General features: G+C 57.0%; 54 protein-coding genes and 2 tRNA genes (1 of these 56 running past the window's edge). 25 read left to right on the top strand and 31 right to left on the bottom strand.

The annotated features are described in order from the left end of the window. Window positions 1-498 precede the first annotated feature (498 nt). Window positions 499-1,698 carry a tyrosine--tRNA ligase gene (tyrS, locus tag ACT3UM_RS01950; RefSeq protein ID WP_498895668.1) on the bottom strand — a complete coding sequence of 400 codons (1,200 nt, stop codon included), beginning with the start codon at window positions 1,696-1,698 and terminating at the stop codon, window positions 499-501. A gap of 139 nt (window positions 1,699-1,837) precedes the next feature. Between tyrS and ACT3UM_RS01955 the strand changes: the two genes are divergently transcribed. Then, window positions 1,838-2,977, top strand: coding sequence for an anhydro-N-acetylmuramic acid kinase (locus ACT3UM_RS01955; protein WP_498895670.1), 1,140 nt, complete (start codon window positions 1,838-1,840; stop codon window positions 2,975-2,977). Between the two features lie 53 nt (window positions 2,978-3,030). Here the strand turns inward: ACT3UM_RS01955 and ACT3UM_RS01960 are convergent, their stop codons facing one another. Both ACT3UM_RS01960 and ACT3UM_RS01965 read right to left on the bottom strand, forming a co-directional pair. Beyond that, the gene (locus tag ACT3UM_RS01960; protein WP_498895673.1) at window positions 3,031-4,194 is read right to left on the bottom strand and encodes a PilT/PilU family type 4a pilus ATPase; all 1,164 of its coding nucleotides are present in this window, start codon (window positions 4,192-4,194) and stop codon (window positions 3,031-3,033) included. Between the two features lie 21 nt (window positions 4,195-4,215). Beyond that, window positions 4,216-5,268, bottom strand: a complete 1,053-nt coding sequence (locus ACT3UM_RS01965; RefSeq protein WP_498895675.1) for a type IV pilus twitching motility protein PilT — start codon at window positions 5,266-5,268, stop codon at window positions 4,216-4,218. 32 nt (window positions 5,269-5,300) lie between these two features. Between ACT3UM_RS01965 and ACT3UM_RS01970 the strand changes: the two genes are divergently transcribed. The 6 genes from ACT3UM_RS01970 (at window position 5,301) to ACT3UM_RS01995 (ending at window position 9,918) form a co-directional block, all read left to right on the top strand. Then, window positions 5,301-6,017, top strand: coding sequence for a YggS family pyridoxal phosphate-dependent enzyme (locus ACT3UM_RS01970; protein WP_498895677.1), 717 nt, complete (start codon window positions 5,301-5,303; stop codon window positions 6,015-6,017). Window positions 6,018-6,081: 64 nt separating this feature from the next. Beyond that, entirely contained in the window at window positions 6,082-6,906 is an 825-nt protein-coding gene (gene proC, locus ACT3UM_RS01975; protein WP_498895679.1) for a pyrroline-5-carboxylate reductase, read from the top strand. A 55-nt stretch (window positions 6,907-6,961) separates the two neighbouring features. Then, window positions 6,962-7,555, top strand: coding sequence for a YggT family protein (locus tag ACT3UM_RS01980; protein ID WP_498895681.1), 594 nt, complete (start codon window positions 6,962-6,964; stop codon window positions 7,553-7,555). A gap of 69 nt (window positions 7,556-7,624) precedes the next feature. Then, complete coding sequence (gene metX, locus ACT3UM_RS01985; RefSeq protein WP_498895682.1) at window positions 7,625-8,836, top strand: homoserine O-succinyltransferase MetX; 1,212 nt, start codon at window positions 7,625-7,627, stop codon at window positions 8,834-8,836. Then, entirely contained in the window at window positions 8,836-9,429 is a 594-nt protein-coding gene (gene metW, locus ACT3UM_RS01990; RefSeq protein ID WP_498896223.1) for a methionine biosynthesis protein MetW, read from the top strand. The genes metX and metW overlap by 1 nt, the downstream gene beginning before the upstream one ends. 39 nt (window positions 9,430-9,468) lie before the next feature. Continuing rightward, window positions 9,469-9,918: a DUF4426 domain-containing protein gene (locus ACT3UM_RS01995; protein WP_498895684.1), complete on the top strand. Its 450-nt coding sequence runs from the start codon at window positions 9,469-9,471 to the stop codon at window positions 9,916-9,918. On the opposite strand, the gene sfsA is transcribed toward ACT3UM_RS01995, so the two are convergent. After that, window positions 9,890-10,642, bottom strand: coding sequence for a DNA/RNA nuclease SfsA (gene sfsA / locus ACT3UM_RS02000; RefSeq protein ID WP_498895686.1), 753 nt, complete (start codon window positions 10,640-10,642; stop codon window positions 9,890-9,892). The two genes, ACT3UM_RS01995 and sfsA, sit on opposite strands and share 29 nt — an antisense overlap. Continuing rightward, a complete protein-coding gene (locus tag ACT3UM_RS02005) occupies window positions 10,642-11,802 on the bottom strand; it encodes an aminotransferase class I/II-fold pyridoxal phosphate-dependent enzyme (protein WP_498895688.1) in 1,161 nt (386 codons plus the stop codon). The genes sfsA and ACT3UM_RS02005 overlap by 1 nt, the downstream gene beginning before the upstream one ends. A 231-nt stretch (window positions 11,803-12,033) precedes the next feature. Between ACT3UM_RS02005 and dksA the strand changes: the two genes are divergently transcribed. The 13 genes from dksA to ACT3UM_RS02070 all read left to right on the top strand — a co-directional run bounded on the left by dksA (window position 12,034) and on the right by ACT3UM_RS02070 (window position 25,601). Further along, window positions 12,034-12,471, top strand: coding sequence for an RNA polymerase-binding protein DksA (dksA, locus tag ACT3UM_RS02010; RefSeq protein ID WP_007111809.1), 438 nt, complete (start codon window positions 12,034-12,036; stop codon window positions 12,469-12,471). Between the two features lie 92 nt (window positions 12,472-12,563). After that, on the top strand, window positions 12,564-13,487 hold the full coding sequence (gene gluQRS / locus ACT3UM_RS02015) for a tRNA glutamyl-Q(34) synthetase GluQRS (protein WP_498895691.1): 924 nt from the start codon (window positions 12,564-12,566) through the stop codon (window positions 13,485-13,487). Between the two features lies 1 nt (window position 13,488). Beyond that, window positions 13,489-13,665, top strand: coding sequence for a hypothetical protein (locus tag ACT3UM_RS02020; RefSeq protein WP_035582970.1), 177 nt, complete (start codon window positions 13,489-13,491; stop codon window positions 13,663-13,665). Beyond that, a complete protein-coding gene (locus ACT3UM_RS02025; RefSeq protein ID WP_498895693.1) occupies window positions 13,655-16,615 on the top strand; it encodes an ATP-binding protein in 2,961 nt (986 codons plus the stop codon). Before ACT3UM_RS02020 ends, ACT3UM_RS02025 begins: the two co-directional genes overlap by 11 nt. After that, window positions 16,593-17,981, top strand: a complete 1,389-nt coding sequence (locus ACT3UM_RS02030) for a sigma-54-dependent transcriptional regulator (RefSeq protein WP_498895695.1) — start codon at window positions 16,593-16,595, stop codon at window positions 17,979-17,981. The genes ACT3UM_RS02025 and ACT3UM_RS02030 overlap by 23 nt, the downstream gene beginning before the upstream one ends. Before the next feature lie 895 nt (window positions 17,982-18,876). Further along, complete coding sequence (gene pcnB, locus ACT3UM_RS02035) at window positions 18,877-20,259, top strand: polynucleotide adenylyltransferase PcnB (RefSeq protein ID WP_009287938.1); 1,383 nt, start codon at window positions 18,877-18,879, stop codon at window positions 20,257-20,259. Then, entirely contained in the window at window positions 20,259-20,753 is a 495-nt protein-coding gene (gene folK, locus ACT3UM_RS02040; RefSeq protein ID WP_498895697.1) for a 2-amino-4-hydroxy-6-hydroxymethyldihydropteridine diphosphokinase, read from the top strand. The genes pcnB and folK overlap by 1 nt, the downstream gene beginning before the upstream one ends. 158 nt (window positions 20,754-20,911) lie before the next feature. Beyond that, window positions 20,912-21,703, top strand: a complete 792-nt coding sequence (panB, locus tag ACT3UM_RS02045; RefSeq protein ID WP_498895699.1) for a 3-methyl-2-oxobutanoate hydroxymethyltransferase — start codon at window positions 20,912-20,914, stop codon at window positions 21,701-21,703. A 59-nt stretch (window positions 21,704-21,762) separates the two neighbouring features. Then, window positions 21,763-22,635 (top strand): pantoate--beta-alanine ligase, encoded by an 873-nt coding sequence (gene panC / locus ACT3UM_RS02050; protein WP_498895701.1) that lies wholly within the window; start codon window positions 21,763-21,765, stop codon window positions 22,633-22,635. 29 nt (window positions 22,636-22,664) lie between these two features. Further along, a complete protein-coding gene (gene panD, locus ACT3UM_RS02055) occupies window positions 22,665-23,045 on the top strand; it encodes an aspartate 1-decarboxylase (RefSeq protein WP_007111819.1) in 381 nt (126 codons plus the stop codon). Between the two features lie 219 nt (window positions 23,046-23,264). Next, window positions 23,265-24,443: an acetyl-CoA C-acetyltransferase gene (locus ACT3UM_RS02060; RefSeq protein WP_498895704.1), complete on the top strand. Its 1,179-nt coding sequence runs from the start codon at window positions 23,265-23,267 to the stop codon at window positions 24,441-24,443. A gap of 187 nt (window positions 24,444-24,630) precedes the next feature. Continuing rightward, the gene (locus ACT3UM_RS02065; RefSeq protein WP_498895706.1) at window positions 24,631-25,101 is read left to right on the top strand and encodes an Xre family toxin-antitoxin system antitoxin; all 471 of its coding nucleotides are present in this window, start codon (window positions 24,631-24,633) and stop codon (window positions 25,099-25,101) included. Window positions 25,102-25,103: 2 nt separating this feature from the next. After that, on the top strand, window positions 25,104-25,601 hold the full coding sequence (locus tag ACT3UM_RS02070) for an RES family NAD+ phosphorylase (protein WP_498895708.1): 498 nt from the start codon (window positions 25,104-25,106) through the stop codon (window positions 25,599-25,601). 254 nt (window positions 25,602-25,855) lie between these two features. Here the strand turns inward: ACT3UM_RS02070 and ACT3UM_RS02075 are convergent, their stop codons facing one another. Continuing rightward, a complete protein-coding gene (locus tag ACT3UM_RS02075) occupies window positions 25,856-26,062 on the bottom strand; it encodes a hypothetical protein (protein WP_498895710.1) in 207 nt (68 codons plus the stop codon). On the opposite strand from ACT3UM_RS02075, the gene ACT3UM_RS02080 reads away from it, so the two are divergent. Continuing rightward, window positions 26,061-26,324, top strand: a complete 264-nt coding sequence (locus ACT3UM_RS02080) for a hypothetical protein (protein ID WP_498895712.1) — start codon at window positions 26,061-26,063, stop codon at window positions 26,322-26,324. The two genes, ACT3UM_RS02075 and ACT3UM_RS02080, sit on opposite strands and share 2 nt — an antisense overlap. A gap of 30 nt (window positions 26,325-26,354) precedes the next feature. On the opposite strand, the gene ACT3UM_RS02085 is transcribed toward ACT3UM_RS02080, so the two are convergent. From ACT3UM_RS02085 to rlmE, 17 genes are all read right to left on the bottom strand, one after another. Beyond that, window positions 26,355-26,939, bottom strand: a complete 585-nt coding sequence (locus tag ACT3UM_RS02085; protein ID WP_498895714.1) for an RBBP9/YdeN family alpha/beta hydrolase — start codon at window positions 26,937-26,939, stop codon at window positions 26,355-26,357. A gap of 59 nt (window positions 26,940-26,998) precedes the next feature. Beyond that, window positions 26,999-28,168, bottom strand: a complete 1,170-nt coding sequence (locus tag ACT3UM_RS02090) for an MFS transporter (protein ID WP_498895716.1) — start codon at window positions 28,166-28,168, stop codon at window positions 26,999-27,001. A gap of 134 nt (window positions 28,169-28,302) precedes the next feature. Continuing rightward, window positions 28,303-30,471, bottom strand: coding sequence for a polyribonucleotide nucleotidyltransferase (pnp, locus tag ACT3UM_RS02095; protein WP_498895718.1), 2,169 nt, complete (start codon window positions 30,469-30,471; stop codon window positions 28,303-28,305). A gap of 178 nt (window positions 30,472-30,649) precedes the next feature. After that, window positions 30,650-30,919, bottom strand: coding sequence for a 30S ribosomal protein S15 (rpsO, locus tag ACT3UM_RS02100; RefSeq protein WP_007111823.1), 270 nt, complete (start codon window positions 30,917-30,919; stop codon window positions 30,650-30,652). Window positions 30,920-31,059: 140 nt separating this feature from the next. Continuing rightward, the gene (gene truB, locus ACT3UM_RS02105) at window positions 31,060-31,980 is read right to left on the bottom strand and encodes a tRNA pseudouridine(55) synthase TruB (protein ID WP_498895720.1); all 921 of its coding nucleotides are present in this window, start codon (window positions 31,978-31,980) and stop codon (window positions 31,060-31,062) included. Next, window positions 31,980-32,396 carry a 30S ribosome-binding factor RbfA gene (gene rbfA, locus ACT3UM_RS02110; protein ID WP_035582954.1) on the bottom strand — a complete coding sequence of 139 codons (417 nt, stop codon included), beginning with the start codon at window positions 32,394-32,396 and terminating at the stop codon, window positions 31,980-31,982. The genes truB and rbfA overlap by 1 nt, the downstream gene beginning before the upstream one ends. Window positions 32,397-32,414: 18 nt before the next feature. Next, entirely contained in the window at window positions 32,415-35,009 is a 2,595-nt protein-coding gene (gene infB / locus ACT3UM_RS02115) for a translation initiation factor IF-2 (protein WP_498895723.1), read from the bottom strand. A 27-nt stretch (window positions 35,010-35,036) separates the two neighbouring features. After that, window positions 35,037-36,551, bottom strand: a complete 1,515-nt coding sequence (nusA, locus tag ACT3UM_RS02120; protein WP_498895725.1) for a transcription termination factor NusA — start codon at window positions 36,549-36,551, stop codon at window positions 35,037-35,039. A 72-nt stretch (window positions 36,552-36,623) separates the two neighbouring features. Beyond that, window positions 36,624-37,085 (bottom strand): ribosome maturation factor RimP, encoded by a 462-nt coding sequence (gene rimP, locus ACT3UM_RS02125; RefSeq protein ID WP_008958796.1) that lies wholly within the window; start codon window positions 37,083-37,085, stop codon window positions 36,624-36,626. Between the two features lie 316 nt (window positions 37,086-37,401). Beyond that, window positions 37,402-37,478: transfer RNA gene (locus tag ACT3UM_RS02130), tRNA-Met, on the bottom strand. A gap of 176 nt (window positions 37,479-37,654) precedes the next feature. Then, window positions 37,655-37,741 (bottom strand) — tRNA-Leu (locus tag ACT3UM_RS02135). Window positions 37,742-37,789: 48 nt separating this feature from the next. Next, entirely contained in the window at window positions 37,790-38,149 is a 360-nt protein-coding gene (gene secG / locus ACT3UM_RS02140; protein WP_035582950.1) for a preprotein translocase subunit SecG, read from the bottom strand. Between the two features lie 4 nt (window positions 38,150-38,153). Then, window positions 38,154-38,903, bottom strand: a complete 750-nt coding sequence (tpiA, locus tag ACT3UM_RS02145) for a triose-phosphate isomerase (protein WP_498895728.1) — start codon at window positions 38,901-38,903, stop codon at window positions 38,154-38,156. 147 nt (window positions 38,904-39,050) lie between these two features. Continuing rightward, window positions 39,051-40,400: a phosphoglucosamine mutase gene (gene glmM, locus ACT3UM_RS02150; RefSeq protein WP_144814268.1), complete on the bottom strand. Its 1,350-nt coding sequence runs from the start codon at window positions 40,398-40,400 to the stop codon at window positions 39,051-39,053. Then, the gene (folP, locus tag ACT3UM_RS02155) at window positions 40,397-41,311 is read right to left on the bottom strand and encodes a dihydropteroate synthase (protein ID WP_498895730.1); all 915 of its coding nucleotides are present in this window, start codon (window positions 41,309-41,311) and stop codon (window positions 40,397-40,399) included. Before folP ends, glmM begins: the two co-directional genes overlap by 4 nt. Window positions 41,312-41,456: 145 nt before the next feature. Then, on the bottom strand, window positions 41,457-43,487 hold the full coding sequence (gene ftsH, locus ACT3UM_RS02160) for an ATP-dependent zinc metalloprotease FtsH (protein WP_498895732.1): 2,031 nt from the start codon (window positions 43,485-43,487) through the stop codon (window positions 41,457-41,459). A gap of 270 nt (window positions 43,488-43,757) precedes the next feature. Beyond that, window positions 43,758-44,405 (bottom strand): 23S rRNA (uridine(2552)-2'-O)-methyltransferase RlmE, encoded by a 648-nt coding sequence (rlmE, locus tag ACT3UM_RS02165; protein WP_498895734.1) that lies wholly within the window; start codon window positions 44,403-44,405, stop codon window positions 43,758-43,760. Between the two features lie 114 nt (window positions 44,406-44,519). Between rlmE and yhbY the strand changes: the two genes are divergently transcribed. After that, window positions 44,520-44,846 carry a ribosome assembly RNA-binding protein YhbY gene (yhbY, locus tag ACT3UM_RS02170; RefSeq protein WP_035582940.1) on the top strand — a complete coding sequence of 109 codons (327 nt, stop codon included), beginning with the start codon at window positions 44,520-44,522 and terminating at the stop codon, window positions 44,844-44,846. 94 nt (window positions 44,847-44,940) lie between these two features. Here yhbY and greA read toward each other — a convergent pair whose 3' ends face one another. The 5 genes from greA to ACT3UM_RS02195 form a co-directional block, all read right to left on the bottom strand. Further along, complete coding sequence (gene greA, locus ACT3UM_RS02175; protein WP_498895736.1) at window positions 44,941-45,417, bottom strand: transcription elongation factor GreA; 477 nt, start codon at window positions 45,415-45,417, stop codon at window positions 44,941-44,943. After that, entirely contained in the window at window positions 45,414-48,644 is a 3,231-nt protein-coding gene (carB, locus tag ACT3UM_RS02180; RefSeq protein WP_498895738.1) for a carbamoyl-phosphate synthase large subunit, read from the bottom strand. The genes greA and carB overlap by 4 nt, the downstream gene beginning before the upstream one ends. A gap of 63 nt (window positions 48,645-48,707) precedes the next feature. Further along, on the bottom strand, window positions 48,708-49,853 hold the full coding sequence (gene carA, locus ACT3UM_RS02185; RefSeq protein WP_498896225.1) for a glutamine-hydrolyzing carbamoyl-phosphate synthase small subunit: 1,146 nt from the start codon (window positions 49,851-49,853) through the stop codon (window positions 48,708-48,710). Window positions 49,854-50,231: 378 nt separating this feature from the next. Then, window positions 50,232-51,038 (bottom strand): 4-hydroxy-tetrahydrodipicolinate reductase, encoded by an 807-nt coding sequence (gene dapB, locus ACT3UM_RS02190; protein WP_498895740.1) that lies wholly within the window; start codon window positions 51,036-51,038, stop codon window positions 50,232-50,234. Window positions 51,039-51,118: 80 nt separating this feature from the next. Continuing rightward, window positions 51,119-51,400: a DUF2218 domain-containing protein gene (locus ACT3UM_RS02195; RefSeq protein WP_027958241.1), complete on the bottom strand. Its 282-nt coding sequence runs from the start codon at window positions 51,398-51,400 to the stop codon at window positions 51,119-51,121. A 265-nt stretch (window positions 51,401-51,665) separates the two neighbouring features. Here ACT3UM_RS02195 and ACT3UM_RS02200 point away from each other — a divergent pair, with 265 nt between their 5' ends. From ACT3UM_RS02200 to ACT3UM_RS02210, 3 genes are read left to right on the top strand one after another with little or no spacing between them, the layout of a single operon-like run. Continuing rightward, entirely contained in the window at window positions 51,666-52,799 is a 1,134-nt protein-coding gene (locus ACT3UM_RS02200; protein WP_498895742.1) for an ABC transporter substrate-binding protein, read from the top strand. Next, complete coding sequence (locus tag ACT3UM_RS02205; RefSeq protein WP_192535995.1) at window positions 52,789-53,874, top strand: FecCD family ABC transporter permease; 1,086 nt, start codon at window positions 52,789-52,791, stop codon at window positions 53,872-53,874. The genes ACT3UM_RS02200 and ACT3UM_RS02205 overlap by 11 nt, the downstream gene beginning before the upstream one ends. After that, the gene (locus tag ACT3UM_RS02210; protein WP_498895745.1) at window positions 53,868-54,617 is read left to right on the top strand and encodes an ABC transporter ATP-binding protein; all 750 of its coding nucleotides are present in this window, start codon (window positions 53,868-53,870) and stop codon (window positions 54,615-54,617) included. Before ACT3UM_RS02205 ends, ACT3UM_RS02210 begins: the two co-directional genes overlap by 7 nt. Here ACT3UM_RS02210 and ACT3UM_RS02215 read toward each other — a convergent pair. The 3 genes from ACT3UM_RS02215 to dnaK all read right to left on the bottom strand — a co-directional run. After that, entirely contained in the window at window positions 54,595-55,506 is a 912-nt protein-coding gene (locus ACT3UM_RS02215) for a DMT family transporter (RefSeq protein WP_498895747.1), read from the bottom strand. The two genes, ACT3UM_RS02210 and ACT3UM_RS02215, sit on opposite strands and share 23 nt — an antisense overlap. Before the next feature lie 87 nt (window positions 55,507-55,593). Next, window positions 55,594-56,739: a molecular chaperone DnaJ gene (gene dnaJ / locus ACT3UM_RS02220; protein ID WP_498895749.1), complete on the bottom strand. Its 1,146-nt coding sequence runs from the start codon at window positions 56,737-56,739 to the stop codon at window positions 55,594-55,596. 164 nt (window positions 56,740-56,903) lie between these two features. Continuing rightward, a protein-coding gene (dnaK, locus tag ACT3UM_RS02225) for a molecular chaperone DnaK (RefSeq protein ID WP_498895751.1) crosses the window boundary here: on the bottom strand, window positions 56,904-57,671 show its 3' end. 1,164 nt of this gene lie beyond the right edge of the window; only the last 768 of its 1,932 coding nucleotides appear in the window; its start codon lies off the right edge, out of view; it ends in the stop codon at window positions 56,904-56,906.

Genomic DNA, 57,671 nt, shown 5'->3' on the forward strand with positions numbered 1-57,671 from the left:
CAAACTCTTCAGTTTAAGATCTATGCGGTTCTTACCTGCCACTCGAAAGTGACAGAAGCGAACCAAACTTGGCTCAAGGTTCAAACGAATTCATTCAAAACAGATCCCAAAGGACGAATCCTTTAAAACCTTATTGCTTGAGTCGCTTGCCTTGATATTCGGTGATTTGTCACCAACATCAGCAAGCGCCCACATGAATTACCTGATCAAATTGTTAAAGAGCTGTTTCGCTGCGGTGGCTATCTTGGCTACCCGGCTTGCCGTTGACTTGGCTTGCCTCAGCGAGGAAGGCGTATTCTACGCACTTCCTGGTGTTTGTCAACCGCTGTTTCCAGCGAATCAAGCGAGCGGTGAAACTGCTCTAACTTCCTGACAAACCGAAGCTTTTTACACTTCATTCACCGCTGGTAACGCTTGGCGTCCCCGGCAGCGGATGCGTACTATACGATCTCACTGACGGGTTGGCAATGGGGTTTGTGGAAAAGGGTCAAAAAAACTTCAGCTAAGCGTCACACGGGCGTAACGTTTCTTGCCCGCCTGAATCACATAGCTCTTACCTGTCGCCAGCATGGCGTCTTTGGCAACGACTTCGCCGTCGACTTTAACGCGGCCATTCCCCAACATATCTTTGGCTTGGGCGCTGTTGTTGGTAAGCTCGGCTCTATTAAGCACTGCAGCAATAGGCGCTTGATCGCTGCCTTCAAAATCCACCGTGACTTCCGGCAGGTCTTCCGGCAGTTCGCCATCGGCCAGTTGATTACCCGCCGACTTATGCGCATTGGCCGCCGCTTCATCGCCGTGGTAGCGGGCAATCAGTTCCCGCGCCAGTTCCATTTTCACATCGCGTGGGTTCGCTCCTTGCTCAACGCTCTGCTTAAGGGCCTCGATCTCTTCATTTGATTTCAAAGAGAGCAGCTCAAAGTAGCGCCACATTAAGCTGTCCGGCATGGAGACCAGCTTATTGAACATCGAACCCGGCGCTTCATCGACACCAATGTAGTTGCCCAGCGACTTCGACATCTTCTGCACGCCGTCTAGCCCTTCCAACAGCGGCATGGTAATCACCACCTGGGGCTCTTGGCCGAAGTGCTTTTGAATTTCGCGCCCCATCAGCAGGTTGAACTTCTGGTCGGTACCGCCCAGCTCCACATCCGCTTCAAGCGCTACCGAGTCATAGCCTTGTACCAGCGGATAGAGAAATTCGTGAATAGCAATGGATTGATTGGCTTTATAGCGCTTTTCAAAGTCGTCCCGTTCCAGCATACGGGCAACGGTACTTTGGGCGGCCAGCTCGATCATTTTGGCAGCGGAGAGCTCGCCAAACCATTCGGCGTTAAAGCGCACTTCGGTTTTTTCAGAGTCGAGAATTTTAAACACCTGCTCCTTATAGGTTTCGGCGTTGGCTTTCACGTCCTCTTCGGTGAGCGGCTTGCGGGTCACGTTCTTTCCCGTGGGGTCACCAATACGCCCAGTAAAGTCACCGATCAGAAAGATCACCGTGTGACCCAAGTCCTGAAACTGGCGCATTTTGGTCAACAGCACACTGTGCCCCAGATGCAGATCAGGGGCGGTGGGATCAAAGCCCGCTTTGATACGCAGCTTGCGGCCTGAAGCCAGCTTCTTTTTTAACTCATCCTCTACCAGGATTTCATGCGTACCCCGCGACAGCAGCGCTAAAGCCTGATCCACCTCACTCATTGCCTCTCTCCACTATAAAGAACCGCCCTTACCGGGCTCAGGTGATAAATAGCCGACGATGTTACCATGCTCGTTCGCCTTGGTTGAGCCCTGGTTTAGCCTTAGCTTAGCTTTAGCCCCGCTTTGTACGAGTTCGCTTATGAAAATGCCTACCGCTTCGCCGCTTTACTATATTGGCCTGATGTCCGGCACCAGCTTGGATGGTATTGATGCCGCCCTGATCGCCATTGAAAGCGGCTCACCACCGCGACTGCTAGCCACCCATGCCGAACCGGTGTCAGACGAGCTGCATCATCTGCTGCTAACCCTTTGCCATGCGGAGCAGGTGAGCTTTGCTCAATTGGCCGCAGCGGAGCACGCTTTCTGCCAATGCCAGGCCCGCGCCGTAACGCAATTATTAGCCTCATCTTCAGTGGGCATAGCAGAGATCAGCGCCATCGGCAGCCACGGCCAGACTATCGAGCACGCCCCTAAAGGCCACAACGGCGGCCCGGCCTATACGCTTCAGTTGGATAACCCTAGTTTGCTGGCAGAACTTACCGGCTGCACGGTCGTTGCTGATTTCCGCCGCCGAGACTTAGCCGCTGGTGGACAAGCCGCACCGCTGGCTCCAGCGTTTCATCAGGCGATATTTGGACGAGCAGACGCGCATCAGCTGGTGCTTAATCTAGGCGGCTTCGCCAATCTGACCTGGCTTTCCAGTCAACCGACCGACCCAGTGATTGGTTTTGATACCGGGCCCGCCAATGTTTTATTGGATGGCTGGTTCTCGCTACATCAAGGCGGTCGCTTTGATCAGGACGGCGACTGGGCCGCTAGCGGCAAGATAGATGAAGCGCTATTAGCTCGATTGTTATCAGAACCTTTTTTCCAGCAACCTCCGCCGAGAAGCACAGGGCGTGAGTTATTCCACCTGGAGTGGCTACAACAACACCTCAGCGGGCAGGAAACCGCGGCCAATGTACAGGCCACGCTGGCCGAACTCACCGCTGTCAGTGTCGCTCGCGGTATTGAACAACTACGGATCGATAGTGGCCCGCTCACGCTGATCACCGCTGGCGGTGGCGCCCACAACGGCTACTTAATGCAGCGCCTTGCCTATCATCTCCCGCATGCAACGCTCACTTCCCCAGCGGCCTACGGCTGGCCTGAAGACTGGATTGAGGCGGGAGCTTTCGCCTGGCTGGCTCACCAACGCCTGCACCACCTACCCGGCAACCTGCCCTCGGTCACTGGCGCGCAAGGGCCCCGAGTGCTTGGCGGCATTTATGCTGCGTAGTTTATGTTGAGTAATTTAAGCTGAGTAGCTAATTAGGCTAAGCCAAGCCAACTTTAGTAATCATCGCCATCGCGCAGCCCCAAATGACTGGGCACTTGCTCGTCTAGGGAAAGATTGCGCTGTTTGGCATCGCTGAAATTGAGCAGCATGCGCAAGTCATTAGCCGAGTCGGCGTGAGCCATGGCCACCTCTCTGCTGATGTGCCCGGCCTGATGAAGATCATGCAGCGCCTGATCAAAGGTCTGCATCCCGGTATCGCGGGACTTGGCCATCGCCGCTTTAATCTCGGCGACCTCCCCTTTGCGGATCAGGTCGGCGATGCGCGGCGATTGCAGCATGATCTCAATGGCCGCACGGCGCCCGCCCGCTAGCGAGGGCAGCAATTGCTGGGCGACGACCGCGCGCAGATTCAGCGAAAGATCCATCCAGATCTGCTCATGGCGCTCATGGGGAAAGAAGTGAATGATGCGCTCCAACGCCTGATTGGCGTTATTGGCATGCAGCGTCGCTAAACACAAGTGACCGGTTTCAGCGAAAGTGAGCGCGTGCTCCATGGTTTCCCGAGAACGGATTTCACCGATAAGAATCACATCCGGCGCTTGGCGCAGGGTGTTTTTTAGCGCCACCTCGAACGACTCGGTATCAATCCCCACTTCACGCTGATTTACAATCGCACGCTTATGGGGGTGCAGGTACTCGATAGGGTCTTCGATGCTGATGATATGGCCGCCGACGGTCTCGTTGCGCTGCTGAATCATCGCCGCGAGGGTCGTCGATTTGCCGGTTCCCGTACCACCCACTACCAAGACGAGCCCGCGCTTGGCTTGCGCCAATTCCGCCAACTGTTCTGGCACGCCCAGCGCTTCCAGGCGAGGAATCTCAATGGCGATGCTGCGCACCACCATGGCCATATGATTGCGCTGCTGAAAAGCGCTGACCCGAAACCGCCCTTTACCCTCACGGCTCAGCGCGAAATTTGCCTCATGTTCGCTGGCAAACCGTTCGCGCAGCCCTTCCGGCAGCGTGTGGGTAACCAGTTCATTGACCTGATGGGCCGTTAAGCGCTGTTGACCCAGCGGCACCAGCCCATCGGGCATTTTCAGGCTTGGCGGAGCACCCACGGAGATGAGCAAATCGGAAGCGTTCTGCTCAACCATGATGTCGAGCAGTTGGTGCAGCCATTGGGTGGGCGAAAGCTCAACAGACGGCTCTTGCATAGCGCGATCCTTACTTATTATTTAACTACTCGTGTCATCCTTCGGCGCCAGCGGCCCCTTCGCACTTAGCTGCGCCTCTTCTAAACTCACCGTGCCCTCTTTTACTAGCCGAGTAAGCGCAGCATCCAGCGTTTGCATGCCCAAACTGCCGCCGGTTTGAATAGCCGAGTACATCTGCGCCACTTTGTCTTCGCGGATCAAGTTGCGCACTGCAGACGTGGCGATGAGGATTTCGTGGGCAGCCACGCGCCCACCGCCCTGACGTTTAAGCAGCGACTGCGATACCACCGCCTGGAGCGATTCCGACAGCATGGAGCGCACCATGGCTTTCTCTTCGCCGGGAAAAACATCGATGATCCGGTCGATTGTCTTGGCAGCAGAGGTGGTATGCAGCGTTCCCAGAACTAGGTGTCCGGTTTCAGCAGCGGTCAGTGCTAAACGGATGGTCTCCAGATCACGCAGCTCTCCGACCAAAATCACATCCGGGTCTTCACGCAGCGCGCTACGCAGCGCGTCGGCAAAGCTATGGGTGTCGCGGTGCACTTCGCGCTGGTTAATCAAACAGCGCTTGCTGGCGTGGACAAACTCAACCGGGTCTTCAATGGTCAGAATGTGCTCATAACGGTGATCATTAATGTAATCGATCATCGCGGCCAGCGTGGTGCTTTTGCCCGACCCCGTGGGCCCTGTTACCAGCACCAAACCCCGCGGCAACATCGCTAAGCGTTCAAACACTTCACCGAGACCCAGGGTTTGCATGGAGAGCACTTGATTGGGAATGGTGCGAAACACCGCCCCCGCACCGCGCGCTTGAGTGAAAGCATTCACGCGAAAGCGTGCGACTCCCGGCACTTCAAAGGAAAAATCAATTTCCAGATGCTCTTCATAGTCGCGCCGCTGGCGATCATTCATGATGTCGTAGATCAACTTGCGCACATCGTTATTATCGATAGCGGGCACATTGAGCCGACGAATGTCGCCATCAACACGTATCATGGGCGGCAAACCTGCCGAAAGGTGCAAGTCAGAGGCATTCTGCTTTGCCGAGAATGCTAGCAGTTCGGTAATATCCATCTCTCTTCCCAGCTGCGGTAAGGTGCTTGAGTATGACAGACATCGCGCTTAACGAGTCACTCGCCTCTTCATACGATCAGGCCCGCGAACGCTTGCGTAATGCTTTAGAAAGCGCTGGGCGCGCCCAGGATGCGGCCCAGCTGCTGGCGGTCAGCAAGACCAAACCGGCGGCGATGATTCGCCAGGTTTGGCAGCTTGGCCAGCGTGAATTCGGTGAAAACTATCTGCAGGAAGCGCTGGAGAAGCAGGCTGAGCTGGCTGATCTTGACGGCATTGTATGGCATTTCATCGGGCCGCTGCAGTCCAACAAGACCCGTTCTGCGGCCGAACACTTTGACTGGGTGCACAGTGTCGACCGGCTAAAAATCGCCAAGCGCCTGAGCGAACAGCGCCCGACGCACCTTGCGCCGCTTAATATCTGCCTGCAGGTTAATATCAGCCGCGAAGAGAGCAAAGCCGGTGTGCTGCCCGAGGAGCTGGAGGCATTAGCCAGGGAAGTTGCCACTCTGCCTAACCTGAACCTGCGAGGCTTAATGGCGATTCCCGCCCCGGCAAAGGGTATCGAGGCGCAGCGCCAGCCATTAGCCGCGCTGCGCGAGGCGTTCACTGCACTGCAGAAAGCCTTACCCGAGGCGCCGCTTGATACGCTCTCGATGGGCATGAGCGACGACTTAGAGACGGCAATACTTGAAGGCGCCACGCTGGTGCGTTTAGGTACCGCAATTTTCGGCGCCCGCCAGACGGCTTAGGCAAATAACGATATGCTGCAGCTTACACATCACTGAGCCAACGTTTACTAAAGGGACACCTATTATGGCGAACAAGATTACCTTCATTGGAGCCGGCAATATGGCCAGCGCCATTATCGGCGGCCTGATCGACAGCGGCGTTGCACCCTCTACGATTACCGCCACCGCGCCGAAAGAGAGCGAACTGGCAGCGATTAAACAGCGTTTAGGCATCAATACCGACACCGACAACAATGCGGCGGTGTCTGAGTCTGATGTGGTAGTGCTCGCGGTGAAGCCGCAAATCATGCGCGGCGTATGCGAAGCGCTGCGCGAAAGCGTTCAGCGCCAGCAGCCGTTGGTGATTTCGATTGCGGCTGGCCTGGATGCCGACACCATCGACCAGTGGCTAGGCGGCCAAAATGCCATGGTACGCTGCATGCCCAATACGCCCTCGCTGGTCGGTTACGGCGCCAGCGGCCTCTACGCTAATGCCAAGGTTAGCGACGCTCAGCGCGACGTGGCCACCCAGCTCATGGAAGCGGTCGGCATTGTCGAGTGGGTAGAAGAAGAAGCGCTGTTAGATGCAGTCACCGCCGTTTCAGGCAGTGCCCCGGCCTACTTCTTTTTGATGTTTGAAGCCATGGAGGAAGCCGCGGTTAAGCTCGGCCTACCTGCCGCCACCGCGCGCCGCCTCGCTATTCAAACCGCGCTGGGTGCCGCCACCATGGCCCAACAGAGCGATAAAGACCCCGCCACGTTAAAACAGAACGTGATGTCGCCGGGCGGCACCACCGAGCGTGCTATTCAGCACATGGAAGAGGCACAATTGCGCACCACGATTGCCGACGCCATGCAGGCCTGCGCTGACCGCGCCCAGGCAATGGCCAAGGAACTAAGCGGAGACTGAGATCACCGCTCAGTAACGCAGCAGTTCAGCAACGGATCATCAAGGAGACTCTATAATGGGCAATGAATTGGGCAGTGCAGGGTTAATGCTGGTAAACACCCTGATCAATATTTATCTCTTTTTACTCATGCTGCGTTTTTTGCTGCAGGCGTCGCGGGCGGATTACTACAATCCGTTAAGCCAGTCGGTGGTTAAGATTACCCAGCCGGTGGTGGGTCTGTTTCAAAGCTTTTTAGGCCCCGTTGCGGGCCGCTTCGACCTGGCGACGTTAGCGGCAGGCTTTGTCTTAAAAGTGGTCAGTATCATCGCCATCTTTATGGTCATTGGCGTGGGCATGCCGCCCATTCCCGGGCTGCTCATCGCGGGTGTGGCGGCCTTGGCGAATGCGATTTTAAAAATCTACTTCTTCGCCATGATTGTGATGATTATTTTGAGCTGGGTGGCGCCGAATGCCAGCCACCCAGGTGCGCTGCTCGTTATGCAGTTGGTGGAACCGATTATGGCCCCGGTGCGCAAAGTAATCCCGTCGCTGGGCATGATCGACCTCTCGCCAATCGTGGTGTTTATCGCCATTAACCTGATCGATGGCTTGGTGGTCGGCTCCCTGATTCGTGCGGCGGGCATTTCCGGCGCGCTGGTCGGGCTGTGATGGCGACTGCCAACCCCGTACTTGAAGATCTAATTCAGTCGCACTCTTTCAGCAGGACTAGCGCCTTCAATGCCTGATTCAGATACACTTGCGTTTGCAGACCGACCGGCGGGCTCCGTCGGCCTGGTCACCCCGCACGTGGCACGCTTCGACACGCCGCTCGCCCTCGCCTGCGGCAAAGTATTGCCTGCCTACGAGTTGATTTACGAAACCTACGGCACGCTCAATGCCGAGCGCAGCAACGCTGTGCTGATTTGCCACGCGCTCTCAGGTCACCACCACGCCGCGGGCTATCACAGCGAAGAAGACCGCAAGCCCGGCTGGTGGGATGCCCATATTGGCCCCGGCAAAGCGATCGACACCAACCGCTTTTTTGTTGTGTCACTCAATAACCTGGGGGGCTGCCACGGCAGCACCGGGCCGGTCAGCCACAACCCCGACACCGGCCGCCAGTGGGGGCCTGAATTCCCCATGGTCACGGTCAGCGATTGGGTGGCCAGCCAGGCGCGGCTTGCCAACCACCTGGGGATTGAGCGCTGGGCCGCCGCAGTCGGCGGCAGCCTGGGCGGCATGCAAGTGATGCAGTGGACAATGACTTACCCGGAGCGGGTCGCCAACGCCGTAGTGATTGCCGCCACACCGCGACTCTCAGCACAAAATATCGCTTTTAACGAAGTGGCCCGCCAGGCGATACGCTCCGACCCTGAGTTTTTCGATGGCTGGTACGCTGAGCACGACACCGTGCCGAAGCGTGGGCTGAAACTGGCGCGCATGGTGGGGCATATCACCTACTTATCGGAAGATGCCATGGGCAGCAAATTTGGCCGTGATCTGCGCAGCGACGACCTTCACTTCGGCTTCGACGTCGAGTTCCAGGTCGAGTCCTACTTGCGCTATCAGGGCGACACTTTCTCCACTGCCTTTGACGCCAATACCTACCTGCTGATGACCAAAGCGCTGGACTACTTTGACCCTTCCGCCACTCACGGGGGCGACTTAGCCAACGCTCTGTCGCCCGCGCAGTGCCCATTTTTGATCGTTAGCTTTACCACCGACTGGCGCTTTCCGCCCTCGCGCTCCCGCGAGCTGGTTGATGCGCTCACCCGGGCAGGCAAATCGGTCAGCTATGCCAATATTGAGTCACCCCACGGGCACGATGCGTTCCTGCTCTCTGAGCCGCGCTACGACGCTATCGTCAGCGCCTTTATGAACCGCGCCGCCCGGGAGTTGAATCTCCCCCAGCTGGTCAAACAAGAGCTGGAAACGGAGGAGACGCCATGATGCGCGCCGATCTCGAACTAATTTACGACTGGGTGCCCGAAGGCGCTCACGTGCTGGACCTTGCCTGTGGCAACGGCGAACTGCTGGAGACGCTGGGTCGCAATAAAGGCGTGACCGGCTACGGCTTAGAGATCGACCACGACGGCATTAATGCCTGCGTGGAACGTGGTGTCAGCGTGATTGAGCACAACCTGGACGACGGCTTAAGCAGCTTCTGCGACAACAGCTATGATCAGGTGATCATGACCCAGGCGCTGCAGGCGCTGCGCCGCCCGGACAAGATGCTCGACGAAATGCTGCGCGTGGCCGAAGAGGGCATTATCACCTTCCCCAACTTCGCCTACTGGCGCCACCGTGTGCATTTGGGCCTGCGCGGCTATATGCCGGTCTCCAAATCGCTGCCCCACGCCTGGTACGACACGCCCAACATTCACCTCTCCACGTTTAACGACTTTGAGCACCTATGCCGCGAGAAGGGTCTGATGATTGTTGATCGCGCGGTGGGCGTGGGAGATCATCAAGGTCACTGGAAATCGCGGCTATGGCCCAATCTATTTGGTGAGATTGCCATTTTCCGCGTACGCCGCCGCTAGGTTTACAGCCTGTTTAACCATTACCCAAGGAGCCACGCCATGCTACGCAGATTAATGATCGGTGCCGCTCTTGTCGGCACGCTGTTCGCCGCCGCTGGGGCCCACGCTGAGCAGTTCGTCAGCGTGGGCGATTACGAGATTCACTACAGCGCAGTGAACAGCAGCTTTTTAACCCCAGAGGTGGCCCAGGCGAACAGTATTCAGCGCAGCGCCAACCGTGGGCTGGTCAATGTGAGCGTTCGCGAGCGCCAGGAAGATGGCAGCACCCGCCCCGTTAACGCCAGCGTGCAGGGCCACGTCAGCGGCTTAACCGGCGTTCAGGAGTCGCTCAGTTTTCGCACCGTGCATGACGGCGATGCCACCTATCACTTGGCACCGTTTACCATGCGCGAAGATGAAAGCATGCGCTTTGAATTAAGCGTGCGCTACGACCGCAACGCCGCCCCCGAGCCCGTGAACTTTATTCAGCGTTTTTATATTGATCGCTAAACCGCACAGGCAGGTGGCGGGTTAACCTTACACCAATGGGGCGCCCCTGCTCCCACTCCACTTCAATGCCATAGGCCAGCACTTCCACCCCGCTGGCCGCAGCCTCCGCTAGGGCTGCCGCGTAAGTCGCGTCAATATGCGCAGCGGCGGCCACGTCAGCAATGCCTTCATGGGCGACACAAAACAGCAGCACCGCCCGTTCGCCCTGCTCCGCCAGCACTCGCAATGAATGCAGATGCTTGGTGCCACGCACGCTCACCGAGTCAGGAAAGTAGCCGTGGCCGTCCTGCTCTTTTAGGGTGACCTGCTTAACCTCGATATATGCCCGCCCCCGTTCTGAATCGTCCAGCCTAAAATCGAGCCGGGCATCGGCCACTTTTACCTCTCGGCGCAGCGTGGCGTAGCCTGCCAAGGGCGCTAACTCGCCCGCCTCTAACGCCGCCTCCACAATGCGGTTAGCGCGGCCGGTATGCACCGAGGCGAGCGCTACCTCCCCATCGGCCTGGGGTAGCTCGATAAACTCCCAGGTCCAGGCAAGCTTGCGCTTAGGGTTATCGCTGGGTGATAGCCATACCCGGCACCCCGGCACGTTCACCGCCTTCATAGAGCCGGTATTGGGGCAGTGGGCGACTACCTCGCGACCATCATCCAGGCGTACATCGGCTAGAAAGCGTTTGTAGCGTTTAAGTAGCGTGCCCGGTACCAACGCTGGATAGCTCAGCATCACAGCCTGCCCACAAAGCGGGCAATCCGCGCCACTGCCTCTTCCAGGCGGGCCACATCATTGGTGAAGGCGATGCGCACATGGTGTTCGCCGCCACGCACGGCAAAATCGATGCCGGGAGTAATCGCCACGTTCTCCTCTTGCAATAAGCGCTCGCAGAAGGCCTGGCTATCGCGGCTGTAGCGGGAGATATCCAGCCACAAATAAAACGCCCCCTGGGGCGGGAGATCCGGCGCCAGCCCCAAGCCTGCAAGGCCCTCCAGCAGCACCTGGCGGCGCTCTTTCAGGGTTTCACGGCGCTGTTCAAGAATACCCCGGCACTCGGGCGTAAACGCCGCCAAGGCGGCATGCTGCGAAGGCGTCGCCGCGGCCAGAAACATGTTTTGCGCTAGCCGCGTTAATGGCTCTACCGCATGCTCTGGCGCCACCAGCCAGCCCAAGCGCCAGCCGGTCATACCGAAATACTTTGAGAAGCTATTGACCACAAAGGCGTTGGCGGAGAGCGAGGTGGCCGACAGCGGCGCATCGTCGTAGTTGAGGCCCTGATAGATCTCATCGACAATCACCTCGCCTTCGCGCTCGGCGACCGCTGCCAGCACGGCAGAAAGCTCCTGCGCGCTCAACGTATGACCGGAGGGATTAGAGGGCGATGCCAGCATGGCGAGGCTCGTATCCTCGCGCCAATGCTGCGCTACCAGTGAGGCGTCTAACTGCCAGCCGCTCTCACGCCCCACAGAGACCGCATCAATTTCAGCCCCCGCCAAGGCCATAAAGTGACGGTTGCAGGGATAGTTTGGGTCAGCCATCAGCACCCGCGAGCCGGTGGCGACTAACAGCTGGCTGGCCAGCAGCAGCGCCCCGGAAGCCCCTGGCGTTACCAAAATACGCGCTGGTTCCACGGTAGCGTTAAAGTGCTCAGCGTAGTGCCCGGCAATGGCCTCGCGCAGCGCGGGTAAGCCAGCCGCTGGTGTGTAGCGCGTATGGCCGTTGGCAAGCGCCTGCTGCCCGGCCGTGATTATCGGCGCTGGAGTCGCAAAATCCGGCTCGCCCACTTCCAAGTGGATGACATCATGACCAGCGGCTTCCCGCGCCTGGGCCATTTCCAGCAAATGCATGACCCGAAAAGGGGCAACGTGGTCGACACGCGAATTCCAGGCCATAACGGCTCCTGTCTCTAGTCATTATTAAAACTGAGGTATCAGTAAAATAGGGGCATTATTAAAAGTTAACTAAAACATGGCCCTAGTCATATTCCAGACAAGACTATCATCGAAAAGGCACCATTATGCTTGCAACCCAGCCATTTTTCAGCTAAACAAGCATCCCTTTGGCGTGAGATCGTGACAGTTGCTCATGGTCGATCAGTAGTCACATATGTAAGGGGCAGTCCCATGCCAGTAGCAGAAAAGAAACCGGAAGCGTCCAAGTCCTTCACCCCCTATGAGCCAGCGCCGGGTGAAGAGTATATGAACGAGCAGCAGCTAGCGCACTTCCGACAGCTGCTGCTGGACTGGAAACAGGATCTCATGGAAGAGGTGGATCGTACCGTACGCCACCTACAGGAAGATGCGAACAACTACGCCGACCCCGCCGACCGCGCCACCCAGGAAGAAGGCTTTAGCCTGGAATTGCGCACCCGGGATCGCGAGCGTAAGCTGCTCAAGAAAATTAACGAGACACTGGATAATATTGACGATGATGATTACGGCTTCTGCGAAGCCTGCGGCGTTGAAATCGGCATCCGGCGTTTAGAAGCTCGCCCCACCGCTACGCTCTGCGTGGATTGCAAAACCTTGGCGGAACTCAAAGAGAAACAGCTGGGCGGCTGAGCGCTAAACGAACGTTCTATGGGAACGCGGGCACCTTAGGGTGCCCGTTTTTGTTAACAGCGCTTGCCTGAATCGCTTAGGACGACGCTATTATGAACGACTCAGTTCGCTACCGTGGCCGCTTTGCCCCTACGCCCTCAGGCCCGCTGCACTTTGGCTCGCTGGTCGCCGCCTTGGGCAGCTATCTAGACGCCCGTGCAGCCCAGGGGCAGTGGCTGGTACGTATTGAAGATATCGACCCACCCCGCTGCCCTGAAGGCGCGGCGAGTACTATCCTGCGCCAATTGGAGACTTTCGGCCTGGAGTGGGACGAAGCGGTGCTGTGGCAGCACACCCGCAGTGATGCTTACCAGCAAGCCTTAGACCGGCTTATCCAACTAGACCTTGCTTATCCCTGCAGCTGTTCCCGCAAACAGTGGCAGGCGTTTGACATCTACCCGGGCTGGTGCCGCGATGGCGTCTGCGAGCCTACTAAACCGCTGGCCTGGCGGCTGCGCAGCGACCGCGGCGAGCGCCCAATCCGCTGGCAAGACCGGCTGTTCGGCGAGCAGCAGTTTGACCCAGCGGAACTGGGCGATGTGGTATTAAAGCGCAAGGATGGCCTGTGGGCGTATCAACTGGCCGTCATCGTCGACGACGCCGAACAGCAGATTAGCGATGTAGTGCGCGGGCTCGACCTGCTTGATAACACTCCCTGGCAGCGCCAGTTGCAGGGCGCACTTCAGCTAGCGCAACCGCGCTACCTACACTTGCCGCTTATCGTCACCGCTGAAGGCCAGAAGCTATCGAAGCAAAACCTCGCCCCCGCCCTGGCTGAAGATGACCACGGTGTGCACCAGCAGCTCTTTCAAGCCCTGCAAGCGCTTGATCAAGCGCCGCCCCAAGACCTCGCAGCAGAGCCCCCGGCGACTCAGCTACACTGGGCGGTAGCCAACTGGTCACTTGAACAACTGCGCCCCACCCAGCACCGTTCAATACCGCTTTCCATGCTGCCCTCTTCACCATCAGGAGATTGATATGTACGTCTATCGCATCATGCTGTTTTTGGTGTTTGGCGGATACCTGCTCTCTCCGCTGCTAATGAACGGCTGGAGCGACCCTACGGCTGCCTGGTACCGGCCGTTTGCGATTTGGGGCGGCTTGATTGCGCTAACCCTGTGGCTGGAGCAGAAGAGGAAGCTTGATGAACGTTGAGGTGCACGTTGAGATAGTCGGCGTCCTACTACTGGGGCTAGGCTATCTGGGACTACTGTTTGGCTGCGGCTTTGCAGTAGAGCGCGGCTGGGTTCCGGTGCGTATTACACGCCACCCAATTGTTTACACCCTTGCCCTGGGGGTTTACGCCAGTGCCTGGGCAATTTACGGCAGCGTGGAAATGGCCGCCCACGCAGGGTTTGGCTACCTGGCCTACTACCTGGGCGCAGCGGGGGCCTTTTTGCTCGCCCCGGTGCTGTTAGTGCCGATCCAGCGCATCACCCGCACCTATCAATTGACCTCGCTGGCAGATCTATTTGCCTTTCGCTTTCGCTCGCGGTGGGCGGGTACGCTGGTGACTATCGTCAGCCTACTAGCGGTGCTGCCACTGCTGGGCATTCAAGTCCAAACCCTCAGCGAAGCCATCAACATCCTCACCGCCAGCCAAGCGGGGGGTAGCGTTGCGCTGCTCTTTTGTGCCGTTATTGCCGCCTTTGCAGTGATTTTCGGCGCTCGCCACAGTCAGACTCACGGCAGTCACGACACCCTACTCAGCGCCATTGCATTTGAATCCATCGTTAAGCTGCTGGCCATGCTGGGGCTTGGTGCGGTGGCGCTATGGATGGTGTTTGACGGCCCAGGCGATATGCAGCTGTGGCTGGAAGGCCCCGGTGCTATCCTCCAACAGCAGACACCCCAACTTGACCCTGCACAGTGGCGAACCCTACTGCTGTTGTTTTTTGCCGCGGCCTTTATGATGCCGCACCTATTCCATATCAGCTTTGCGGAAAGCCTGTCGCGGCATACCCTGCTGCAAGCCAGCTGGGCACTGCCGCTGTTTCTACTGTTAATGGCGCTGCCGGTGCCGCTGATCTGGTGGGCCGCTCAATCGGTTAATCCCGACATCCCCATCGCCGCTTATGCCGCCTACTTGATGACCGAGCACTGGTGGGTCGGGGCTCTGGCGTTTATCGGCGGGTTAGCCGCCGCCAGCGGCACCATGATCATGATTGCGCTGGCGCTTTCCGGCATGGTGCTGAACCATATCGTGCTGGTAGCGAGGCCACCCGAGGCACGCAGCGACCTCTATGGTTGGCTGCTATGGCTACGCCGTGGCTTAGTCGTTGCGGTGATTATCGGCGGCTGGTTGTTTTACCAGTGGGTAGGGCGCTACCACGGCTTAATCGGCCTAGGGCTCGCCGCGTTTGTCGGCATGGCCCAATGCCTGCCCGGTATGCTGGCGCTGCTCTACTGGCCCGGCGCTAACCGTAAAGGCATGATTGTTGGCCTGATCGCAGGCGTCGTCGTGTGGCTGTGGGGCCTATGGCTGCCGCTTATGTTCTCGCTCCCCGTACCGACGCTACCCTTTACACCGTTTACGCCCGCCAATGCACCGGTTTGGTATAACGTCACGCTGCTGTCGCTGGCGGTCAATATCCTGCTGCTGATTGTGATATCGCTGTTTACGCGGATTTCTGAAGGGGAGCAGTCCGCCGCGGAAGCGTGCTCAGTGGATGCGGTTATCCGCTCGAAGCGCTTTCCGCTGGAAGCCGCGACGGCGAGTGATTTTGCTAACCATTTAGCCCAAGCGCTGGGCGACGAAGCCGCCCAACGCGAAGTCGCCCGTGCCTTGAAAGCGCTCAACTTAACGCCCCAGGAGCGGCGCCCCTACGCTCTGCGCCGCCTGCGCGACCGTATTCAAGCCAACCTCTCGGGGTTAATGGGGCCTTCAGTGGCACGAGATATCGTTGACCGCTACCTGCCCTACCGCCACGATGACGCCCCGGAAACCGACGATATTCACTTTGTTGAAAGTCGCCTGGAAGCCTACCGTTCGCGGTTAACGGGGCTAGCCCAGGAACTCGACGGCTTGCGCCGCCACCACCGCCAAACCCTGGCCTATCTGCCCGTGGGGCTGTGCGTGCTAGGCGATGACGATGAACTACTAATGTGGAATCAGGCGCTCTCGCAGCTCTCGGGGATTAGCGGTGAAAGCGTGATCGGCTCGCGCCGCGATAGCCTACCCGCCCCCTGGCCCAGCTTGCTGGGCAGCGTGTTAGACGCGACGCCAGGCCCGCTCTACAAGCAGGCGGTGACGCTGCACGGCAAGGATTACTTTCTGACCCTGCACAAAGCGATTCTCAGCGGCCACGACAGCCGTGGGGGCAGCGTGATTTTGATTGAAGACCATACCGAAATGAAGTGGCTGGAAGACGAGTTGGTGCATGCGGCGCGCCTCGCCTCCATTGGCCAGTTGGCTGCCGGGGTCGCCCATGAAATTGGCAATCCGATTACCGGTATCTCGTCGCTGGCGCAAAACCTACGCTACGACACCAACGACCCTGTGCTGCTGGAAACCGCCGATCAGATCCAGCAGTTGACCCAAAGAGTGACTAAAATCGTCAATTCATTGGTCGGCTTTGCCCACGGTGGGCGCCAAACGGTGCCGCTCCCCGCCTCCCCCGTGGCGCTCGCATCAATTAGCGAAGATGCACTGCACTTGATCCACCTCGCCCGCTCGGGAGAGGATGTTACCTTAACTAATGAGATACCCGACGACTTGGTGGTGCGCGGCGATGCCCAGCGGTTAACCCAAGTGATGGTCAACCTGCTGAGCAACGCCAGGGATGCCTGCTACCAGGAGGGAGAAGTGCATATTAGCGCGGGGCGCCACCAGCAGCTTGCCTGGTGGCGAATAACCGATAATGGTCAGGGTATCGATCCACGGGTGCGCGACCACTTATTTGAGCCTTTTACCACCACTAAGCCAGCAGGCGAAGGCACCGGCCTGGGTCTTTCACTGGCTTATCAGATTATCAATGAGCACCAGGGTAAAATAGAGGTGGCCTCGCCACCGCCCGGACAGCCTCGCGGCACAGCCATTACGTTATGGCTGCCGCTTTACCAACAGGATGATCAGCCAGCCCATGCCCAGGATTCTGATTGTTGAAGATGAAGCGATTATTCGCAGCGCGTTAAAGCGCCTGCTGGAACGCCACGACTATACGGTCAGCGAAGCAGGCAGCGCTGAGGAGGCCAACCAGCTTGAACTCAAAGGGTTCGACCTCATCATCAGTGACCTGCGCCTGCCGGGCGAGCCGGGCACCACGCTGATCGCGGCTTCAAGCCCCGTACCGGTTCTGATCATGACCAGCTACGCCAGCATGCGCTCTGCCGTGGAGTCGCTCAAACAGGGCGCCGTGGACTACGTTGCCAAGCCCTTCGACCATGCGGAGCTGCTGGAAACCGTTGAGCGAATTCTGCACAAGCAGTCGATGCAGCAGAGCCCACCGCCGGATATCACCGATGCCGGCGGCGGCCGCCAGACCATGATCGGCAACTGCGTTGCCATGCAGCAGGTCTACACCCGCATTAGTAAAACCGCCCCCGCCGATGTCACCGTACTGGTTCTGGGCGAGTCGGGCACCGGCAAGGAGCTGGTGGCACGTGCGATTCACCAGCAGAGCAAGCGCGCCAAAGCGCCGCTGATCTGCGTCAACTGCGCGGCGATTCCTGAAACACTGATCGAATCCGAACTGTTTGGCCATGAGAAAGGGGCTTTTACCGGCGCCAGCGCTGCGCGCACCGGGCTGGTCGAAGCCGCCGATGGCGGTACGCTGTTTTTGGATGAGATTGGCGAACTGCCGCTGGATGCCCAAGCACGGCTGTTACGTGTACTCCAGGAGGGCGAAATCCGTAAAATTGGCTCGGTGGAAACCCGCCACGTTAACGTCCGGCTGATTGCGGCCACCCATCGCGACCTGCGGGCGCTGTCAAAAACCGGCGAATTCCGTCTCGATCTTTACTACCGCCTGAACGTGATGCAGATCGAGCTGCCGCCGTTGCGCGAGCGCGAGGATGACGTGCTCGAGATCGCCGACATTCTGCTCGACAAAGCATGTAAGCGTCATGAACGGCCAGGCCTGCGTTTATCACGTGCTGCCCGCCAGGACTTGCGCGACTACCCTTGGCCAGGCAACGTACGCGAGCTGGAGAACGCCCTTGAGCGTGGCGTCATTCTTGCCGAGGGACATCTGATCCACCCGGATGATTTAGGTTTAGCGCCCATTACCGCTCGCCCTCATGCTCCGTCAACGACCATTCCCGCCGCCTCTGGCAGTGCAGATAATAGCGCTGAAGAAAATGAAGACGACCTCTCGTTAGAGGATTACTTTCAGCATTTTGTGCTTGAGCACCAAGACCAAATGAGTGAAACCGAGCTGGCACAAAAGCTTGGCATTAGCCGTAAAAATCTTTGGGAGCGGCGCCAACGGCTTGGCATACCGCGCAAAAAAACGGCCCGGCGCCCCGGCTAAACCCCTAGGGGCGCCTAGCTACCCGGACTCCTCGCGCCCTCTACGACCATTGTCTAATACACTGATTTAAATAAGAAATATCCCACTCCTTGCTACCCTGACACTGTTACCTTCCCACACAAAGCCGCGCACAAACGGGCCCAGAAGGGGTAACACTTTTTGCGCCGCTAAGTTCCTCCACGTTCAAAAAAACGCCAACCTTCTGAAATTTATAATTTATTAAATAGGTGGCACAGCGTCTGCAGTATTACTGGGTAAGAAAAACAAACTGGGCATAGCGGTAGGTCACCAACAAAAACAACATGACCTCACCCAGACCTGAGCCACAACAAAAACAACAGGGCCAGGTAGAGATAACGGTACTAACAATAACAACAGGCTTGAGTCTCATTACTTGCTTGCGCAGGCAACACAGGCGCAGCGAACAATAACAAAAGCAGCAAGTGGCCCGATAAGGACGCGACGTACAACATGACTTGGCATCCTAACAACAACAATAGCTGTCAGTGTGTACACCCCGGCGCCAATAATAATTCCCCGGGGGGAGAAAAGTTCGCGGTTGGATTATTGTTTTGAATACGAGGCGGTCGGAACGATTGCGATCCTAACGCCTACCGACTGCGGTGCGTATTCAGGGCGATGTGCCATCATGAAGAAAAACAGCAGCAGGGACGCTGATTAATCGCTTAATAGGGGAGGCTGTCTTAGCCTCCCCTTTCCGTGTCTGGACACTTGAGTTTATGCAAACCAGCGTCAAATGCTTTGCAAGCCTTGGGGGGTCGGATACACTCGGACATTAACTGTCTATGTTAGGTACTCATTTGACGTGCTTTTTACATAGCCATGTTACGCAATTCTTGACTTTTTTATGTACCCTGCGAGTTGAAATCGTCGCATGTTTAAAGGATTTACCCGTTTCCTACACAGCCCGGGGGAGCAATTGAAAACCTTGCTTGATCCCCAAGAGAGCACTACCAGCGCCCTTACTCCGCGCAACATCCCTCGGTCCGAGCACCCTGTTTCTCGCCAGCATATTAGTGATGCCGCGTTAAAAGTGCTTTATCGCCTTAGCGGGGCTGGCTTCGACGCCTATTTGGTGGGCGGCTGCATCCGCGATGCGCTGCTGGGCAAAATGCCCAAGGATTTTGACGTCGCCACCAACGCCACCCCCGAGCAGGTGCGCGATCTATTTCGTAACTCGCGCCTGATCGGCCGCCGTTTTCGGATTGTCCACGTGCGCTTTGGCCGCGAGGTCATTGAGGTCACCACCTTCCGTGGCAAACCCCAAGACGAGCATGGCGATCACATAGCCCACCAGTCAGATGAAGGGTTGCTGCTGCGTGACAATGTATGGGGCAATATCGAAGAAGATGCGCTACGTCGCGACTTCACCGTTAATGCGCTCTACTACAATATCGCCGACTTCAGCATCACCGATTTTGCCAATGGTGCCGAGGACATCAAGACCCGCACCCTGCGCCTGATTGGCGACCCGGCAACGCGTTACCGCGAAGACCCGGTACGCATGCTACGGGCGGTGCGCTTTGCGGCTAAGCTCGACTTCACCCTAGACCCGGCCACCGAAGCACCGATGTACGACCAGGCGCCATTACTGCTGCAGATTCCGCCTGCGCGCCTATTCGATGAAGTCCTCAAGCTGTTTATGTCGGGCCACGGCTTGGTCACCTTCCGGCTGCTTAGCCACTACGGCCTATTCGGCATGCTGTTCCCCGAGGCCGAAGAAGCCATGGCCGATGCCGCCTGGGCCGAAGAGCTGATTGAGCAAGCGCTGACCAACACCGATAAACGTATCGCTGAAGAGCGCCCCGTCACCCCAGCGTTCCTGCTGGCGGCGTTTTTATGGGCACCGGTCAAACATCGCCAGGAAGCACTGGAGCAGGAGGGCATGCCGCCCATTCCCGCGCTTCAAGCAGCCGCTCAACAGGTGGTATCCCGGCAGTTAGAGTTCACCTCGATTCCCAAGCGCTTTGGCATCCCGATGCGGGAAATTTGGGAATTACAGCAGCGCCTACCCCAGCGGCGCGGTAAAAAGGCCTTTCAAACCCGTGAACATTCGCGTTTCAGAGCGGGCTATGACCTGCTGCTGCTGCGCGAACAGGCGGGTGAGATACCGAGTGGTTTAGGCGAATGGTGGACGGCGTTTCAGCGCGGCGATGAGCACGAACAGCGGCGCTTGCTACAAAAAGTTGGCGGCGACCCCGCCAGCCAGGGCGATCGTCGTCGTAAACGGCGCCGTAAGCCGAGCGCGCCAGAGTAGTGGGTGCGCCTTCCCAGCTCGCCTATATTGGCTTGGGTAGCAATCTAGAGTCGCCTATCGAGCAGATTCGCGAGGCTCTCAACGAGCTGGCAAGGCTACCGCTAAGTCGATTGGTGGCAGCATCATCGCTTTACGCCAGCCGCCCGGTGGGGCCGCAGGATCAGCCGGACTTTATCAACGCGGTGGCCGCGCTGGAGACACAGCTCTCGCCGCTGGCGCTACTCGACCAGCTTCAGGCGTTAGAGCAGCAGCATCGCCGCCGCCGCCATCGCCACTGGGGGCCCCGCACGCTTGATCTTGACCTGCTGCTCTACGCTAATGACACTATCGATACGCCACGCCTACGCTTGCCGCACCCGCAAATGACTGCCCGGGCCTTTGTACTGCTCCCCCTCGCAGAGATCGCTCCCTCTCTAGACCTTCTCCAACAGCCGCTATCCACATGGCTTGAGCAAGTTGAGAACCAAGGCTTGGAACGCTTACCTAACGCCTAGTGTGCGGCTAACGCTACCATTTGACACAAATCTCGACACCGACACCCCATTCAGGTAACAATTGCCGGTTACGCCACTTCGCGCATGCAGGGATGCAGCATCAATAATGGTCGGCTGCCTATGTCGCAGCGGCCTCACGTAAAACATGAGAGCACGCCATGAAAACTGTCACCCTAAGCACGCTGCAGGCCTATAAGCAGGCTGGCGAGACGTTTAGCTGCCTGACCGCTTACGATGCCTCCTTTGCCCATGCGGCAAGCCAGGCAGGCATTGATGTCCTACTCGTCGGTGATTCGCTGGGCATGGTGCTACAGGGCCATAACAGCACCCTACCCGTCACTATTGAAGACATCGTTTACCACACCCGCTGCGCGGCACGTGGCAAAGGCCATAGCCTGCTGATGGTGGATCTGCCGTTTATGAGCAACGCCACCACCGAGCGCCTGCTGGAAGACGCCGGTGCCGTGATGCGTGCGGGGGCAGAACTGGTCAAGCTGGAAGGTGAAGCGTGGATGGCCGACGGTATTCGTGAATTGACGCGCCGTGGCGTACCGGTGTGTGCCCACCTGGGGTTAACCCCGCAAACCGTGCACCAGTTAGGTGGCTATAAAGTGCAAGGGCGCGACGCCGCTCAAGCGGAACGCATCATTAACGACGCAAAAGTTCTTGTCGAGGCGGGCGCTTCGGTGATTCTGCTCGAATGCGTTCCTGCCAGCCTGGGCAAAGCGGTCACCGCTGCGCTGGAGGTGCCAGTAATTGGCATTGGCGCCGGGCCGGATACCGATGGCCAGATTCTGGTGATGCACGATGTGCTGGGCGTCACCCACGGACGCACGCCGCGCTTTGTGAAAAACTTTATGGTTGAGGCGGACAGTATTCAAACTGCGTTTCAGCGCTACCATGAAGCGGTCAAAACACGCACTTTCCCAGCCCAAGAGCACTGCTTTTAAAGATGACGGTTAAGGCATCTCGTCTATCGACCACCTTTTGTCACTCATACGAAACGACTATGCGCACTTTGCGAGACATTGATCAGCTCCGCAGCACGCTGCGAGATTACCGCCAACGCGGCCAGCGTATTGCCCTGGTGCCCACCATGGGCAATCTCCACGCAGGCCACCTAGCGCTGGTCGCCTGTGCACGCCAACACGCCGATATCGTGGTCGCAAGCCTGTTTGTCAATCCGATGCAGTTTGGCCCAGGCGAAGACTTAGACGGCTACCCGCGTACCTTTAATGCCGATCAAGCGCAGCTTATCGAGGCTGGCTGCGACGTGCTGTTCGCCCCGGCGGCGAGCTCGCTCTACCCTAACGGCTTGGACGCACAGACCCGCGTGCATGTGCCCGTGGTGGGCGAAGGGCTGTGCGGCGGCTCACGCCCCGGCCATTTCGACGGCGTCTCCACCGTGATCAGCATGCTGTTTAATCTGGTGCAGCCAGATATTGCCTGCTTTGGGGAGAAGGATTACCAGCAGCTTGCGGTGATTCGTAAGCTGGTGCGCGATCTGCACATGCCCATCGAAATTATCGGCGTGCCCATCGTGCGCGCAGAAGATGGTTTGGCACTGTCATCGCGTAACGGCTATTTAAGTCGCGAGGAGCGCGCCATTGCCCCTGTGCTCTACCGAACGCTGTGTACACTACGCGACGCACTGGAACACGGCGACGCTATCGACAAGGTACTACACCAGGGTAAAACCGCGCTGTATGATGCGGGCTTTACGCCGGACTACCTGGAATTGCGCGATGCCTCGCTCGCCCCGGTCAGCCCAGCGACTCGCCAGGCAGTACTGCTGGCCGCCGCCAAACTAGGCCCGGCGCGATTAATCGATAACCTCACGGTTCAGCTCCCGAACAGCGCTGCCACGACTATGAGCGAATAAACCAACAACGAGGAATACAGGAACTCACAATGCACACCATTATGCTCAAAGCCAAGCTGCACATGGCTCGCGTCACTCACGCGGTACTCAACTACGAAGGCTCCTGCGCCATCGACGGTGACCTGCTGGACATGGCGGGCATTCGTGAAAATGAGCAGATCCAGATTTACAACGTCGAGAACGGCGAGCGCTTCACCACTTACGCTATCCGCGGCGAGGAGGGCTCCAAGCTCATCTCGATCAACGGCGCGGCGGCCCATCTTGCCGCCCCTGGCCACCGGATCATTATCTGCAGCTACGCCCACTACTCCGAAGCCGAACTGGAAAACCACCAGCCTGCGCTGGTGTATCTGCAGGAAGGCAACCACGTCAGCCACACCAGCAATATTATCCCGGTGCAGTTGGCCTGATCACAACTGGCCTAATCTTAGCGCCTCTACTACTTTCCCCTGACGGGCCACATGTTGGCCCGTTTTTATTTGCCCATAAAGGTTTATTGCCGCAACGCACCACCTTCCCCTATGCTGAAGAGACGGCTGACACAGCACGAATAAAAGAGTACGGCTGCAGAGCACGCCTATCGGGCATCTGGCATCAGACTGTCTGTTAATTACTCCAGGAGTCATCTTATGCAAGAAGTAGTCATTGTTGCGGCACGCCGCACCGCTGTGGGCGCTTTCGGCGGCTCCCTCGCAGGTATTCCCGCGAGCGACCTCGGCGCCTTGGTGATCAAAGATATCCTCGCCTCAACCGGCGTTTCTCCCGATCAAGTTGACGAAGTACTGCTGGGCCAAGTGCTCACCGCAGGCGTTGGCCAAAACCCGGCGCGCCAAGCGGCTATCAAGGGCGGCCTGCCAGACTCAGTACCGGCCATGACCATCAACAAGGTGTGTGGCTCAGGCCTGAAAGCGCTGCATCTCGCGACTCAGGCGATTCGCTGCGGCGATGCCGAGCTGATTCTGGCCGGTGGTCAGGAGAATATGTCGGCCTCGCCACACGTACTCCCCAACTCGCGCAACGGTCAGCGCATGGGCGATTGGAAGGCAATTGATTCCATGGTGCACGACGGCTTATGGGATGCGTTCAACAACTACCATATGGGCATTACCGCCGAGAACTTGGCCGAGAAGTACAGCATCACCCGCGAAGCGATGGACGAGTTCGCAGCCGCGTCCCAGCAAAAAGCCGCGGCGGCGATTAAAGAGGGCAAGTTCAAAGGCCAAATCGTGCCGGTGGAAATTCCCCAGCGCAAAGGCGACCCGGTGGTATTTGATACCGACGAAAATCCACGCGAAGTCACCGCGGAGAAGCTTGGAGGCATGAAGCCCGCGTTCAAAAAAGATGGCGCCGTTACCGCGGGTAACGCTTCAGGGCTGAACGATGGCGCCGCGGTGGTTATGCTCTGCTCCGCCGAAAAAGCCAAGCAGCTGGGGCTTGAGCCGCTGGCGCGTATTGCCGCTTACTCCAACGCAGGCGTTGATCCTGCCATTATGGGTATCGGCCCCGCACCGGCTACCCGCCGCTGCTTGGAAAAAGCCGGCTGGAGCCTGGATGACCTGGACCTAGTAGAAGCCAACGAAGCCTTCGCTGCCCAGGCGCTCTCCGTTAACAAAGAACTTGGCTGGGATGTCAGCAAGGTCAACGTCAACGGCGGTGCCATTGCCCTAGGCCACCCCATCGGCGCTTCCGGCTGCCGCGTACTGGTCACCCTGCTCCACGAAATGATCGCCCGCGACGCCAAGAAAGGCCTCGCGACGCTGTGTATCGGTGGCGGTCAAGGTGTCGCGTTAGCGATCGAGCGTCCTTAAACGCCCCTCACCCTCGTTTGCTTAGCTAATAGCTAATGGAAAGCCCTCGCCATTAACGAGGGCTTTTACTTTCCTGATTGTGCCCCTAGACCTAATTGCCATGTGGCGCTATTATTATGCCATATGGCAATGATGGGTAGTAAAACAGATTAGGTAGTAAAACAGATAGTAAAGAAAGGGGTTTGCAATGAGTGTGGTCGAGCATCACCTAGATCATGAAGCGAATATCCTAGAGCGCACGCTCAAAAGGCTTATGGGTAATCGGACGACGGATACCCGATCGGCGTTCGACGTCCATGAAATGATTGAGAAGGGGCTGCCTTCCCAAGACATTCTTAGATTTATTGATTCAGTCAGCCTATTTAACGACAAGAAGATCGTGGTCAAAGTGATCGGCATTTCCGAACGCACTTTATATCGCCGTGTTAATAAACCGGAACCGCTGACTACCGAGCAGAGCAGCCGTACTTGGCGGTTTGCCGAGACGCTCACTAAAGCAGAAGACGTGTTCGGCGATCCAACAGAAGCCGAACGCTGGATGAATACACCAGCAATGGGGTTAGAGGGTCGCAAACCCATTGATCTGCTGACAACCCAGGTGGGTTATGAGTTGGTTGATGACTTTCTCACCCGTCTCGATTACGGGGTCTACACATAACCATGGCGAGCCGACCCAACTCTGGCGATATCTGCTTATGGCGGCTTGAGCGTCAGCGCCATGTAGCGACATGGGATAGCGGTATCGGCGCCGAACTCGGCGGTGGCCGCTGGAACTCAAAAGGCTGCGCAGCGGTGTACGGATCGCTCGACCCTTCCACCGCCATACTCGAAGTAGCCGCCCACAAAGGCTTTAAAGCTTTGGATACTATCCCTCATGTGCTTATCTGCGCACGAGTAATCGACCCCATGTTGGCCTATGCGGTATCCCAGGATGCACTCCCCAACCCCAACTGGCTTATCCCCGGCTCGCCTGGACTAGGCCAGCAAACCTTTGGCGACCGTCTTTTAGAGCAGCACCCATTCATCATTGTGCCCTCGACAGTCTCCCGCCACAGCCACAACATCGTTATGAATCCAGTGACGGCCAAAGGTTACTACGAGCTTGTTATTGAAGAGCCCTTTGCCTTAGATACGCGCCTCAATCCTCCAGGACATTGACCCTAGAAGCCTATCTAAATTAACACTGATCTACTGCGAATCCCTGTCCATCGAAGGCGCATACTCTTGACGCCATTGATCCGGCACCAACCGGCTGAAAGTTGTCACGGCAGCGTGGCAGTCATTTATGGCTTTTCAGCCAGTGAGCGTTAACCTTACTTTAACTAACAATCAGCAATAGGAAATAAGCGCTAAACCTCACACCAGCCTTTCCTTTCTTCGGGGCACACAATCAGGCCTCAGAGAGACCAAAACTAGGGCCTGCTGAGCAGGTTACCGAGCCACCGAATCACGGTTCGTATGGCATCATTCGGCTGGCGTGACGAGGTGACGATACGGTAGCTACCCTCCCCCAGCGCTGAAGCGCCGAAGGGTGAGACCAGTTGCCCCCTCAAGAGAGCATCGCTGACCAGCGGCGTGCGACCGATGGTCGTCCCCATTCCCCTGAGCGCCGCATTCATGACCATCTCCGAGGTATCGAGCCACAGCGCTTTTCCTGCGGGCTCGAGTCTACGCTTGGTGAAGGTTTCGAGTGCGGCAAAGGGCGGTATCGGGCTGGTCGTCGACCTAATGGGCGAGACAGCGCTTGTCGATGCACAGTGGCTTGCCCTGTTGGGACTGGTGGTGTTGCAGGTGGCGGCGCTGAGCTGGATGTTACTGGCCGGGCGCGCACTAATCGGCAAGGGTGTAGCCGGAAAGGTTACCGCTGACCAGCGTCCGTAGAGGGCTCTCAACTCCGAACAAATTGCATGTTTAACTCCCCGTCCCAGCCCGAAAAGCTTCCAAAAGCGCCCGGCCATGGGGCCACTCCCCTAATTGGCTGGCAGCATTGATATGTCCGCAGGCACCAACGTCAACAAAGCCTGCTTGCCACGCCTCCGCCATTTTTTTAGCGGAGGTGGTAGCGGCATAGGGGTCGTCGCTGCTGGCAATGACCAGGGCGGGAAACGGCATTGGCCTAGCGGGAGCGTTGCGGAAACTACTCGCTTCAGGCGGAAAAGCACTTGAGGCAGGGTCCGGCGTCGCCACTAGAAATGCACCACGCACTTGGGCCAATCGACGGGCTTTCTTGTCGTCGATATCGGCATCCAGTGCCCAGTGCGCCACCAGCAGGCACGACAAACTGTGGGCAACGAGCAGCACTGATTCTTCAGCAGCGTCAATAGCAGTATCTAATGCCTGCAGCCAGTCGGCTATATCAGGCTCATCCCAGGAGCTCGGTTGAAAGCGGTGGCTGTTTGGCAGCCGCTGCCCCCATAGTGTCTGCCAGTGGTCAGCATCAGAATTGCCGAGGCCGGGAAGCAACAGCAAACGAGTAGCAGATTTATCAGCGCTCATAACAAGGTTTCTCAGTTGGTCGATAGCACAAGAGAGACAAAATAGAGTTTACCGTTAGTTTAACGGCGTTTCTCCCCCACAATGCGCGATGGCGTGTTCAATACCAACAGCATCCCCATCAGAAATAGCCCCGAGGCTGCCCACATGGCGATGGGTAGACTGGTGCCATCAACGATACGCCCACCGACCATTGCGCCCAGGCCAATCGACATATTGAAGGTAAACGCCATCAAGGCCGTGGCGGCTTCGGTATTCGGCGCGGTGCGTAAAATCCAGGTTTGAATGCTCACCGAGACGCTGCCGAACACGGCACCCCACACCATAAGCAGCATCACGCCGCTGCTCGGTTGAACGCCCAGCAACGGGAACGCGGCCACAACGATAAGCAGCAGGCTGGGAATCGCCAGTACCGCACGGTAAGGGTGCCGCCCGGCGAACATACCCGCCGCAATGTTGCCCAGGATGCCTGCGGCCCCGTAGAGCAGCAGCAGGCTGCCCACATGACGTTGGGAAATACCGCTAATCTCCTGCAGGATAGGGCTAATAAAGGTGTAAGCGGCAAAGTGCCCCACCACGACAAAAGCGGTGGTTAACACCGCCACCCGTACACCACGATTGCTAAATTGCTGCGCCAGTACTCGCAGACGAACAGGTTCACGTGGTGGCAAAGGCGGCAGCCAACGCCACAGCGCAATGGCCGTTAACAGGCTAAAACCGCCCAGCGCCCCAAAGGCGACCCGCCAGTTGCTGAAATCGCCCAATAGCGTGCCCAGCGGTACGCCCAGCACCGAGGCTGCCGCGACACCACCAAAAATCATCGTCATCGCTTTAGGCACCTGTGCCTCCGGCACAAGGCGCGGGGCAATACTGCCCGCCACCGCCCAAAACCCACCAATGCTAAGCCCCACCAGCACACGGGCGGCAAGCAACAGGATAAAGCTGCTGGCCAATGCCGAGAGCACACTCCCGGCCACCATCACGACCATCAATACCGTGAGCATAATGCGCCGATCCAAGCGCCCCACCGCGACCGGCAGCAGCGGGGCTGAAAAGGCAGCGACCACGCCGGGCACGGTGACCATTAAGCCTGCCATGCCTGGAGTAACACCCATTGAAGAGGCCACCTGGGACAGCAGCCCAATCGGCAATTGCTCAGCAGTCACTAATAAAAAAATGCCGATCATCACGGCTACCACCGCCCACCAGCGCGGCGCTTGATCCTGCTCCATCGCGATTTACTCCCTGATTCTTTAAACCCTGACGATCAAACCTTACAAACAACACCGCCCTCGCAGCCGGGGCTACGAGGGCGGTATCAGAAACCTAACTAACGATTTAAATCACTCGTTTTAAATCATTCTTTTTAAATCGTCGCTTCGGTTTCCGCTGCTTCTGCTGCGAAAGCGGTTTTCTCTTCTTCAGTGATCTCTTTCATCGACAGCTTCACGCGGTTGCGGTTGTCGATATCAAGTACCTTCACAATCACGTCATCGCCTTCGTTCAAGAAGTCGCGCACGTTGTTAACGCGCTCGGCAACGATTTGCGAGATGTGCACCAGGCCATCGGTACCTGGCATGATGTTAACGAACGCGCCGAAGTCAGCAATGCGTACCACTTTACCCATATACAGCTTGCCGATTTCCGCTTCAGCGGTAATCGCCAGTACGGTGTCAATGGCGCGCTTGGCGGCGGCTTTATCTTCCGCGTAGATACGTACGGTGCCGTCGTCGTCGAGATCGATTGAAGCGCCGGTGTCTTCGCAGATTTTACGAATCATCGCGCCGCCTTTACCGATCACATCGCGGATCTTGTCGGGATCGATTTTGATCGTTGCCATGGACGGCGCGTTGTCGGAGACATCGCTACGGCTCTGGCTGATCACGACATTCATTTGCTCGAGAATACTCAGTCGCGCGGTCAGTGCTTGCTGCAGCGCGAGCTCCATAATCTCTTCGTTGATGCCTTCGATCTTGATGTCCATCTGCAGGGCGGTGACGCCCTCTTCGGAACCGGCAACTTTAAAGTCCATATCGCCGAGGTGATCTTCGTCACCCAGAATATCGGTCAATACCGCGAAGCCGTCCGGGTCTTTTACCAGACCCATTGCGATACCCGCCACCGGTGCTTTTAGCGGCACGCCTGCATCCATCAACGCCAGCGAAGAGCCACATACGGAGGCCATCGAGCTAGAGCCGTTAGACTCGGTGATTTCCGAGACCACGCGAATGGTATAGGGGAAGGTATCTTCGGATGGCAGCATCGCCTGTACGCCGCGACGCGCTAGGCGGCCATGGCCGATTTCACGACGCTTAGGGCCACCCATAAAGCCCGCTTCGCCTACCGAGTAGGGAGGGAAGTTGTAGTGCAGCATAAAGCGGTCTTTACGCTCGCCTTCCAGTGATTCAATTAACTGTGAGTCACGCAGCGTGCCCAGCGTTGCCACGGCAATCGCCTGGGTCTCACCACGGGTAAAGATGGCCGAACCGTGGGCTTTTGGCAGCACGCCGACTTCGATCGCCAGCGGGCGCACGGTCTGGTTGTCGCGACCATCAATACGCGGCTCGCCTTTGACAACCCGCGAACGCACCACGCGTTTTTCCAGGCTAGCAAAAGCACCTTTAACGTCATCTTTACTGAACTTGTCGTTAACCGGTTCGCCTTCATCGGCTGCCAGCTGTTCAATCGCCTGGTCTTTCAACTCAGCCAGTGCATCCTGGCGCTGCATTTTGTCGGTGATGCGGTAAGCATCGCCCACTTTAGCCTCAAACGCATCGGCCATAGCGGTTTTGAGCGCCTGGTTCTCTTCGGCGGCCTGCCACTCCCAGCGCGGCTTACCGGCTTCAGCAACCAGTTCGTTGATGGCGCTGATCGCTACCTGCATCTCCTGGTGGCCGAACAGTACGGCGCCCAGCATTTCGTCTTCAAGCAGCTCTTTAGCTTCAGACTCCACCATCAGCACGGCTTTTTCAGTACCGGCGACGACCATGTCCAGCTCAGAGGAGGCCAGTTCTTCAACGGTTGGGTTGAGGAAGTAGCCTTTCTCTTCGTTAAAACCAACGCGGGCTGCGCCGATCGGGCCACTAAACGGCACGCCAGAGATGCTCAGCGCTGCGGAAGTACCCAGCAGTGCGGCAATATCCGGATCGTGGTTACGGTCGGTGGAGAGAACGGTACAGACGATCTGCACTTCGTTCATAAAGCCTTTGGGGAACAGCGGACGGATCGGGCGATCGATCAGCCGCGAAGTCAGCGTCTCTTTCTCAGTGGGTCGTCCTTCGCGCTTAAAGAAGCCGCCAGGAATTTTGCCCACTGCGTAGGTTTTCTCCTGGTAGTGTACCGAGAGAGGGAAAAAGGGTTGGCTCGGGTTGGCCTCTTTACGAGCGACCACGGTACACAGCACGACGGTGTCGTCCATGGTAACCATGACAGCGCCGGTGGCCTGGCGAGCAATACGCCCGGTTTCGAGCGTGACGGTGCTACGACCGTACTGGAACGTTTTCTTTACCGGATTCACAGCGACTTCCTTCAGCATTATCAATATCTACTTGTCTATTCGTTTAGGTCGTTTTGACTGGTTACCATTCTAGGCGCTGGAACGCGATAGGGCTACCAGTTCCTGCTTGCCCTCAGCACTATTGAGATAAACCCGAAACATAAAAAAACGGGCAGCTCTTTATGAGCTGCCCGTTTCGAATCGTTGCCGTTAACGCTTAACGACGCAGACCTAAACGCTGGATCAGGGACTGATAGCGTTCGAAATCTTTACGCTTTAGGTAGTCCAGCAGCTTACGACGCTGGTTAACCATGCGGATCAGACCACGACGAGAGTGGTGATCCTGTTTGTTGGTCTTGAAGTGGTCCTGCAGGCCATTGATGTTGGCGCTCAGCAGTGCAACCTGTACTTCAGGGGAACCGGTATCGTTATCGCCGCGGCCGTATTCGGTGACGATCTCGGCCTTCTTCTCAGCGGTTAAAGCCATCTGTCTCTCCAGTAAGCAATATGCCTAAAAATGAATGGGTGAGACCACGCATATTTGCAGTCTCAAGCTGCTATTTTTTACTAGCTAGTTACTTTCCACTAGCGAGTTTCACGTAGACGGCTGCATCCTTGCAACGCTGTTTACGAGATAGCGACGGTACTTAACAGCCGCTTAGGCGCCACTTCCTGGGCACCTTTCACTACGCCAAGGCCGATAAACGTCTCGGCGTAATAAAGTCTGGCTACTTCGTCTGCGGCTAATGCGCCGGTTTCGAGAGCAGCGGGCTGGCCATGGGCCAAACGGGCGTGGGCGGTGTCGTCTACCGTCAGTAACGGCAAATGATCCACCAGCACATCCACGGGCATTAGCTCAGCTTCCAGTGCTGCCTGATCGGCCAGTGCTTCCAAGGCCTCTAGCGTCCACATCGCGTCGGCTAAAAAGGGCCCTGTTTTGAGCCTTCTTAGTTGACTGATGTGCGCGCCACAGCCGAGTGCCTGCCCAATATCTTCGGCTAACGTGCGGATGTAAGTGCCTTTACTGCAGCTTACTTCCAGCTCAAAAGCGCTGCCTTCAAACGCTAGCAGGCGCGCATCATACACGCTTACCCGCCGAGCTGCACGCTCCACGTGTTTGCCTTCGCGGGCCAACTCGTAAAGTTTTTTGCCCTGATGCTTTAGCGCCGAGTACATGGGCGGCACTTGGTCAATCTCACCGCGAAAGCGGGTGAGCACAGTTTCCACGTCATCGGCGCTTAAACTGGGAACCTCATGCTGCTCAATAATCGCGCCTTCCGCATCGCCGGTATCGGTGATCACCCCAAGCTCTATCCGGGTGCGATACACCTTGTCGGCTTCCAGCAAGTGCGACGAGAACTTGGTCGCTTCGCCTAGGCAGATCGGCAATAAGCCGGTTGCCATCGGGTCTAGCGTGCCGGTGTGCCCGGCTTTTTGGGCCTGGAACAGCCGACGAACACGCTGCAGTGCATGGTTGCTGGAAAGCCCCTTGGGCTTATCCAGCAGCAGTACACCATTAACCGGCAAACCACGACGTTGACGCGCCACTAGCGAGTTTCCTCACTTTGCTCGGCAGCGTCGTCTCCTTCTTCACTTTGATTGCGCGCGCGGTCAGTGGTGACTGCTTCATCAATCAGTGAAGAGAGTTGCTGACCGCGCACCACGCTTTCATCGAAATGAAAACGTAGTTCCGGCACGTGGCGTAGCTTGATGCGCTTGGCAATCTGGCTTCTTAGAAAACCGGCAGCGCGTTTAAGCACCTGCAAATTCTCTTTAATACGCTCGGGCTCTTGCTCCCCCAACAAAGTGACGTAGACGTCGGAGTAGCCAAGGTCACGGCTAACGGTGACACCGCTGACCGTGACCATGCCCAAACGTGGATCTTTCACTTCGCGTTGGATCAATACCGCCAGCTCCTTTTGGAGCTGGTCGGCTACCCGGTCGGTACGCTTAAATTCGCGCATGTTTAGCTCCTCGCAGCCTTACAGGCTACGCTCGACCTTCACTTGGTCGAAGACTTCGATCTTATCGCCGACTTGGACATCGTTGTAGTTCTTCACGCCGATGCCACACTCCATGCCGTTGCGCACTTCCTGCACATCGTCTTTGAAGCGGCGCAGCGATTCGAGCTCGCCTTCGTAGATCACCACGTCATCACGCAACACGCGGATCTTCTTATTACGATGCACGCTGCCTTCGATGACCATACAGCCAGCGATGGCACCAATCTTCGGCGCACGGAAGACGTCGCGTACTTCGGCCACACCAACGATCTCTTCTTTCCACTCAGGTGCGAGCATACCGCTCATCGCCTGCTTGACCTCGTCGATCAGCTGGTAAATAACGCTGTAGTAGCGCAGATCCAAGCCTTCACGCTCGATGATCTCACGAGCAGCGGCATCGGCACGGACGTTAAAGCCGACAACGATGGCTTCAGAAGCAAGCGCCAGGTTGGCATCGGTACCGGTGATACCACCCACACCAGAGGAAACCACGGCGACTTCAACTTCACCCGTAGAAAGCTCTTCCAGAGCGCCTTTGATCGCTTCCAGCGAGCCTTGTACGTCGGCTTTGAGGACGATGTTGACCTTGGCCACTTCGTCTTGGCCCATCTGGCTGAACATATTCTCCAGCTTGGCCTTCTGCTGACGCGCTAGGCGCACTTCGCGGTACTTGCCTTGACGGAAGTTAGCCACTTCGCGGGCTTTCTTCTCGTCAGTCACGACCATGAAGTCGTCACCGGCGTCCGGCGTACCGCCCAAGCCTTGAATCTCGACCGGCATGGCCGGGCCAACCTCATCGACTTGCTGGGCAAGCTCGTTGGTCAGCGCACGTACACGGCCGTAGTGCAGGCCAGCAAGAACGATATCGCCTTTTCTCAGCGTGCCGTTCTGAACCAGTACGGTAGCGACCGGACCACGACCTTTATCAAGGCGTGACTCAACCACAACACCTTTACCGGGTGCGGAAGGCACAGCTTTTAGCTCAAGTACTTCGGAGGCCAGCTGGATCGCTTCCAGCAGCTCTTCCATACCTTCACCAGTCTTGGCCGACACGTGAACAAACTGGGTGTCGCCGCCCCACTCTTCCGAGATCACGCCGTGCTGGGAAAGCTCATTTTTGATGCGATCAAGATCGATACCATCTTTATCGATTTTATTGACCGCCACGACCATGGGCACTTCGGCAGCTTTAGAGTGCTCAATCGCCTCGATGGTTTGCGGCATAACGCCGTCATCCGCCGCGACGACCAGGATGACCACGTCGGTCGCCTTGGCACCGCGGGCACGCATGGCGGTAAACGCCGCGTGGCCTGGGGTATCCAGGAAGGTGACGCCACCGTGATTATCTTCCACGTGGTAGGCACCGATATGCTGGGTAATACCGCCGGCTTCACCGGTTGCCACCTTCGCTTTACGGATGTAATCGAGCAGCGAGGTTTTACCGTGGTCAACGTGACCCATTACCGTTACAACGGGTGAGCGGGTAATCTCTTCGCCTTCATAGGAGATGCCTTCGAGCATTTCCGTTTCCAGCGCGTCATCTTTCACCAGCTTCGGCGTATGGCCCATCTCTTCCACCACGATCGCAGCCGTATCCTGATCGATGGTTTGGTTGATGGTCACTGCCGCGCCCATGTTGAACATGGCCTTGATGACTTCATTGGCTTTGATCGACATTTTGTCGGCCAATTCCGCCACGCTGATCGATTCAGGGATCGATACTTCACGCACAATCGGCTGAGTCGGTTTCTGGAAAGCGTGCTTGCCGTTGCCGGTCTGGTTGCCACCACGGCGACCACCGCGACGTTGCTCGGCACGTTTTACCTTCTTACCGCCGCCACCGCGCTTGCGCTCTTCGCGATCACCACGATCTTCATCGTCACGACGACCCTTGGCTTTCGCTGCAGCTTTCTTCGGTGGCGCAGTACGACGGTCAGAGCGGCCTTCTTTAGGCGGCGCTGGCGGCATATCGTCACCGGACGGCGTGTCGTCGATTTCAAGGTTCGGCACCGGAATATCAGGCGTCGCTGGCGCTTTGGCGGCTCTTGGCGTTGATTCAGCCTCTTGTTTGCTATTCGCGGCGGCTTCAGCTTCTTTATTACTGCGCGCTGTCGCTTCAGCTACCTGTGCAGCTCGGGCTTTCTTCGCGGCAGCTTTTTCCTCGGCTTCACGCGCATCGGAAACCTTGCGCTCAGCTTCGGCTTCCGCCATATCGCCCACTAGCTGGCGCGGGCCGGTGTAGCTAGGCTCCGGTGCTTTCGGCTTCTCATCTTCAGCGCTTTTGACGTAGGTTTTTTTCTTACGTACCTGCACTTCGATGGTTTTGCCGCGCTCGCCGGTATTGATACGGCTGCGGGTTTTGCGCGTCAGCGTGATGCGGTTTTTGCCCGCTTCAGCGGTGTCGCTACCGCCGTGGCTCTTCTTCAAGAAACTCAGCAGCTTCTGCTTGTCTTCTTCAGACACCGCATCGCTTTCTGAAGCGTGCTTTAAACCCGCTTCTTTCATTTGCTCTAGTAGGCGAGGCACATCACGGCCCACCTTTCCTGCGAAATCTTTAACTGTCATATCTGACATATTGACCCTCCTCAGCCCGTGACCTGTTTACTGTGTGTTCGAATCCGATGCGTCATCGACTTCAAACCAGGGCGCACGGGCAGTCATGATCAGTGCCGCTGCGCGCGCTTCGTCTAACTCCTCGATATCGACCAGATCGTCGACAGACTGCTCGGCGAGATCTTCCATAGTGACAATGCCGCGACTGGCCAGAGTGAAGGCCAGGTGACGCTCCATGCCATCCATTTCCAGCAGGTCTGCTGCTGGCTGGGCACCGTCTAGCACTTCTTCCGAGGCAATGGCCATCGTCAGCAGCTCGTCTTTCGCCCGTGCGCGTAGCTGCTCTACCAAATCTTCATCGAACTCTTCGATTTCGAGCATCTCTTCCATCGGCACGTAGGCGACTTCTTCCAGGGTAGTGAACCCTTCTTCCACCAACAGGCGAGCGACATCTTCATCCACTTCAAGGTGCTGGATAAACGAGTCCACCAGGCTATCAATCTCTTGATCGCGCTTAGACTCTGCCTCTTCTTCGGTCATGACGTTAATCCGCCAGCCGGTAAGCTCAGAGGCCAAACGCACGTTCTGACCGCTCCGACCAATGGCCTGGGCAAGGTTGTCCTGCGCCACCGCCACATCCATCGCGTGGGCGTCTTCGTCCACTAGGATAGACCCCACATCGGCGGGCGCCATGGCGTTAATCACCAATTGGGCGGGATTATCGTCCCACAGCACGATATCAACACGTTCGTTTTGCAGCTCCGAAGAGACCGCTTGAACGCGCGAACCGCGCATACCTACACAGGCACCGACCGGATCAATGCGGCGGTCATTGGTTTTTACCGCAATTTTAGCCCGTGAACCGGGATCACGCGCAGCGCCTTTGATCTCAATCAACTGCTCAGCGATCTCTGGCACTTCAATTTTGAACAGCTCGATGATCAGCTCGGGACACGTCCGCGATAGCTGAAGCTGGGCACCGCGTGCGTCTGGGTCTACCTTGACCAACAGGGCACGTACCCGCTCGTTCATGCGGTAACGCTCACCGTGAATCATTTCATTGCGCGGCAAGAACGCCTCAGCGTTTTCGCCCAAATCAATGATCAGGCCGTCGCGAGTGGTCTTTTTAACGATGCCTGCGACCAGTTCGCCTTCGCGATCGGCATATTGGCGCACCACTTCAGCCCGCTCAGCTTCACGCACTTTCTGTACGATCACCTGCTTGGCGGTTTGCGCCGCAATACGTCCGAACGACGCATTTTCGATGCTTTTTTCCACCACATCGCCTAATTTAAGCGGCGGATCACGCTGCTCGGCGATGCTTTCTTTGATTTCGTAATCGGGCGTTTCGAATTCGTCATCTTCGACGACCGTCCAGGTGCGGAAAGTTTCATACTCCCCAGTACGACGGTCAATATGCACGCGCACATTGGCTTCTTCTTTTTCAAAACGCTTACGTGACGCGCTCGCAAGAGCGGCTTCGACCGCTTCGAAGATGACATCACGCGGGACGCCCTTCTCATTGGAGATCGCGTCAACGACCATTAAAATTTCTTTACTCATGCGTATGCCTCGCCAGAAAACCTATCCTTATGTGCATCACCCCGGCAGCCTGCCGGCAGCGCCGCCACCCGGTCAATCGTCGAACTGCGGTACAATGTGCGCAGAATCAATACTCTCAATAGGAAAGCAATACTCTTCGCCATCCAGTTGGATAAGTACTTCATCCCCCTCAACACCGACCAAAAGTCCTTGATACTTGCGCCGCCCGTCAAAGGCAGTGCGCAACTTGAGCGCGACGTGATGACCTTGAAAGCGGGTAAACTGATCCAGGGAATACAAGGGGCGTGCCATACCGGGCGAGGAGACTTCCAACCGGTACTCACCGGCAATGGGGTCTTCTACATCCATAACAGCACTGACTTGGCGGCTAATATCTGCGCAATCTTCCACGCTAACGCCACTTTCGCGCTCAATATAGATCACCAGCCGCGAATTTTTGCCCTGGGAAAGATGGTCGATGCCCCATAGCTCAAAGCCCATGGCAGCAACAACAGGTTCGATCAGCGCGTGAAGCGCAGCGTGTTTAGTGGCCACAGACAAAGCTCCTATAGCCGTTGCATCAGGCACCTGGCCAGGAGTTATTAGAAAAGCTAGGTGGCTGATTGGCGTTACTCGGGAATGTGTCTCCGCTTATCCGGACGACATCCGCTATTAAGATATTCTTGCTAGTCAAAAGCTGCTAACAAAAAGCCCCTTCACTGGAAGGGGCTTTTTAAAAGAAACCTTGTGTACCATTTCTTAAGTACTACTTCCAGTACCGTCTTAGCAACATGTAACAGGGCATACCCCAGACGACTGTTATTTTCCGATAAAACTTCAGAATAACAATCTAGAACACGTTACTAAAAAATGGTAGCGGGGACCGGATTTGAACCGATGACCTTCGGGTTATGAGCCCGACGAGCTACCAGACTGCTCCACCCCGCATCAATCTAGGTCGACGATAATAGACACTAAAGCCACTTACGTCAAGAACTACTTGCTTCAAGAACGACTTACTGAAAAAAGCCACTTACTTAAAGCTGTTTTTTGCCTCAGTTGCCAACGCTGGCCTACTGGTAACAAAAGAACATTCTGGGAAGCTGGCGAGCCAGCAAAACAGATGGTGCCGAAGGCGGGACTTGAACCCGCACGACCATACGGTCACTACCCCCTCAAGATAGCGTGTCTACCAATTCCACCACTTCGGCATCAGGGGAGGCTAAAGAAACTCTTTCTGTCTAAACAACGAGCACTACTTACTCGCTGCTTTCCTCTAGCACTGGCGCGGCATTATCCACGTCCGCAGGCCTGTCGTCAAGCGTTGGAACGCTTTGCTGCTGCTCGATCAGGCGCGAATCGGGAATACCCGCTTCTGGCGCCTGACCCGCTTGGGTAGCAAAGTAAGCTAGCGCCATTGAAGTGGCGAAGAAGCCCGCCGCCAAAATGCCGGTGGTGCGCGACAAAAAGTTACCGCTGCCCCGTGAACCAAACACGGTCTGTGATGCACCACCCCCGAAAGCCGCGCCGGCTTCGGCACCTTTACCCTGCTGAAGCAGGATGAGTACCACCAGGGCGACCGCAATCACCACATGAATCATAAGAATTGCAACTTGCATGGCGTTATCCTGCTGACTGACAAATGGCATAAAAATCATCGATCTTGAGTGAGGCTCCGCCCACTAGACCGCCGTCGATATCTGGCTGAGCGAGCAGCTCAGCCGCATTGCTTGCGTTCATACTGCCGCCGTAAAGCAAACGCAGTTGCTCGGCGAGCCCCTTATCGAAACCCGCCTGGTAGGCACGAATGCCTGCCATAACGTCCTGGGCCTGCTCAGGGCTAGCCGTACGGCCAGTGCCAATTGCCCAAACGGGCTCATAGGCAATCACAACCTGCTTGCGCTGATCAGGCTCTAAGCGGGACATGACATACCCCACTTGACGAAGCACCACTTCCATCGTGCGGCCTGCGTCACGCTCTTCTAGAGACTCACCCACACAGAGAATTGGCTTGAGCTCGACACTTAAGGCTGCCAAAAGACGCGCGAAAATTTGCTCATCGTTCTCTTTATAGAGCTGGCGTCGCTCGGAGTGCCCCACCAATACATAAGAGACCGCAAACTCTTTTAGCATACGGCCACTGACTTCACCGGTATGCGCCCCGGAGTGAATAGGGTTCAACGTTTGCGCGCCTAATGACAGCACCGTACCTTCAAACGCATGGCGCGCCGCATCCAAATAGGGGAACGGCGGAATAACCACGACATCCACGTTGGTTGGCGATACGGCGGCGGAGAAGGCCTGGCCGAATTCGTTAATCAGCGCCACGGAACCGTTCATTTTCCAGTTACCGGCAATTAAAGGCGTACGCATCGACTCTCCTCACTCAAGGTGGAGCGAAATGGTATAGGAGCGGCCTTGTCAAGACAACCGCTGTTATAACCACAAGCTGGGTTTACTAAACCAGTTTGCTGAACCAGTTTGCTGAACCGGTTTGCTTTCCCGGTTAGTTGAACACATTTAATTAAGTAGCGCCTGAACCTGACTGGCCAAGCCACGCGCCAATTGATCGACATCTAAATGGGCGCGCCCTTCCACCATCACACGAATGAGCGGCTCAGTCCCTGATGGGCGTAGCAACACTCGGCCCTCATCCCCTAACTCATGCTCTAGCGCCGCTACCGCCTGCTGAAGTGGTGCAGATGCCATGACGTCTTTGGCGCGGGTATCGGCGGGCAAGCGCACATTGACCAGTGCCTGGGGCACTTTTTCCAGCTCTTTTAACAGTGTCGGCAGGCTCTTCTGCTCGCGCATCATCAAGGCCAACACCTGCAGCGCGGAAACGATCCCATCCCCCGTGGTCTGCACATGCCCACACACAATATGCCCAGACGACTCACCGCCCAGCTCCCAGCCATTGGCGGCCATGCGCTCCATCACAAAGCGGTCGCCCACTTTAGCGCGCTCAAAGGGAATCCCCAGCTTATCAAGCGCCATCGACAAGCCAAAGTTGGACATCAGCGTGCCCACTACGCCGCCTTGCAGCAACCCACGCTCGTGGCGATCGCGGGCAATCAGATAGAGAATATCGTCGCCGTCGACTTCGCGGCCATCGCCGTCTACCAGCAGCACGCGGTCACCATCGCCGTCAAAGGCGATTCCTAAATCAGCATTTTGCTGGATCACCGCAGCACGCAGCGCGGCGGGATGGGTTGAGCCCACCTGCTGGTTAATATTTAACCCATCCGGCGAGGCGCCAATGGTGGTAACGTCAGCTCCCAGCTCGCGAAACACGTTGGGTGCGATATGGTAAGTAGCGCCGTGAGCACAATCCAGCACGATTTTGAGCCCATGCAGGCTGAGCCGATCAGGCAGTGTCGATTTGCAAAACTCGATGTAACGGCCTGCAGCGTCATCAATACGGGTTGCTTTACCCAACTGGGCAGCTTCCGCGGTGGTCAGCGGCGCTTCTAGCATCGCTTCGATACGGTCTTCTGTCTCATCGGGGAGCTTCTTGCCCTCGGCAGAGAAAAACTTGATGCCGTTATCGTCAAACGGGTTATGCGATGCAGAGATGACAATTCCCGCGTCGGCACGGAAGGTGCGTGTTAAGTAGGCAATTCCCGGTGTGGGCATAGGCCCTAGCAGGGATACATCGACCCCCGCCGCGGAAAGCCCTGCCTCTAAGGCGGATTCAAACATATAGCCGGAAATCCGGGTATCTTTGCCGATCAGCACCCGCGTTCGCCCTTTATCCCGGCGCAGCACTTGACCCGCCGCCCAGCCCAGCTTGAGCATAAAATCAGCCGTAATGGGTGATTTACCCACTGTGCCGCGGATGCCATCCGTCCCGAAATAGCGTCTTGTCATGCGTCAAACTCCTTGTTTAGCGGCGGCTCGCAGCCTTCTTGTAGTACCGCCCACGCCATATTGACTGCATCAACCGTGGCAGCCACATCATGCACACGCAGAATATTCGCGCCACGCTCAACCGCCATGGCAGCAAGCGCTAAACCACCACAGAGGCGCTCCTCCACCGGACGGCCCAGCACCTTGCCAATCATGCTTTTGCGTGACATACCCACGAGCAAGGGAAGCTCCAGTGCTTGTAGCGTCTGCATATATTTGAGTAAGCGTAGATTGTGTTCAACGGTTTTGCCGAAGCCAAAGCCGGGGTCAATTAAGAGTCGATTGCGGCGCAGACCGGCCGCCTCGCACTCGGCCACCCGGCGCGCCAGATAGTCAGCCACCTCTTCTTCGATGGGGCGCTGATAGGCGGGCGATTGCTGCATATCCTGCGGCTCGCCCTGGCGATGCATCAAGCAGACAGGCAGACCACTGCCCACCGCAGCCAACAGCGCGCCTTCCCGTTCTAGGGCGCGCACATCGTTAATCATTCCAGCCCCCAGTTCACTCGCCTCGCGTATGACCGTCGGGCAGCTCGTGTCGACCGACACCAACGCGTCCAGCTCGCGTACCAGGACTTCCACCACCGGCGCCACTCGATCCAACTCTTCCTGGGGGCTGACCGGGGTAGCCCCCGGGCGGGTCGATTCGCCGCCCACGTCAATCATCGCCGCCCCTTCGGCCAGCATCCGTTCACCGTGGCGCAAAGCGTCATCCAATGCCACGTGCTGCCCACCATCGGAAAAAGAGTCCGGCGTCACATTGAGAATGCCCATCACCCGGGGAAAGGAGAGATCCAGCAGATGGCGCCCACAGCGCAGTTGGAAAGCATTGTCAGTGTTTTGCGTAGAGGACGTGTCCAGAATTGATTTCATGCTGCAGCCTGGTCAAGAAAAGAAACATTGCAGTGCTATATACATAGCATATCAAAAAAGGCGCCCCATGCTGGGGCGCCTTCGGCTCAAACGCTGGCGTAATTATTTAAGCCATTATTTCAGCATATAACTAGGACCTGCATAACTAAGGCCCTGCGGGGCCGCCCAGTGGATCTGAAGGGCGGCGACGCGGCTCGTCGTCATCCTCTTCACCATTGTCTCCAGAATCACCGCCTCCAGAAGCATCACCACCTGAAGCGTTGGAAGAAGCGTCGTCTTCGGCCTTCACCTGGGGCTTGTCATCGTTGACAGGCGTACCGCCACCGGATGAGTCACCGTCGTCCCAGCCTTCCGGTGGGCGTGGATCACGGCCTTCCATGATGTCCTTCAACTGAGTGGCGTCAATGGTCTCGTACTTCATCAGCGCTTCGGCCATGGCATCGAGCTTATCGCGATTATCGGTCAGGATCTGGCGCGCCTGCTCGTAGCAATCGTCAATAATTTTGCGCACTTCTTTATCAAGGCGCGTGGTGGTATCGCCTGACTTCATCTTGCCGCCACCCTGGCCTGGGCCGCCGAGGAACTGATGCGACTCATCCTCGTCGTACATGATCGGCCCCATCTCGTCCGACAAGCCCCACTTGGCGACCATATTGTGGGCCAGTTCAGTCGCACGCTTAATGTCGTTGGAGGCACCCGTCGTCACGCCGTTCGGGCCTAGCGTCATCTCTTCGGCAATACGGCCACCAAACAGCGAGCAGATTTGCCCCAGAATTTGCTGACGAGAGAGGCTGTAACGATCCTCCTCCGGCAGGAACATAGTGACACCCAGCGCACGACCACGCGGGATAATTGTTACCTTGTAAACCGGGTCATGAGAAGGCACGACCAAACCGATAATGGCGTGACCCGACTCATGGTAAGCGGTATTGAGCTTCTCTTTGTCGGTCATGACCATCGATTTGCGCTCAGCGCCCATCATGATCTTGTCCTTAGCGAGCTCAAGCTCTTCCATGCTGACCAGGCGCTTATTACGACGGGCTGCAAACAATGCCGATTCGTTAACCAGATTGGCCAAATCAGCACCGGAGAAGCCTGGCGTACCGCGCGCAATCAACTGCGGCTTAACGTCATCCGCCAGCGGCACCTTACGCAGGTGAACGCCTAAGATGTGCTCACGACCGCGAATATCGGGTAAACCAACGGTGACTTGACGGTCAAAACGACCTGGACGCATTAACGCAGGGTCGAGTACGTCAGGGCGGTTGGTCGCGGCGATAACAATGACGCCTTCGTTGGCTTCAAAGCCGTCCATCTCGACCAGCAGTTGGTTCAACGTCTGCTCGCGCTCGTCATTACCGCCACCCATGCCAGCACCGCGTGAGCGGCCTACCGCATCGATTTCGTCGATAAAGATAATGCACGGCGCCTGCTTCTTGGCCTGCTCGAACATGTCGCGCACACGGGATGCACCGACACCGACAAACATTTCAACGAAATCAGAACCTGAAATCGAGAAGAACGGCACTTTAGCTTCGCCCGCAATCGACTTGGCCAACAGCGTTTTACCGGTACCCGGCGGACCCACCATCAAGACGCCGCGGGGAATAGTGCCACCCAAGCGCTGGAATTTGGTCGGGTCACGCAAGAAGTCGACCAACTCTTCGACTTCTTCTTTAGCCTCATCACAGCCCGCCACGTCGGCAAAGGTTGTTTTGATTTGGTCTTGAGAGAGTAACTTGGCCTTCGATTTACCAAAGCTCATCGGGCCGCCCTTACCACCACCGGCTCCGCCCTGCATTTGGCGCATGAAGAACATGAAGATGCCCAAAATCAGCAGAATCGGGAAGCTGGCGATCAGTAACCGCGTCCAGATACTTTGCTGCTCTGGCGCTTTACCCACCACAGTCACGTCATTGCTCAACAGGTCGTCCATCAGCTTCGGATCTTCCGCCGAGGGGCGGATCGTCTGAAACTGAGAGCCATCCGTACGCTCACCCGTGATGGTGTAGCCATCAATGGTCACGCTACGCACCTGTTGATTTTGCACCTGCTGCACAAACTGGGAATAGTTTGTGTTTTGCGGTGCACTTTCGGTACTGAAATTGTTGAACACTGTCAGTAGGACGGCCGCGATGACCAACCACAGAATCAGGTTCTTCGCCATATCGTTCAAGGGGCTACCCTCATTACAAGAATCTGTCAGTTAAAGCCTGCTGCTTAATAATTCCTTTTACTAGGACATTACATCAGCATCAAGCGTTCAACCATTGCCAAAGCGTCTTATGCCTCGGGCCATCTGTGTCACGCGCACTTATGGCGACTAATGTGACACACGTTGCGCTTGCCTGTCTGGCAATCGCGCTGATAAATCTAGGCTATGAACCACGCGGTCACTATCTAACCACACGGACGTTCTATGTCGCGAATAGCTATTTTTGAATAACTATCCACGAAACCCCTCTGCCAGAAAATAGACTTCACGGGAGCGTGCCCGCGAGGCATCCGGCTTACGAGTCACCACTTTGCTAAAGCTGCCACGCAACTCTTTCAAGTAGGCGTCAAACCCTTCCCCCTGGAATACTTTAGCTAAAAATCGACCACCAGGTGACAACGTTTCGCGCGCGAGTTCTAACGCAAGCTCCACTAAATACATCGCCTGAGGCTGATCAATCGCCGCCATACCACTCATATTGGGGGCCATATCCGACATCACAAGGTCTACACGGCGATTATCCAAGCGTTGCAGTATCGCCTCTAGCACCGCCTCCTCAGTGAAATCACCTTGAATAAAGTCCACACCTGCTAGCGCATCCATCTCCAGGATGTCAGAGGCAATCACCACCCCTTCAGGCCCGACCCTCTCCGCAGCGATTTGACTCCACCCGCCAGGCGCTGCGCCCAGATCAATCACCGTCATACCCGGACGCAGCAGTTTATCCTTTTCATCCAACTCGATCAGCTTATAGCTGGCGCGGGAGCGGTAGCCATCTTGCCAGCTCTGCTTCACGTACTGGTCGTCGAAATGCTCCTTCTTCCAGTTATTGCTGGTCTTGCTGACGGAATGTTTGCGATTTGGGGGCTTTTGCTGCATGTAGGAATCTAACACTGGAATAAGAGATGGGCGCATTCACGCGATCGCTTTCACTCGGTGTCGTTTCACCGTAAGATGGAGCGTTAAGCGCTAACCGGGATACCGCAAGATACCATGAGCTTGTCACAGGCACAAAAGAAAGCATTTCGCAGCATTGGCCACCATCTTAATCCAGTGGTCACCGTTTCTGAGAACGGCGTCTCCGAAAATTTGCTCGCAGAACTTAACCGCGCACTCACCGATCACGAACTGATCAAAGTGAAACTCGCCCTTCCTGAGCGCGATGATCGCGCTGCCATCATCGCCGAACTGGTTGCCAACAGCCGTGCCGACCTGGTGCAAACCATTGGCAAAATGGCTCTACTGTACCGCAGAAACCCAAAGGTGAACCCGAAGCTTTCTAATGTTACCCGCTTTGAGAACCACCACGGCCGGTATTAACCGCTCGATGTAACGCACTTTTTGACCGTACGCTGCTGCACTAAAACGCCCCTTCAACCGACCTAATGCAGGTCAATTGAAGGGGCGTTTTTTATCACACGTACTCGACGCTACCTATTTCGTACTCGACGTCACCACCGGGGGTTTTGACCACCACGATATCACCCTCTTCTTTGCCAATTAAGGCACGGGCAATGGGGGAGGTAACCGAGATTCGCCCGGCTTTGATATCTGCTTCGTCTTCCCCGACGATGCGATACGTCACTTCTGCATCGTTTTCCAGGTTTATCAGCGACACAGTGACACCAAAAATCACTTTGCCGGTTTTCGGCAACTTAGTGACATCAATCACCTGCGCGACGGAGAGTTTGCCTTCGATCTCCTGAATACGCCCTTCGATAAACCCTTGCTGCTCGCGAGCGGCGTGATACTCGGCATTCTCCTTTAGATCGCCGTGCTCACGCGCTTCGGCGATGGCCGCGATCACCTGCGGACGCGCTTCGCCTTTGAGATGGTTCAACTCTTCGCGAAGACTTTTTTCTCCCGCAACCGTCATCGGGACCTTGTTCATTGACTTGCTCCTGCATGCAGATCCTGAAGGCGCCGCACCGTAATCTCCCTACCGTACTCAAGCGCCATGCAAACAGCATTAGCGCCCGCCAAGGTGGTCGCATAGGGCACCTTGCGCGCGAGAGCAGTACGGCGAATGACCGAAGAGTCGTTGATAGCCTGACGACCTTCAGTAGTGTTCACAATGTAGGCGATTTCGTCGTTCTTAAGCAGATCGACGATATGGGGACGGCCTTCGTAGACTTTATTGACGCGCTCCACAGCGAGCCCGGCAGCTTCCAAAGCAGCTGCTGTTCCCTGTGTTGCACATAGCGTAAAGCCCAATGTTAACAGAGAACGACCCACTTCGATAATCCCCGCCTTGTCCGGCTCGCGCACAGACAGGAATGCTTTACGCTCGCCGGTCAGCGCTGGAATCGCCTCGCCTGCACCCAACTGGGCCTTGAAGAAGGCTTCTGCAAAGGTGTCGCCAGAGCCCATCACTTCGCCGGTCGACTTCATTTCCGGCGAGAGAATCGGGTCAACTCCCTGGAATTTATTGAACGGGAACACCGCCTCTTTAACACTATAGAAGTGCGGCACGATTTCCTTCTCAAAGCCCTGTTCAGCCAGGGTTTTACCGGCCATGCAGCGCGCCGCAATCTGCGCCAGCGAGGTACCAATGCACTTGGACACAAAAGGCACGGTACGCGAGGCGCGCGGATTGACCTCAATGACGTAGATCTCGCCATCCTGCCAGGCAAGCTGCACGTTCATTAGGCCTTTAACGCCCAGCTCAACGGCCATCTGCTTAACCTGATGGCGCATTTCGTCCTGCACATCAGCAGGCAGCGAGTAAGGCGGCAGCGCACAGGCGGAGTCACCGGAGTGAACGCCCGCTTGCTCGACGTGCTGCATGATGCCGCCGATCACCACCTGCTGACCATCAGACACCGCATCGATATCGATCTCGATCGCGGCACTTAAGAAGTGATCCAGCAGCACCGGCGAGTCGTTGGAGACTTTCACCGCGTGGGTCATGTAGTTTTCAAGCTCAGAGGCGTCGTAGACGATCTCCATAGCCCGGCCACCCAGCACGTAGCTGGGGCGCACTACCAGCGGATAGCCAATCGCCTCGGCTTTATCAAAGGCTTCAGCAAAGCTACGCGCCGTGGCATTGGGCGGCTGCTTCAAGCCCAGCTTGTCGATCATCACCTGGAAGCGCTCACGGTCTTCGGCGCGGTCGATGGCATCCGGCGTGGTGCCAATAATCGGCACACCAGCCGCCTCTAGCTCACGGGCCAGTTTCAGCGGCGTCTGGCCACCGAACTGAACGATCACGCCCACCGGCTTCTCTTTGTCAGCGATTTCGAGCACGTCTTCCAGCGTTACCGGCTCAAAGTAGAGGCGATCAGAGGTGTCGTAGTCGGTAGAAACCGTTTCCGGGTTGCAGTTGACCATGATGGTTTCATAGCCGTCGTCGTGCATGGCGAAGGCGGCGTGAACACAGCAGTAGTCAAACTCGATGCCCTGGCCGATACGGTTGGGGCCACCGCCCAGCACCATAATTTTCTGGCGGTCAGAAACATCCGCCTCGCACTCCTCTTCATAGGTGGAGTACATATAGGCGGTATCAGAAGCGAACTCCGCGGCACAGGTATCAACACGCTTATAAACCGGGCGAATACCAGCGGCCTGGCGGGTTTCACGGAACGCTTTTTCACTGACGCTAAGCAGTTTGGCCAAGCGCGCATCGCCAAAGCCTTTGCGCTTGAGCTGATAGATCTCACGGGCAGAGAAGTCGGGCAATGAGCGCTTGGCGACGGCGTTTTCCGTCAGCACTAAATCTTCCAGTTGAACCAGGAACCAAGGATCAATATTGGTTAGCGCAAACACCTCATCAACGCTCATGCCCGAACGCATGGCATCAGCGATGTAGAAAATACGCTCGGCGCCCGCAGCCTGGAGCTCACCCTGGATAATCGCCATATTGTCTGGCGTGAAATCGGTAATGATCGGATCGAGACCATCGTTACCGGTTTCCAGGCCGCGCAGGGCTTTCTGAAGCGACTCTTGGAAGGTACGGCCAATGGCCATCACCTCGCCCACCGACTTCATCTGTGTGGTCAGACGGTCGTTGGCTTGGGGGAATTTCTCGAAGGTGAAGCGTGGAATCTTGGTGACCACGTAATCGATAGACGGCTCGAACGACGCTGGGGTACGCCCACCGGTAATATCGTTCTGCAGCTCATCCAGGGTATAGCCCACCGCCAGCTTGGCGGCAATTTTAGCGATCGGAAAACCAGTCGCCTTGGAGGCCAGCGCCGAGGAGCGAGATACCCGCGGGTTCATCTCAATCACCACCAAACGACCGGTCTTCGGGTCCATACCGAACTGGACGTTGGAGCCACCGGTTTCTACGCCAATCTCGCGCAGTACCGCGAGGCTGGCGTCACGCATGATCTGATACTCTTTATCGGTCAGCGTTTGCGCCGGGGCCACGGTGATAGAGTCACCGGTGTGCACACCCATGGGATCAAAGTTCTCAATCGCACAGACGATGATGCAGTTGTCGTTTTTATCGCGCACAACCTCCATCTCGTACTCTTTCCAACCCAGCAGCGACTCGTCGATGAGCAGTTCGTGGTTGTTAGAGAGCTCAAATCCGCGGGTACAGATCTCTTCAAACTCTTCCTTGTTGTACGCCACACCGCCGCCGGAGCCGCCCATGGTGTAGGAAGGACGAATAATGGTCGGGAAGCCCAGCTCAGCCTGGATCTCCCAAGCCTCATCCATGGTGTGCGCCACTTTCGCTTTCGGGCATTCCAAACCAATACGCTTCATGGCCTGATCGAACAGGTCGCGGTCTTCGGCCATGTTAATCGCATCGGCGTTAGCACCGATCATCTCCACGCCGTACTTCTCCAGCACGCCGTGCTTTTCAAGCTCAAGGGCGCAGTTCAGCGCCGTCTGGCCGCCCATCGTCGGCAGGATCGCGTCGGGGCGCTCGGCTTCGATGATCTTCTCCACCGTCTGCCAGGTAATCGGCTCGATGTAGGTGGCATCGGCCATGGCCGGGTCGGTCATGATGGTGGCGGGGTTGGAGTTAACCAACACAACCCGGTAACCCTCCTCGCGCAGCGCTTTACACGCCTGGGCGCCGGAGTAGTCAAATTCGCAGGCCTGGCCGATCACGATCGGACCAGCGCCAATGATCAAAATAGTGTTGATGTCGGTACGCTTAGGCATAACGGTTCCCGCAAAAAATGGTGACGATGAGCGACAAAAGACGGCGATACAGGGCTGAGCGCGTTAGCGACGCGTCTGCATCATTGCAACAAAGCGATCAAACAGCGGCGCCACATCACGCGGGCCGGGGCTCGCTTCCGGGTGGCCCTGAAAGCTAAACGCCGGTCGGTCGGTGAGCTCGATTCCTTGCAAAGTGCCGTCGAACAGCGAGCGGTGCGTGGCACGAACGTTGGCCGGCAACGTTGCCTCATCTGCCGCAAAGCCGTGGTTCTGGCTGGTGATCATCACCGTGCCGGTATCCAGATCCTGCACTGGGTGGTTGGCACCGTGGTGGCCGTGGCTCATTTTGACCGTCTTCGCACCGGAAGCGAGCGCCAGCAGTTGATGGCCCAAGCAGATACCGAATACCGGAGTATCGGTTTTCAGCACCTCTTGAATCGCCTTGATGGCGTAGTCACAGGGCTCTGGGTCGCCAGGGCCGTTGGCCAGGAAAACGCCATCCGGGTTCATCGCCAGCACCTCAGCAGCAGGCGTTTGCGCGGGCACCACCGTCAAACGGCAGCCGCGCGCGGCCAGCATGCGCAGAATGTTGAACTTCACCCCGTAGTCGTACGCCACCACGTGGTAGGGGCGCTCACTTTTAGACGCATCTGCATAGCCTTCACCTAGCGTCCATTCGCCTTCCGACCACTCGTAGGACTCCTTACACGACACCTCTTTGGCCAGATCCATCCCCTTCAGGCCTGGAAAAGCCTTGGCGGTTTCCAGCGCCCGCGCTACCGCATCGTCGCCCTCGGCATCAGCGCCCGCCAAAATCGCCCCGTTCTGCGCACCTTTGTCACGCAAAATACGCGTCAGGCGGCGGGTGTCGATATCGGCAATGCCCAGTACGTTCTGGCTTTTCAGGTAGTCCGACAGCGACTGCTCAGAGCGGAAGCTGCTGGCCATTAACGGTAGATCACGAATCACCAAACCCGCGGCGGCAATCGAAGCTGATTCGACGTCCTCGGCGTTAACGCCGGTATTGCCGATATGGGGATAAGTGAGGGTCACGATTTGGCGGGTGTAGGAGGGGTCAGTCAGGATTTCTTGATAACCGGTCATGGCCGTATTGAATACCACCTCGCCGCTGGTTAATCCGTCCGCGCCAATGGCGATGCCGTGGAACACACTGCCATCTTCCAGGGCCAGTATTGCGGGTTTGCTCAATGCGGGGTTATTCAAAACAAGTCCTCCCATGCTGGTGGGAGCCTGTGGGGCGCAGGCTCAGCAATTTCTTGATTAATCCACGGCGCTCATTAGTGAAGCTATCATCAAAACGAGGGCCGTAAAAAAGCGGGATGAAGCCGATAAAAAATCGGTTTCATCCCGCTTGTTGTTCGATGCCCTTCAAAGCCACACGCTAAACATCAAAAATGTTAGTGGGCTCGGGGGCAGGCTTTGGGCTGGCCAACGCAACAAGCGCGCCGTCTAAGGTCTGTAAGTCAGAGCTTCTAAGCCACCCGGCCAAAATTTTTGAAATGTTACAGGAATTCTTGGCCTAAGACTACCCCTTAATGACCGGGCTGTTCTAGCATGAGTGATCGCTTAATCCAGACCCAACACATCCTGCATATCGTAACGGCCGCTCTCTTTACCCGCGACCCAACGCGCCGCGCGTACAGCACCTTTGGCAAAGGTCATGCGGCTGGAGGCTTTATGGGTGATTTCGATGCGCTCGCCTTCGGTGGCAAACATCACCGTGTGTTCGCCGACGATATCCCCCGCACGCACGGTGGCAAAACCGATCTCTTTATCGCTGCGCGGGCCGCACTGCCCTACTCGTTCGAACACGCCGTGCTCTTTCAGGTTACGGCCCAGGCTATCGGCGATGACTTCGCCCATTTTGATCGCGGTGCCGGAAGGCGCATCAACCTTATGGCGGTGGTGGGACTCGATCACTTCAATATCGTAGCCTTCATCGCCCAACGCTTTGGCAGCGGTTTCAAGCAGCTTCAGGGTTAAATTAACCCCGACGCTCATATTGGGCGCGAACACCATGGCCACCTTATCGCGGTAGCTATCAAGCTGGGCCAGCTCATCATCGCTCATACCGGTGGTGCCAATCACAATACGCTTACCGTGCTCGGCGCAGAACGCCAGATTACCCAGCGTGACCTGCGGAGCAGTGAAGTCGATCAACACATCAAAGTCATCGACAATCGACGCCAGGGAATCTACTGCGACAACGCCGCGCTTACCCACCCCGGCAAGTTCGCCAATGTCAGCGCCCGATAAGGAGCTGCCTGGCTCCACAATTCCACCAGCTAGCGTCGCCTCAGCCTCTTGCTCTACAGCATTTACCAACGTCCGGCCCATGCGGCCAGCCACGCCTACAATGGCAATTCGGGTCATGCGAACTCCTGCGCTCTGCGTTTCGGTGCATAAGATTTATGTTTTCAAAATCAGCGCGATTATAGCAGACCCGTCGTGGTCTAGTTTTCCCAAACAATCGCCAGCTCTTCATCACCGGCCATACGCATAAGGTGGCGCTCGACTACCCCCTCCAATTCATCCAGATGCTCCTCTTCGAGGGTTTCCAGGGCTACTACCAATTTATCCGATTCAGCAACCATTAAGCAGGTGCCGGTGGCAAAGGTAATGGTAGCTTGCTGATCACTCTGCTCGACCTCCAACTTATGCGCCCAGTGTTTGCACAGTCGATTGATTAAACGCTCGGCGGAAGGCGTGGCGATTTCAACACGAGATAAAGGCATAGCGGCCTCTCCATAAATGTAAGTACTTGCTAACTAAAAAAGCTACAACAACACAATGCCGTTTAGAGCCCAATACGTGAAGCCGTCGCCGAAGAATAAATGGCAAAAACAAAGCGTAGCATGTGAACCATTCAGCGCGGCACCCCAGTGATGCCGCACAAACGCTAATCAGTTACAATAGCAATTGCATCTCTATGCTATCAAACCGTCATAGCACCTCAGCGATGCCAGCCCTGTTAACCAATATCGACCAACGAGTTAAAAAATGCTCAGTTCTCCGCCTGTAAAAATTCTGCTTGGTACGCTTATCAGCTTTGCTTGCTTCGCCACTGCTGTGGCTGACGATATCACCATCACCGATGTCACTGGTCGCCAAGTCACCCTAGACGCCCCTGCCGAGCGAGTTATTTTAGGTGAAGGGCGGCAAATTTATCTGCTTGGGCTACTCGAGCCGGAAGACCCTTTTGCCCATGTGGTCGGTTGGCGCGAAGACTTTTCTCAAGCGGACCCTGATAACTATGCCCGTTATCTAGAGCGCTTCCCAGAGATTGAAGCGATCCCCACCTTTGGCGGCTTTAAAGACGGCACCTTCGATGTAGAGCAGGCCGCCGCGCTTAACCCTGATGTGGTGCTGATGAACATCGAAGCTAAAGCCGCCACAGAAGACGCCGCCTACGACGACAAGTTGGCGCAGCTCGGCATTCCGATCATCTATGTGGATTTTCGTGAAGATCCGCTTGAGAACACCATTCCCTCCATGCGCATCATTGGCCAGATCATGGACGATGAAGCCGCGGCCGAAGCGTTTATCGAGTTTGCCGAGGCACAGCTGGCACGGGTAACCGACATCATCGCCGAGGCCAATCCAGAGCGCCCCAGCGTGTTTATTGACCGGGCAGGCGGCTACTCCGACGAGTGCTGCATGAGCTTTGGCCCTGCCAACTTTGGCGATTATGTCACCCTGGCGGGCGGCCACAATATTGCTGAGGGGATTATTCCTAACAGCTTCGGCAACCTGAACCCTGAGCAGATTATTGCCGCCAACCCCGACCATGTGGTTGTTACCGGCGGCAACTGGGATGCCTACGTACCTGGCGGCGACTGGGTGGGCGTAGGGCCTGGTTCAGATATGCAAAGCGCTCACGCCAAGCTGGAAGCGCTGACCGAGCGCACCGCGATGACCGGCATTAAGGCCGTTGAATCTGGCAATTTCCACGCCATTTGGCACCAGTTTTACAACAGCCCCTACTACTTCGTGGCCGTGCAGCAGTTAGCCAAGTGGCTACACCCTGAGCTCTTTGCCGACCTAGACCCGGAAACCACCATGGCAGAACTGCACGAACGCTTCCTGCCCATCGACTATGAGCCCGGCTACTGGATATCGCTCCATGACGACTGATACGAGGATAACGGAAACGGAGGTCACAGAACGCCTTTCACAGGGTCGCGCCTTCTACCATAGCCAGGTGTTCCGCCGCCAACTGATATTGGCGGCACTGGTGTTAGCGCTGTTTTTTAGCCTCTGCGTTGATCTGGCCCTCGGCCCCGCCCGCTACAGCCTGGGCGAAGTCATCGCGGCGCTATTCACGCCGGGCAGCGTTAGCCAGCAGGCGCGGGTGATTGTCTGGGAAATCCGCATGCCGGTGGCGCTGATGGCGCTCGTAGTGGGCGCCAGCCTGTCGGTGGCCGGGGCACAGATGCAGACCATTCTGAGCAACCCGCTAGCCAGCCCGTTTACCTTGGGGATTTCCGCCGGGGCCAGTTTTGGCGCCGCGCTGGGCCTTGCTTTTGGCGTGGCCATTGTTCCCGCGGCCATTGAGTTTGTGGTGCCCATCAACGCCTTTGTGATGGCCATGTTCACCGCTTTCTTAATTCATGCCTTGAGCCTTAAACGCGGCGTAACGGTAGAAACCATTGTGCTGCTCGGCATCGCCATGGTGTTTATTTTCAACTCGCTAATGGCGCTAATTCAGTTCTTTGCCAGCCAAGAGGCGGTATCCGCGGTAGTCTTCTGGACCATGGGCAGCTTGACCAAAGCGACCTGGCCCAAGTTCTGGATCGCCCTCAGCATTCTCGCTTTGTCGATGCCGCTGCTTGCCCGGCACGGCTGGGCGCTGACGGCTATGCGCCTGGGCGATGCCAAAGCCGAGAGCATGGGCGTCAATCCCCGCGCGCTGCGCTTGGAAGTGCTGGTACTGGTGTCGCTACTCGCTGCTATCGCGGTAGCGTTTGTAGGCACCATTGGGTTTATTGGCTTGGTGGGGCCGCATATTGCGCGCATTTTGCTGGGTGAAGATCAGCGCTTCTTCCTGCCCGGTTCGGCGCTGTGCGGCGCGCTCATCCTCTCCGTTGGCTCAGTTATCTCCAAGATCATTATCCCCGGCACCATCATCCCCATTGGCATTATCACCTCGCTGGTGGGCATTCCCTTCTTTCTATTTCTAGTGCTTAACCACAAGAAGGCCTCATGGTAACGCTACAACTGAACCGCGTATCCGCCCGCTACGGGCGGCGCCCTATTCTGCAAGAGATCACCACGCCCTGCTTTCAGGGCGGGCAAGTCGTCGCGCTGCTGGGCCCTAATGCGGCAGGTAAGTCAACGCTTTTTAGGCGCGTGTTAGGGCTATTGAAAGGCGAAGGCGAGGTGACCATCAGCGGCACCAGCGCCGAGCGCCCCGTGGGCTATATGCCCCAGGACACCGGCGCCAAAGCGGTGCTCACGGTGTATGAATCGGTGCTTTTGGCGCGCATGCAGGGGCGTGGATTAAAAGTGCAGCCTGAGGATTTAGCCCAGGTGGATCGCGCACTGGACGAGCTGGCGATCACGGCCCTTGGCGAGCGCGATATTGGTGACCTCAGCGGCGGCCAGCGCCAGTTGGTTAGCGCCGCCCAAGCGCTGGTGCAAGAGCCGGAGATTCTGATGCTGGATGAGCCCACTTCGGCGCTCGACCTTAACCGACAAATTAGTCTGCTGACGGTGCTGCGCCGGTTGGCCGACCAGCGCCAAATGCTGATTCTGGTGGCACTCCACGACCTGGGGCATGCGCTACGCTTTGCCGACGCCGCCATGCTGCTGGAAAATGGCCGCCTGATCGCCTGCGGCCCCACCGCTGAGGTGATCACCCCGGCGCTATTACGTCAGGTCTACCAGGTAACAGCACGTATTGAGCCCTGTTCGAAAGGCCAGCCGCAGCTTATCGTCGAAGCAGCCATTTAGCCGTTAACCTAAGCCGTCGCCCTTCCATCGCCGCTAGCGCTACCCCGCTTAACATCAGCGGTAACGCTAGCAGGAAGCCACTAGAGACAGGTATACCAAACAGCACCCAGTCGGCAAGCACAGGCCACACCAGGGCAATATATTCAAAAGGCGCCAACCGCGACGCCTCGGCGTAGCGCAGCGCTAATGTCATCGCAATGTGCGCTGCGCCGCCAAATAGGCCCGATAGCACTAAAAGCACAAACTCGACCCTGGTAAGCGCGGCCCAACCCAGCGGAAGCGTCGCCAGCCCGGCCAACGATGCCACCACAATAAAGTAGAATGCGATTGAGGCGGCACTTTCCGTTCGTGAAATACGCCTAACGGTGAGTAACGCGCCCGCCGTTAACAGCGCACCCAGCGCCCCTAATGCGTATCCGGTCACTTGGCCGTTACTGGAACTGGCATTCAGCCCAGGCAATATCAGCACTGCCACCCCGGCAATCGCCAACACGATACCGCCCGCGCGATAAAGCGAGAAGCGCTCCCCCAACAGCACTATGCCACCTATCGCCATAAACACCGGTGTTAGCTGGGCTAATAGTGTCGCCTCGGCAACGGGTAACAGCGCCACCGCCGCAAAGGAGGCAAACATCGCCGCCGCCCCCATCCCCGAACGCAACGCATGCCCCAAGGGGCGCCGCGTAGCCAACCCCTGGGGAAACTCCCGCCGCAGTAGCAGAAAAATCACTATAGGCAGCAGCGCAAACAATGAGCGAAAAAACACCGACTGCCCCACCGGCACTGTGTCGCTCACGGCTTTAATGCACACCAGCATGCCAGTAAACAGAGCGCCTGAGAGCACCCGGAGCAAGATGCCCTTTGTGGGCCTTTCCTGAAGGTTATCCATTGCGCGCAGCATCCCCAAACAGCAAAAACCCCCGGCGAACCGAGGGTTTTTGAACCAAACAACTAACTGCTCACTATTATTACAGGTTTACGGCTTCATATCTTCAAAGAAGCTCTTCACGCTGTCGAAGAAGCCGGTTTTCTTCGGCGAGTGGTTGTGGCTGTTGCTGTCGTCGAAGCTCTGTTGCAGCTGGCGCAGTAGGTCGCGCTGCTCGTCGTTGAGCTTGACGGGGGTTTCCACCACTACCTTGCACAGCAGGTCGCCGGGCATGCCACCGCGCACAGGCTTGACGCCTTTACCGCGCAGGCGGAACAGCTTTCCGGTTTGGGTTTCCGGCGGAATCTTCAGCTTCACGCGGCCATCTAGCGTGGGCACTTCAAGCTCGCCACCTAGCGCTGCGTCGACGAAGTTGATCGGCACATCGCACTGCAGGTGCTTACCGTCACGCTGGAAGATATGGTGCGGCTTGATCGCCACCTGAACGTACAGATCCCCAGGCGGGCCACCGTTCACACCGCTTTCGCCTTCACCATTCAAGCGAATGCGATCGCCGGTATCCACACCGGGCGGAATCTTGACGGACAGCGTGCGTGTCTCGCGTACGCGCCCTTCACCATTACACTTATGGCACGGCACTTTGATGTGCTGACCCGAGCCATGACAGGTCGGGCACGTTTGCTGCACGGCGAAAAAGCCCTGCTGCATACGCACTTGACCGTGGCCGTGACAGGTCGGGCAGGTCTCTTTCGAAGAGCCTGGCTCGGCGCCACCGCCATCGCAGCGATCACACTCGATATGCCGCGGCACGCGGATATCGACTGTGGTGCCTGAAACGGCGCTCTCTAGATCCAGCTCTAGGTTATAGCGCAGGTCGGAGCCGCGCGCCGGGGCATTGGGCCCACGGCGACGACCACCGCCTCCGCCAAAAATATCGCCAAACACATCGCCGAAAATGTCGCTGAAATCGCCGGCACCTGCGCCGCCGAAACCACCGCCGCCACCTTGGCCATCAACGCCCGCATGGCCGAACTGGTCATAGGCAGCGCGCTTTTCGCCGTCGCTGAGCACTTCATACGCTTCGGACACTTCACGGAATTTTTCCGCTGAGGTTTTATCGTCCGGGTTTCGATCAGGGTGGAATTTTTGCGCCAGACGGCGATAGGCCTTCTTGATCTCTTTCTGATCGGCCCCTTTTTCGACACCCAGGACTTCGTAATAATCGCGTTTGGACATAGGCCCTACGCCTCCTGGTTAGCTACGCACTCAACTGCACATTTAGGCGATACACATTTAGCTACATACCTAGCTATATATCTAACTACGTGCGTCTTGGTCTCGGAAACAGCAACGCGGGAGTAAGCTCCCGCGTCACCGCTTTCCTTGGCAGAAAGAGGATGTTACTGCTTTTTCTGATCGTCGTTGACTTCTTCGTACTCGGCGTCAACCACGTCTTCTTCCGGCTTGGAGGTGCTTTCAGCACCTTCGCCACCCTCTTGCTGCGCTGCTTCTGCCTGCTCGGCGTACATCTTCTGGGCGAGCTGGCCAGAGGCTTCGGTCAACGCATCCAGTTTCTTCTGGATGTTATCGACGTCGTCACCTTTAACCGCTTCTTCCAGTTCGCTGATGGCCGTCTCAATCGCCTGTTTCTCGTCGTCAGTGGCCTTATCACCGGCCTCTTCCAACGTTTTGCGCGTGGCGTGAATCATGCCATCGGCTTGGTTACGCAGCTGCACCAGTGCTTCGAACTTCTTATCTTCTTCAGCGTGCGCTTCCGCATCGCGCACCATCTGCTCAACTTCTTCTTCCGACAAGCCGCTAGAGGCCTTGATAACGATGGACTGCTCTTTGCCGGTGGCCTTGTCTTTCGCCGAAACGTTCAGAATACCGTTGGCATCCAGATCGAAGGCAACTTCAATCTGCGGTACGCCGCGCGGTGCGGGCGGAATGTCGGCGAGGTCAAAGCGACCCAGCGACTTATTCTGCGCGACTTGCTTGCGCTCGCCCTGCACGGCGTGGATGGTAACCGCCGTCTGGTTGTCATCCGCGGTCGAGAAGGTTTGGGTCTTCTTGGTCGGGATGGTGGTGTTCTTCTCGATCAGCGGCGTCATGATGCCACCCAGGGTTTCGATGCCCAGGGTAAGCGGGGTAACGTCGAGCAGCAGTAC

It is taken from the genome of Halomonas sp. AOP13-D3-9 (assembly GCF_052379125.1).
GTDB lineage: Bacteria > Pseudomonadota > Gammaproteobacteria > Pseudomonadales > Halomonadaceae > Vreelandella.

Coding starts and splice junctions, on each gene's coding strand:
- ACT3UM_RS02080 (WP_498895712.1), top strand. CDS start 26,061: ATGACCATCTCCGAGGTATCGAGCCACAGCGCTTTTCCTGCGGGCTCG.
- metW (WP_498896223.1), top strand. CDS start 8,836: ATGCGCGCCGATCTCGAACTAATTTACGACTGGGTGCCCGAAGGCGCT.
- ACT3UM_RS01970 (WP_498895677.1), top strand. CDS start 5,301: ATGACAGACATCGCGCTTAACGAGTCACTCGCCTCTTCATACGATCAG.
- ACT3UM_RS02005 (WP_498895688.1), bottom strand. CDS start 11,802: ATGGCCTGGAATTCGCGTGTCGACCACGTTGCCCCTTTTCGGGTCATG.
- panD (WP_007111819.1), top strand. CDS start 22,665: ATGCACACCATTATGCTCAAAGCCAAGCTGCACATGGCTCGCGTCACT.
- tpiA (WP_498895728.1), bottom strand. CDS start 38,903: ATGCGTACGCCTTTAATTGCCGGTAACTGGAAAATGAACGGTTCCGTG.
- rpsO (WP_007111823.1), bottom strand. CDS start 30,919: ATGGCTTTAACCGCTGAGAAGAAGGCCGAGATCGTCACCGAATACGGC.
- folP (WP_498895730.1), bottom strand. CDS start 41,311: ATGAAATCAATTCTGGACACGTCCTCTACGCAAAACACTGACAATGCT.
- metX (WP_498895682.1), top strand. CDS start 7,625: ATGCCTGATTCAGATACACTTGCGTTTGCAGACCGACCGGCGGGCTCC.
- panC (WP_498895701.1), top strand. CDS start 21,763: ATGCGCACTTTGCGAGACATTGATCAGCTCCGCAGCACGCTGCGAGAT.
- ACT3UM_RS02200 (WP_498895742.1), top strand. CDS start 51,666: ATGCTCAGTTCTCCGCCTGTAAAAATTCTGCTTGGTACGCTTATCAGC.
- secG (WP_035582950.1), bottom strand. CDS start 38,149: ATGCAAGTTGCAATTCTTATGATTCATGTGGTGATTGCGGTCGCCCTG.
- ACT3UM_RS02215 (WP_498895747.1), bottom strand. CDS start 55,506: ATGGATAACCTTCAGGAAAGGCCCACAAAGGGCATCTTGCTCCGGGTG.
- ACT3UM_RS02075 (WP_498895710.1), bottom strand. CDS start 26,062: ATGAATGCGGCGCTCAGGGGAATGGGGACGACCATCGGTCGCACGCCG.
- ACT3UM_RS02210 (WP_498895745.1), top strand. CDS start 53,868: ATGGTAACGCTACAACTGAACCGCGTATCCGCCCGCTACGGGCGGCGC.
- yhbY (WP_035582940.1), top strand. CDS start 44,520: ATGAGCTTGTCACAGGCACAAAAGAAAGCATTTCGCAGCATTGGCCAC.
- dksA (WP_007111809.1), top strand. CDS start 12,034: ATGCCAGTAGCAGAAAAGAAACCGGAAGCGTCCAAGTCCTTCACCCCC.
- greA (WP_498895736.1), bottom strand. CDS start 45,417: ATGAACAAGGTCCCGATGACGGTTGCGGGAGAAAAAAGTCTTCGCGAA.
- infB (WP_498895723.1), bottom strand. CDS start 35,009: ATGTCAGATATGACAGTTAAAGATTTCGCAGGAAAGGTGGGCCGTGAT.
- dnaJ (WP_498895749.1), bottom strand. CDS start 56,739: ATGTCCAAACGCGATTATTACGAAGTCCTGGGTGTCGAAAAAGGGGCC.
- dapB (WP_498895740.1), bottom strand. CDS start 51,038: ATGACCCGAATTGCCATTGTAGGCGTGGCTGGCCGCATGGGCCGGACG.
- rlmE (WP_498895734.1), bottom strand. CDS start 44,405: ATGCAGCAAAAGCCCCCAAATCGCAAACATTCCGTCAGCAAGACCAGC.
- glmM (WP_144814268.1), bottom strand. CDS start 40,400: ATGACAAGACGCTATTTCGGGACGGATGGCATCCGCGGCACAGTGGGT.
- ACT3UM_RS02070 (WP_498895708.1), top strand. CDS start 25,104: ATGGCGAGCCGACCCAACTCTGGCGATATCTGCTTATGGCGGCTTGAG.
- tyrS (WP_498895668.1), bottom strand. CDS start 1,698: ATGAGTGAGGTGGATCAGGCTTTAGCGCTGCTGTCGCGGGGTACGCAT.
- ACT3UM_RS02065 (WP_498895706.1), top strand. CDS start 24,631: ATGAGTGTGGTCGAGCATCACCTAGATCATGAAGCGAATATCCTAGAG.
- gluQRS (WP_498895691.1), top strand. CDS start 12,564: ATGAACGACTCAGTTCGCTACCGTGGCCGCTTTGCCCCTACGCCCTCA.
- proC (WP_498895679.1), top strand. CDS start 6,082: ATGGCGAACAAGATTACCTTCATTGGAGCCGGCAATATGGCCAGCGCC.
- ACT3UM_RS01960 (WP_498895673.1), bottom strand. CDS start 4,194: ATGCAAGAGCCGTCTGTTGAGCTTTCGCCCACCCAATGGCTGCACCAA.
- ACT3UM_RS01955 (WP_498895670.1), top strand. CDS start 1,838: ATGAAAATGCCTACCGCTTCGCCGCTTTACTATATTGGCCTGATGTCC.
- ACT3UM_RS02090 (WP_498895716.1), bottom strand. CDS start 28,168: ATGGAGCAGGATCAAGCGCCGCGCTGGTGGGCGGTGGTAGCCGTGATG.
- ACT3UM_RS02205 (WP_192535995.1), top strand. CDS start 52,789: ATGACGACTGATACGAGGATAACGGAAACGGAGGTCACAGAACGCCTT.
- panB (WP_498895699.1), top strand. CDS start 20,912: ATGAAAACTGTCACCCTAAGCACGCTGCAGGCCTATAAGCAGGCTGGC.
- ACT3UM_RS02085 (WP_498895714.1), bottom strand. CDS start 26,939: ATGAGCGCTGATAAATCTGCTACTCGTTTGCTGTTGCTTCCCGGCCTC.
- pnp (WP_498895718.1), bottom strand. CDS start 30,471: ATGCTGAAGGAAGTCGCTGTGAATCCGGTAAAGAAAACGTTCCAGTAC.
- ACT3UM_RS01965 (WP_498895675.1), bottom strand. CDS start 5,268: ATGGATATTACCGAACTGCTAGCATTCTCGGCAAAGCAGAATGCCTCT.
- nusA (WP_498895725.1), bottom strand. CDS start 36,551: ATGAGTAAAGAAATTTTAATGGTCGTTGACGCGATCTCCAATGAGAAG.
- ACT3UM_RS01980 (WP_498895681.1), top strand. CDS start 6,962: ATGGGCAATGAATTGGGCAGTGCAGGGTTAATGCTGGTAAACACCCTG.
- sfsA (WP_498895686.1), bottom strand. CDS start 10,642: ATGCTGAGCTATCCAGCGTTGGTACCGGGCACGCTACTTAAACGCTAC.
- ACT3UM_RS02195 (WP_027958241.1), bottom strand. CDS start 51,400: ATGCCTTTATCTCGTGTTGAAATCGCCACGCCTTCCGCCGAGCGTTTA.
- pcnB (WP_009287938.1), top strand. CDS start 18,877: ATGTTTAAAGGATTTACCCGTTTCCTACACAGCCCGGGGGAGCAATTG.
- ACT3UM_RS02025 (WP_498895693.1), top strand. CDS start 13,655: ATGAACGTTGAGGTGCACGTTGAGATAGTCGGCGTCCTACTACTGGGG.
- ACT3UM_RS02060 (WP_498895704.1), top strand. CDS start 23,265: ATGCAAGAAGTAGTCATTGTTGCGGCACGCCGCACCGCTGTGGGCGCT.
- carB (WP_498895738.1), bottom strand. CDS start 48,644: ATGCCTAAGCGTACCGACATCAACACTATTTTGATCATTGGCGCTGGT.
- ACT3UM_RS02030 (WP_498895695.1), top strand. CDS start 16,593: ATGCCCAGGATTCTGATTGTTGAAGATGAAGCGATTATTCGCAGCGCG.
- rbfA (WP_035582954.1), bottom strand. CDS start 32,396: ATGCGCGAATTTAAGCGTACCGACCGGGTAGCCGACCAGCTCCAAAAG.
- ACT3UM_RS02020 (WP_035582970.1), top strand. CDS start 13,489: ATGTACGTCTATCGCATCATGCTGTTTTTGGTGTTTGGCGGATACCTG.
- ACT3UM_RS01995 (WP_498895684.1), top strand. CDS start 9,469: ATGCTACGCAGATTAATGATCGGTGCCGCTCTTGTCGGCACGCTGTTC.